A 57,671-nucleotide genomic window follows, 5' to 3' on the forward strand; every position below is an offset into this window, starting at 1 on the left:
CTTGCTCAAAAAACGACTTTAATGAATCGGGACGATGATGCTTTTTGATATATTCAAAAGCATCGCGGAGCTCCACATGGACAAATTGAATGAAATCCTTATTTTCCCCTGACCACTCACCTAATTCTGGTACATTTCCCGTAATCAGTGCTGTCCGAATTAAATCAGAATAACGCCTTTGCTCATTATCAGCTAAAATGTTTGCATCAAGCAGATCATCGATAAAGGGGTAGGTTAGCCCGTAGGCATAGCCAAGGCGAATGGCTTCATCTAATTTTCTAGTTCGGACACTTGGAGTTGCCCCCTCACCCATCTCTTCTGTCACATGCATGATGACTCCAGCAATAATTTTCATCAACTTTCGTTGTGCATTAACTGCATCCATTTCCTTTGGAATATTATTGGAGACGATTTTGAGCTTATCCATCAGCCAAATAAATGTCGATTGAATCCCTTCTTTTTCAGCCCACCGATACAATCCAGACATACTAAACATCTCACTTTGGTGTTCTTTGTTTTTAGTGTCAGAATGAGAAGTGAGATAGTTTTTTATATTCCCAACGACTTTGCGGATTCTTGCCTGAGTCTCTTGTGTGTCCAAGGCTTTACCAAGGTCGCGCATGTATAAATAAGAAATGCTTCGATCAAGATAGGGCTCCAATTTCCAGGTATAATCAAGCCATTGAATATATGTAGAGTAATTTTTCGTATCTGGTCTTCCTTTACTTCGTGAAAAAAACGATAAGATTGAATGGTGATGAATATGGTTTAGTTTCCATGCTTGGAAATCTTTTATTAGGGTTGAGACATAGGTTTTTTGAGTGACTAGCTCATTTAAGGTTTGAAAATAGTTTGCAGCCCTTTGCTCAGCTATCATGTAGCATGTCTCTGCATCGATTAATTTAAATTGCTCCTTGTTCATACTCATACCACATTCCCCTACTTCAAAATTTCCAGTCCATTTCTTTTAGACTATCAAAATATTATTATATATAGTAGGAAAAAACAAAATTATGACCATAAGGTTTGAAATTCCTCACCTAGCTATTTTTATAATGAGCACATTATATTTATTTAACCTGGAGAAAGATTTTCACTATGGTTCCTTCTCCTTCATCACTTTCTATTTCGATTTTCCCACGATGATTTTCGATGATGTTTATACTTGTCATCAGTCCAAGGCCTGTACCTTTCTCCTTTGTTGAATAAAATGGTTCTCCTATTTTAGTTAGTCGCTCTTTAGAAATTCCACATCCATTGTCTTGAATATGAATACATACAAACTTTTCTTCTAAAAACAAGCTAATGGCAACCGTTCCTCTCTCCTCGATTGATTCCATTGCATTTCGCAATACATTTAGAAGAACTTGTTTGATCGAGTTTTCATCTCCAATAATTTCAGGAATAGTATCCATCCTAACGGTGATTTGCTTGTTTTCCAATAATGCTTCTGTTTGAATCAATTTTACAACTTGCTCAATGAGCTGTTCTAATTGGATGACACTCATTTTTCGATTAGTTGGTTTCGCCAAGGCTAAAAACTCAGTAATAATCATTTCAATCCGCTTAATTTCGCTAAGGATTATCTCCACAAAATATGGATCATACTCTCTTTTGTCAGATAATAAAGTAATGAACCCTTTAATTGGTGTAAGTGGGTTGCGAATTTCATGAGCCACTGCCGCTGCCATCCGGCCAACAATTGCCAGCTTTTCTGACTTCTTTAATAGGTCATAAGTATCTATTCTTTGTTGGATATCTCTAGATACAGAAATGATTCCTGTTAGTTCCCCCGTTTCTTCGTCAAAGACCCCTTTCATATTTGATTCAACCCATATGTAAGAATGGTCTGCTTTTTTTATTCGATAAGAAAATAATGATGCACTTGTTTTTCCCATTATTAATTGACCATGATGTTCTGTTACCTTATTTATGTCGTCTGGATGAATAAAGTCATATGGTGATTTGGAACCTAATAATTCAGACGGTTCATGACCTAATATTGATTTAAAGGAGGGTGATATATATTGGTAAATACCATTGACATCGTGCAGAATGATCATGTCGGAAGAATGCTCAGCTAATAATCTATGTTTTTTCTCACTATTAATTAAAGATTGGTTGATAAGATATTTTTCTGTTGTATCGATCACTTGAGCAAACATATATCGTTCAAGTGTAACAGGATCCGTTACAAGAGAAACGTTTAGCGTACCATGTACAACCATACCAGATTTATGGTAATACCGTTTTTCAAGCTGGTAATACGTTCTTTCCCCACGAATTAATTCATTCATTAACTGAATGTTAATTTTATAATCATCAGGATGGGAAATATCTTCTAGAGTCATCTTGTCCCATTCTTCCTTTGTATACCCCAGAAAATGGTAAAAAGCTTTATTTTCGATTGTCGTTTTAAAATCTAGTGTTGTTAGAACCTGGGGCACTTGAGACTGCTCAAAAACTTCTCTAAATAATTCAGAACGCACCATAATAGCCTCCTAGATAAATGATTCACATTTCCGGAAAAGAAAGAGTATCGGGTTGAATAAAACCCTATGTTTTAATATTAAAGTAATAAACTGTTTAATTCGATCGTTAATGGAGATAGTAAGGGGTATTAACGATTAAAAGGTGTTTTTTAATGGAACGTATTTCTATCATCCAACTGTTTGTACTGACGGCTTTTTTCCAAATTGGAACAACAATCATTTTTGGCTTTGGAAATGCAGCGGGTAGAGACGCTTGGATCGTCACGATTATTTCTACTTGCTTAGGCCTGTTTGTTATTGGCATTTATTTGACTTTAATGTATTTTAATCCAGGTTTAACATTAGTGGAATGGTTTCAGTCCCAGCTTGGTAAATGGATTGGAACTCCCATTGCATGGCTATACCCAATGTTATCCTTGTATGAAATGGGTAGAGGCTTAAATGATATAAAATTTTTAACAACAACCCTTATCATGGATGAAACACCTGAATTGGCTATCATTATTACATTTATCTTAATCCTTACTTATAGTCAGAAATGCGGGGTAGAGGTATTAGCAAGAGTTGCAGAGTTCGTTTTCCCAATGTTTTTAATGATTTTTTTGATCATGATTATTTTGATTATAGGAAGTGATTTATTAAACGGAGAGCAACTTAAACCTGTTTTGGAAAACGGTTGGAAGCCGATTTGGAAAGTTTCATTTCCTCTTTGTGCTAGTCAAGGCTTTGCACAAACGTTGGAATTGGCCATGATATGGCCGCTTGTGAATTCTTCAAACAGAAATATAGTCAAAGCCACTATTTGGGCAACCATTTTTTCAGGAACAGTTATATTTATTACTCAATTAATGCTCATTACAGGCTTAAATAGCTTTTCTTATTCATATGGAAATTACCCAATGTTTACATTAATTTCAAAAATTGAGCTCGCGGGGTTTATTCAACATCTAGATGTTATTGGTATCTTATTCTTTATTATATCGACTTTTATGAAAGTTTCACTTCATATGTTGTTTTCTATTCGAGCGATTCAGTTACTCACAAAGACAAAAAGTAATCGTAAAATTACCATCTTCGTTTCTATTCTAGCCGTATATTTAGGTCATAGCGTATCTCTAAACAATCAACAGCATATAAAAGTGGCTTTTGACATATTCCCTTATAATCTTTGGCTACCACTGTTATGGGTACTTCCAATTTTATTATTGATAGTCACTTTAATTAATAACACAATGATGAAAGAGAAAAGTACATAAACATATTTGGGGTGGAATATTGATATTCCACCCCATTTTAGTGTTAAACCTATTTTTGAAATCCCGATTAGCCGCGATATTTTATCGTTAATCCCTTTAAGAAATTCCGGGCGTATTTATCTCCGCATTCTTTATAGTTCTTATGTCCCTCTTTTCTCAAAATCGCGCTTAATTCACCTTTTGTGATCGTGACTCCTGCTAATTTTAATAAATCAATCATATCCTCACTAGTTAAGGATAGAGCGATTTTCAACTTTTTTAGTAGGATATTGTTTATACTTTCATGAGAAAGCGGAGGTCTTTCGGGTTGACCTGGTTTTGGATCTTGTTTCCCTCTTTTAAACGTAATAAAGCCGTTCAAAAAGGACTCTAGCTTGATATTATTTAATTTACTGTTGTTGTCTTCATTTTCTTCTTCATCATTGGATTTCGTTAGGACCTTTAGGACTTCTTCCTTTGTAAGGTCAACTCCCCCAAGCTTAAAAATCTCGACCATATCGGTATTTTTTATATCGAGCGCATATCGCAAGCGAATTAATATATCATTATTTTCCATGTTAAACCTCCGATAAAATTTACTTCTTCCATTACCTTACCATATAAAAATGATTTCTATGTAGCGTTCATGTTAGCTAAGTAAAAAGGTGTCCCAAACAAATTGGGACACCTCTATTTTAAACGACATATACAAAATATCCAATAAACGTTAAACAAAGAACATACATAATTGGATGGACTTCTCTTGTTTTATTCATGGCAATCATGCTGATTGGGTAAAGAATGAAGCCAAGAGCAATTCCTGTTGCAACACTGTAAGTTAAAGGCATCATGATAATCGTCACAAAGCTTGGAATAACAATCGAAAAATTACTCCAATTGATGCGGCTGATTTCTGTTGCCATCATTGCTCCAACGATAATTAGTGCTGGGGCTGTTACCGCAGGTGTGACAATCGCCAATACAGGCGAGAAAAATAACGAAATTATAAAGCAGGCTGATATGATAATGGAAGTGAAGCCTGTTCTGCCCCCAACTGCAATACCTGCAGAAGATTCTACGAAGGAAGCGGTTGTGGATGTACCTAATACCGATCCAGCAATCGTTGACATCGAGTCCGCAAGGAGCGCTTTTCCCGCATTAGGAATTTTATTATCCTTCATTAGGCCAGCCTGACTAGCAACGGCGATGAGTGCTCCAGCTGTATCGAAAAAGGCAACAAATAAAAAGGTAAAAACAACCGCCAGTACCTTAGGTGAAAGAACGTCATCGAGATGGCTTAATGCAACGCCGAATGTAGGCTCTATGCTTGGGATTTTTCCTATGATTGCTTTAGGAGTGTCAATAATCCCGAAAATCATTCCAATTATCGTTGATAAAACCATTCCATAGAAAATACCACCTTTAATGCCCCTGTTTAAAAGAATAATCGTAATAATAAAGCCGACAATTGCAAGAATCGTTGGTGCAGATTTCAGGTTGCCAATTGTCACAAAAGTCGCTTCGCTGCCAACGACAATTCCTGCATTCTTCAAGCCAATAAAGGCAACAAAAAAGCCGATCCCTCCAGCAATCGCATGCTTTAAATCCTGAGGAATAACATTGATGATTTTTTCGCGGATTTTAAGCAGGCTTAAAATCATAAAGAGAACACCGGCAATAAATACTCCTGCTAATGCGGTTTCCCACGGTATATTCATCCCGATGCAGACAGTAAAGGTAAAGAAGGCGTTGATACCCATACTTGGAGCGATGCCTATTGGATAATTGGCAATCAGTCCGATTAACAGCGATCCGATAATCGCGGACAAGGCTGTTGCTGTGAATAAAGCTCCTTTATCCATTCCTGTTTGGCTCAAGATGACCGGATTAACAACTAAAATGTAAGCCATTGATAGAAAAGTAGTGATTCCTGCAATACTCTCCTGCTTATAGTTCGTATTGCGCTCGGAAAACTGAAAGTAATTTTTCATGGTGTAATTGTAACTCCCTCCGAATCTATTAAAAAAATCCTCCGGCACGCTACCGGAGGATCTGCAAAGGACAATAAATAGCTAGAGAAAGCCCGTATCATTGCCCCTTGTAGACAGGCCATTCTCGGCAGCCTGGTAGAGACGTTCAAGCCATATTCTTGAACTTATACAAGGTAAAACATTATTTTAGAATAACGATAATACTAACAAGGTTGAAGTACCTCGTCAATATGAACGGGCATTTTCAGCATATTAAGTTTATTTAGAAATTCTTTTAGTCAATTTCAAGCACGTTATACTACCTTAGTTAACAGCTTCAACCTGTGGATTCATGGTTGCCTTTAATACTTTAACAGAATGGTTAAATTGTTCTTGTTCCTTTTTATTCAATTTGATTTCAATGATTTCACGGATTCCACCGCGGTTCACGACTGCAGGAACACCGATGTAAACATCATTGTGACCATATTCTCCTTCAAGATATGCTGATACTGGAAGAATGCAGTTTTCATTATTTAAAATGGCTTTTGTAATCCGAGCAAGTGACATTCCGATTGCATAATAGGTTGCACCTTTACGTTGAATAATATGATAAGCCGCATCACGAACGTTTACATGAATTTTGTCTAAGACCTCGTTTTTGAGCTCGATGTTCTCCTCAAAGTAGTCTTCAAGCTTTTTAATCCCAATCGTCGCATGGCTCCATACTGGGAGTTCTGTATCTCCATGCTCACCAATGATATATGCTTGAACATTTCTAGTATCTACATTAAAATACTGTCCAAGTTCAAACTGAAGACGTGCTGAGTCTAGTACTGTCCCAGAACCAATTACTCGTTCCTTCGGTAAACCAGATTCTTTCCATGTTACGTGAGTCAAGATATCAACTGGGTTGGTTGCAATTAAGAAGATTCCGTCAAAACCGCTTTCCATAATGTTTTTTACGATTTGCTTAAAGATTTTCGTATTCTTTTCAACCAAATCTAATCTCGTTTCACCAGGTTTTTGAGCTAGTCCAGCTGTAATAACAACTAAATCAGCACTTTCACAATCCTGGTAGCTTCCGTTCCACACTTTGATAGGTGAAGGAGCGAATGGCATTCCGTGATTCAAATCCATTGCTTCGCCTTCTGCTTTAGCTTCGTTTACATCAATAAGGACTAATTCTTCGGCAATGCCTTGATTTATCATTGAATAGGCATAGCTGCAGCCTACTGCACCTGTACCAACTAATACGACTCGATTAATTTTTTTATTATTCATGATGATCCTCTCCTTAATGAAAATGGTTTTTAGATTTAATAACAGAATGATTTCTCGCTAGCGATTAAGTTTGTGAAATGTTTCACATGTTCTTGATAATCAAAGTATAGCACCTGTATGTGAATTGTTTCACATAGATTTGTGAATAAATTATGAATTTCTGATATTTTTCTTTACTTTTCCTTATGAATACCCTTACATTTTTAATTTCAGTTATTTTAACAAGAATGAACAATCCTACAACAAGGAAAACCCTCCTGTTGCATATGGCAGGAGGGTAAATCATTTAGATATTGTGTAACTTGGGGTGCACTTCAGCCGGAAGCTTAATCGCTTTCCAATAACGCGGCACCCGCGATTCCCGGATGGGTCATTTCATATGGATCAAGGATTAAGTCTAACTCCTTCTCTGTTAACACATCATATTTTAGACACAGATCACGAACTGGAGCACCGCTAAGTATAGCCTCTCTAGCAATTCGAGCAGCTACGTCATACCCAAGATGTGGATTAACCGCCGTAATAACTCCGGCACTCTTTTCGACATACTCTTTTAATCTTTCTTCATTCGCTACGATTCCTTTTACACAATTATCTGTAAAAGTACGAAATGCATTATTCATAATACTAATCGATTGCAGTAAATTAAAAACAAGCACCGGCTCCATCACATTCAATTCAAGCTGACCAGCTTCAGACGCAAGGCTGATGGTATGATCATTGCCGATTACTTGGAAGGCCACTTGATTAATCAACTCCGGCAACACAGGATTCACTTTTCCTGGCATAATCGAAGAACCCGGCTGTCTGGCAGGCAAGCTGATTTCTCCCAAACCCGCTCGCGGACCTGAGGCCATTAAGCGCAAGTCATTCGCAATTTTTGATAAGTTAATCATACAAACCTTTAATGCACTAGACACCTCAGTGTAGGCATCTGTATTTTGCGTCGCGTCGACAAGATGTTCAGCCCCCTTTAGTGGTAAACCACTGATGTCGGCCAGATGTTTAACCACTAATTTAATATAGCGCGGGTCAGCATTTAATCCTGTGCCAACCGCGGTGGCTCCCATATTCGATTCAAATAGGTTTTGGCGCGATCCTTTAATCCTATTTATATCTCGCTGTATTACGCGGCTATATGCTTCAAATTCCTGACCAAGACGAATCGGTACCGCATCCTGAAGATGGGTACGCCCCATTTTTATAACATGATCAAATTCTTGCGCTTTTTCCAGAAAAACCGTATGCATATCATCCATCGTAGCTAATAATTTTCCGAGTAAATTTAATACTGAAATATGAATAGCTGTTGGAAAGGCATCATTCGTTGATTGAGACATATTCACATGGGAATTAGGACTACAATGAAAATAGTCGCCTTTATCGTTCCCTAGTATTTCAATAGCACGGTTAGCAAGCACTTCATTCACATTCATGTTAATAGAAGTCCCGGCTCCTCCCTGAATTGGGTCAACAATTATTTGATCATGCCATTGCCCGTTAATCATCTCATCTGCTGCTTGGACGATGGCATCGCCAATACCGGAATAGAGATGCTTAACCTCCATATTGGCTAATGCAGCGGCTTTTTTCACAATCGCCATTGCTTTAATTAATTCTTCATGGATTCTGTAACCTGTAATTGGAAAATTTTCAACAGCTCGAAGTGTTTGGATCCCATAATACGCATCAGCCGGTACTTCCTTTGTTCCTAAAAAATCCTTTTCGATTCGCATCGTGCTCTCGTTGTTTGTCATATGTTATGCTCTCCTCTTGTTACGAAAAAATTGATTGAATCCTTTCTTAACTTTGTTTAGATTCAGTTTGTTCATTTATTTAAGCAACTATCCTATTGAGTATAGAAAAAAGCAGTGCTCTGATTACTCAAAAACACTGCTGGATTTTACTTGTTTACTATCATAAATTGTTCAATTTCATGAAGAGTTGGCAGGGCACTGATTCCGCCTTTTTTCGTGGTTGTTAATGCACCGCTGGCATTCGCAAAAGTCAGCATTTCAATACCATGTTCTTCAACATAAGTCTTAAGATTAGATTTTTGCACTTCATTCTTTAATATAAGGAATAGAAACCCACCAATAAAAGCATCACCAGCTCCTGTTGTATCCACTACATTCATTTTGTAACCTTGCTTAACATGTACAATATCTTTTGTTAAAATTGTCGCACCTTTTCCACCTTGCGTATAAACAACTACTTCGACGTCACCTTGAAATAATGATTTCAAAGCTTCTTTTTCATTAGAAATTCCGGTAATAAACTCTAGTTCTTCATCAGACACCTTTAGAATATGAGCTAATGGTAAAAATTCCAATATTGTTTTACGGCAATCCTGGTCATTCTTCCATAAAGGGAGACGCACGTTGGGATCAAAGCTAATGATTCCATTTTTAGATTTCACGCTGTTTATCGCTTTTTTATGGGTATGTTTCATCGGGGACTCGACAAGATCTACCGAACAAAAATGAAGATAATCCCCTGTCCCAAACGTTTTTTCATCTAATTCATCCGCTTCTAAAAGCAAATCAGCGGATGGATTCCGATAAAACGAAAAATCACGTTCTCCATTTTTCTTTAGTGATACAAAAGCTAGGCCCGTATTGGCCTCATCCGTGCGAAGGATATGATTTGTATTGACCCCAGTTTGTTCAAGTTTCTCCACTAAAAAGTCTCCAAAAGCATCGTTGCCTAATTTAGAAATCATCGAAGCTCTCATTCCATATTTGGCTACAGCCGCTGCTACATTTGCTGGCGCCCCACCCGGAGCACGTTCAAAAGATAAAACATCCTTTAATGCAACCCCCTTTTCAAGAGGGATAAAATCAATTAATACTTCACCAATCGAAAAAAGTGTTCCCATTATACCACCTCAAATCAATCACGATCATTATAATTTATCCATTTATGTTCCATTTAATCGCCTTTACATTTGTTTGACCACCATAAGAAAAGAAGCGAATTCCTGTACTTTCTTTACCAGGAAAGATTCTTCCAGTGAAAACCTCTTCTCCATTATTCACAAATACCTCAACCGAAGAAACGTCGACAAAAACTCGGAACGCGACGGTTTCAGTATCCACCCCACATTTTCGAATCGTACCAAACTCCTCAGCAAAGGCCTTTCCAGATTGGGTTCCGGTCAAAAATGATTTTTTCTCAACTCTGTTGTATTTAATCACTGTTTTCTCATTTTGCCCAACACGTAGTTCGATCCCAAATTCCTCAGCTGTACTTGCGAAGAATTCTGTTACCAGTTCGTATACTTCCCCCGTAAAGCCTTCTATCGTAGCAGATTCATTATCTACAATGATATTCCCTTCTGCCTTTTCCCTACGAAGTAATTCAAGTTCTGCTACTGGTTGTTGTATAACTTTTTCCCCTTTCACCGATAACTCCCTTGGAAGAGTTAAACAATGGGCCCAACCATTTTGATCTGTTGGATATTCAATTTCTGGTAATCCCATCCAACCGACTAAAATTCTTCGTCCATTAGGGTCTTGTGTTGTTTGTGGGGCATAAAAATCAAAGCCTCGGTCAAGCTCATGAAAATCACCGTGAATAAGTTCATTCGTCACTAAATCAAGTGGGCGCCCGAGAACATACCCTGACTGATAAATATTTTTATAGCAATCTCCTTCTGCTTTAAGCCCCTGTGGAGAGAAAAGGAACACACCTTGCCCGTCCAGCTCAAAATAATCAGGACATTCCCACATATAACCAAATTCAGCAAGAGTTGTATTCATTTCACCAGCAAATTGCCACTGTTTTAAATCGGGCGAGCGATATAAAACGACACATCCTGTTTTATTTTCCCTCTGAGCCCCAATTACAGCATAATATTCGTCTCCAGCTCTCCAAACCTTCGGATCACGATAATGATCGGTATAGCCAACTGGAATATCTGCAATCACTGGAGTTTCCATTTTAGTAATATGTCCATTTTGATCCATTACAGCTAAACATTGATAGGGGTGCCGATTCCAATTTTCATCTCGCGTATTTCCTGTATAGAGAAGAAAAAGCTTCCCATCATGTTCAATACCACTGCCGGAATAGACACCATGACTATCATATTCATTCGATGGTTCAATCGCCATTCCAATGTTTTCCCAATGAACAAGATCTTTTGATTTAGTATGATACCAGTGCTTTAATCCATGGATAGGGCCGAGCGGAAACCATTGATAAAACAAATGATATTCCCCATTATAAAATGCAAATCCATTTGGATCATTTAAAAGCCCTGTAACTGGTTGCACATGAAAAGACTGCCGCCAAGGACATTGATTCACCAGTTTGGCTAATCCTTTAATCTCTGCGTCAGTGACATCGTGCATTTTCCTGTAGCGCTTTTCTTTTGTCCATTCCATGTTGATACACTCCCAATACAGAAAGGAGAATCATCGGATTCTCCCCTTCATTCTTTTTTCAATTATGCTGCTTGTTCTGACTGACTATTGCCTGCTTTTTTTGCTTCTCTTTTTGCTAAAACAACCGTTACGAAAAAAGCTACTACAAAGGAAATCGCCATTCCAATAATATAATAAAGGATCACATCAGGATGAATTGAAATGATTCCCGGAAGACCTGCAGCTCCTAACGCTGTCGCCTTCACCTTGAACAAAGTCACAAATCCAGATGCGACGGCAGCCCCAGTGATTGCACCGATAAACGGATAACGTAACTTTAAGTTAATTCCAAACATAGCTGGCTCGGTAATCCCTAATAAAGCAGAGATTCCGGCAGCTGAAGCAGTACCTTTGATTTTAGCATTCTTCGTTGTCTTTAAAACCGCAAGTGTCGCTGCACCTTGGGCAACGTTTGACATTGCAGCAATAACGAAGATAAACGATCCACCTGTCTTTACTAAATCAGCAAGTAATTGTGTTTCTACAGCAATAAAACTGTGATGCATTTCGGTTATAACAATTGGCGCATAGAACAGACCGAAAATGATTCCACCAATAACACCTGTAGTGTCATACATCCAAACAATACCATCTGTTAATAAATTTCCTGCAGAACGTGTAACGGGTCCAACTAATGTAAACGTTAATATGCCTGTGATAAAAATGGAAAATAAAGGAGTTAACAAATTATCTAATGCAGATGGAACAACCTTGCGTAAGTATGTTTCAATTTTTGCCAGAATAAATGAGGCCGCAAGCACAGGAAGCACCGACCCTTGATATCCAACCTTTTCTATCTCGAGGCCAAATATATTCCAAACTGGAATCTCATGCTTTAGAAGAGCAGCTCCATAGCCATATCCATTCAATAAGTCCGGATGGACCATTAACATTCCTAAAGTGGCTCCAAGATAAGGATTTCCACCAAAACGCTTCGTCGCCGAAAAACCAATTAATATCGGTAAAAAGACAAAGGCTGCATTCGCAAATGTATTAATAAGTGCGGCTAAATCGGCCATTTCTGGATTAGCATCGACTAATGATTTTCCCTCGATAAATAAATCAGAAGCAGTTAGGACGTTGTTAAGACCCATTAATAAACCACCAGCAACAATGGCTGGGATAATCGGAACGAAAATGTCAGATAGCATTTTAACAAATCGTTGAATCGGATTTAATTTTTTGGTTGCCGCATCTTTCACATCACTTGTAGACATTTCAGTTTGGCCAGTCAAAGCTGCAAAATGCTTGTAAACCACATTTACCGTTCCTGAGCCAAGAATAATTTGAAATTGACCGCCAGTTGAAAATGTTCCTTTTACTTCATCCATTTGATCCAATTTTGCCTGGTCAACGACTGATTCGTCATTTAAAACAAGACGCAAGCGTGTGGCACAATGGGCTGCCGCTGAAACGTTTTCTTTCCCACCAATTGCAACTAGTAATTCTTGAGCAATTTTTTTGTGATCCATAATGATCCCCCTCTTTATATTGTGTGTATTGGAACCGGTTCCTTTTTCAGTAAAAAAAATACCTCTTTTAAGGAGCCGGTTCCATTTAGGGCTAAAAAAATAAAGAAACCGATTTTATTGTTCAAACCTATTAATTCGGCTCTCCTTTTGGAACCGGTTTCGTTATCTGTATTATAGAGCATGCTTCAAGTTTATGTCAACGCTTTCTCGTTCAATAATTTCAAATTTAGAGATGGTTAATTTTTCTACAGGACGCTCATTTACTAGGTTCACGATGTGCCTTGCAGCAGTTTCCCCTGCCTCTTTATAAAAAAACTTTGCTGTGGTTAAGCTAGGATGAATAATTCCCGTAACCTCATAGCCACCAAATCCGGTAATTGCAACCTCGGTTGGAACTACAAGCCCCTCAGAATATGCGGCCTTAAGAGCGCCAAGTGCAATATTATCGGTTGCACATACAAAAATCGAAGGATGAAATTCATTCATAATTTTCTGTGCGCTGGTTTGCGCAGCTGGAATGTTAAACTCTGTTTCAAAGAATTGAACTTCACAATCTTGAACCTCTTCTAGAGCCTTTTTAAATCCCTGTTTTCTCTTTACCCCTACTGCAATATCCCTTTCTGTTACGCCTAAATAAGCAATTTTACGATATCCCTTTTCCAAGACATACCGTCCCATTTCATAACCAGCGTGATAATCATCATGGATCAAGCTATGAAACATTTCATTCTCCTGTCCAATTAATAAAATTGGGATATTTACAGCCTCAAGTGCTTGGATATGTAGGTCGGTTATTACAGTTGCCAGCAAGATAATTCCTGCCATCTTTTGATTAGCGAAGCTATAAATACTATCTATTTCCCGCTCTAAACTTTGGCTTGTATTCGAGATAAGCATCTGGTAATTCAATTTTTTTAATTGCTCATCAATCCCAATTAAGGTTTGTGATGAAGCATAGGAGTCAAGCCTCGGTACAATGGTTCCAATAATATTCGTTTTCTTAGCTTTTAAGCTTTGTGCAAACGGATTTGGCGTATAACCGGTTTCGTTAATTGCTTGTTCAATTTTCTTCTTGGTTGCTTCCCCAACAGATCCACCATTTAAATACCGCGAAACCGTACTTTTAGCCACACCAGCAATTTTTGCTATATCTGAAATGGTTTTACTCATTTTGTCATCTCCAAATGATACATAAATATATAAATTACTTAATTTTGTACTATATGTTTATCATATCATCTTTAAGGTCGTTTCTAAATCCAATTTGTCCATTAGTTTTTTTCGAAAAGGACTCAGAAATCGTGAAAGTTTATTCGATTTCTGAGTCTAAATTGTAAGCCATTACGATTGGCTTAAAATCAATTTCTCGATTGCATAGGCTACGCCGTTTTCATTATTGGATAATGTATGGAAACTAGCCGTTTCTTTTACAATTGGTACTGCATTGCCCATTGCCACACCGCAGCCAGCAAACTCTACCATGGACAAGTCATTTTCACCATCACCGATGCAAATGACTTCTTCCTGTTTAACAGATAGTACATCTGCAAGCTGTTTAACGGCATTGCCTTTACATACGCTTGGATGAAGAATTTCTAAAAAGTATGGCGCACTTTGAACAAATGTATATCTTTTTCTAAATGATTCAGGAATGGCAGCAATAACTTTGCTTAAACGTTCCGGTTCATCAATAAACATGACTTTTGGGATTAGAATATCCTCAGGTATTTCATCAATCGTCCGATAATGAAGCGGGATTTGATTTAAATATGATTCATAAACGGTGTAGTGGTTAATTTGTTTATTTGGTGTATAAAGATTGGCTGAGTCAAAAAAATGCATGGGTGAATTTACGTCTTCACTTAATTGATATAAAACTTTTAAATCTCCATACGTCAAAGAAATTTCGGAAAGGATTTCATTTGTGTGTGTATTTTGCACAAGTGCACCATTATAGGTAATGACATGATCATTTTCATCGGTTAATTTCAATTCTTCAATTAATCGATGAACCCCACCAATTGGTCTACCTGTACATATTGCGACGTTAACACCCTTTGCTTTAGCAGCTTGAATCGCCTCATTTACTTCTGTTGTGATTTCTTTACGGTCATTAATAAGTGTGCCATCAATATCAATTGCAATTAACTTATACAAAGCTTTCAGCTCCAATCATGTTGTAGGTATCAATAGTTGCTTGAAATATAGATTAACTATTGGATAGGAATAACTAGTTTACAATATAACACAAAAAGGAATGCTCGTATTTCGGAACTTTATTCATTGTTAAAAATGCAAGCTAAAACAAAAACTCCCTCGATTACCAGGTAAAAATAATAAACTTATTCAGCCTACCCCCAAAATAAGAATAGGACTACCTAAACTTTTGTTGATAGTCATTTTTTGTCGTAACAATTTTCTGCTGGAAGTGAAACCTTTAGATTACTACCAGTTTTTTATAGTATTCGACACTACACCTATAAGGAGGGGTCTATGTGAATCGAGTTTTTAGGTGGATTGTCCGATCCTTGTTTGCACCTGTTACTGGAAATGCCAGAGCGATTGCGAGTACACTTGGTTTTTTTCTAGCCTTTTTACCTTTAAATAGTTTTAGAATTCCATTATTGTTTGCTTTTTCACTTTTGTTGCGCCTTAATATTATCGCCTTATTTCTTGGAATGTTGATTACAATTTTTATTCCTAACATTCGGGAATTACCCTCACTGGATTTAGGTAGATTTGAATATTACTGGCTCTTTTCTACACTGAAAAATACACTATTATCTTCAAAGTCCCTTGCCTCTGGTGCCTTTGGTGGATTAATTGGTCTTGTTTGCTATTTTTTCTTCCATTGGTTTTACAATTTAGGGCTAAAAAAAAGGGTGCTAAATCAGGAACATATTTTTCTTGATCCTGCAAAGAGACGCTGGTCAATCATTAAACGAATGAGTGCAGGCTTTACCGTGTTAATTATTTTAGTGTCAACTATTTTTATGGAAAGCCTAAGTACCAACCCAGTTTTTCCTGAGCTGGAACTAAATAAAAGAACAGCTCATGGCGGGTTTGAGCCGATAAATACAAGTTTCTGTAAAGAAGAACTATCAGCACAGATTAAAAATGCGAATCCTTCCACTCTCAGCCAAAAAAACATGAGTAAAAATCTAATCACGACCAAACAAGAAGTCTATGGATTTTACGTCAATTGGGACAAAAACAGCAAAACCTCTTTCAATAAAAATATTCATTCTATTACTACATTAGTGCCGGAATGGCTGCAGCTTACGCCGGATCACACGCTTAAAGCCAGCACTGACCAATCTATTGCTCAAGAGGCAAAAGCACATGAGATAAAGGTTCTCCCATTAGTGAATAATTTTATTAATAATAAATGGGATGGGGATTTACTGCACCGGTTATTTACTACTCCAGGTGCTGAAGACCGTTTTATTAAAGATATGCTTGCTTATGTGAGAACAAATGGCTTTGACGGTATTAATATCGACTTTGAAGAAATTAATAAAGGTGACAAGGATCATTTTACAGATTTTATGGGTAATGTTTATGCAGCATTCCATGAACATAGCCTTATGGTCACGGTGGATGTTCCGCCAAATAACAATAGTTTTGACTATGAAACACTAGCAAAAAGGGCTGATCGCCTGATTGTCATGCTCTATGACCAAAACCATTCGATGAGTAAGCCTGGACCTGTAGCTCCAACATATTGGGTAAAGGAAAGCTTAAACCAACCCAATATTCCTTCCGAAAAACTGGTTGCGGGATTAGGAAACTATGGCTACGACTGGGAAGAACAATCGAGCCAGCCTGCCACTGCCATGACGTTCGCGAATATCATGGCTTTGGGGAATGATACGAATCTCAAAATCCAATGGAATAAGGATACTGGGAACCCTTATTTACGCTACAAACTAAATGAAAAAAAACATATCGTTTGGTTCTTAGATGCTGCTACATTTCATAATCAAATGAAGTTGGCAATGGACAGCGGCACAAAGGGAATAGCCGTTTGGAGGCTCGGTTCAGAAGATCCATCTATCTGGAATTTGATTAATAAACCAAAAGAAGTAGCCGATCCAACAACTGCCCTTCAAACCCTGGTTAGTCCTGAGCCTGATCGCCTTACAGGTGCTGGCGAGATTCTAAAAATAGCTTCTCAATCAGAAAAAGGGAAAAGAATCATTCAATTGGATGAATACGGAATGATTCAAACTGAAACCTATAATAAATTACCGAAGCGGTCTGATGTAATTCGGTATGGTAAACCGAAAACTAAGGAAATCGTCCTTTCTTTTGATGACGGCCCGAATCCAACCTATACACCACAAATATTGGACATATTAGAAAAGAACAACATTAAAGCGACCTTCTTTATTGTCGGAGCGAACGCATTGCAGCACCCAAAACTTGTTAAAAGATTGCATAAGGAAGGCCACGAAATAGGAAACCATACTTTCACGCATCCTGATGTTACCTCCATTACTCCATCGCAACTGAGAATGGAGCTGAATGCGAATCAGCGTTTATTCCAAGGGATTACAGGTCACTCCATGACTCTTTTCCGCCCGCCTTATATTGCCGATTCGAAGTTGGGAACAAAAAGTGAACTGGCAGCTGTCATGCAAGCACAGGAAATGGGTTATACCATGGTCGGTCAATCAATTGACTCTGATGATTGGAAAAACCTTTCTAGCAATGACATTGTCAATACTGTATTAAATCAGCTGCCGGAAGGAAATGTGATTTTGCTGCATGATGCCGGTGGTGACCGCTCCAATATGGTAAAAGCCTTACCTGTTATCATTAAAGAACTAAAGGCGCGCGGCTACACATTTACCACAATCGGTGATCTAATCGGAAAAACGGATGGTGAGATCATGCCCCCTGTTACTCAGGACAGCCATTTTTTAGTTTATGATAAGGCTGTATTTAAAATCCTCCAGGGCTGGCACTTTGGAGTAAGCTTCCTGTTCTATTCAGCGATTCTTTTAGGAATCGTTCGGTTGGCGGTCTTTGTTTTTCTTTCCAGAAGGCAGGTAAAGAGAAATAAACAGACCAGGATTGACCCTGACTTTACCCCTTTTGTCAGCATCGTTATTGCTGCCTATAATGAGGAAAAAGTCATTTGCAATACCATTCATTCAATTTTATCTAGTGATTACCCAAACTTTGAGATATTAATGATCGACGACGGATCAAAGGATCATACTGCTGTTGTAGTTGAAGAAAGTTATGCAAACAATTCCATAGTCAGATTAATTAAAAAAGCCAACGGAGGAAAATCGTCAGCTGTTAATATCGGGTTTAAAGAAGCTAAGGGAGAAATTGTGGTTGCGCTGGACGCTGATACACTCATCGCAGAGAATGCTATCTCTTTGCTTGTTAACCATTTCAAGAATGAACAGGTTGCAGCTGTTTCTGGTAATGTAAAGGTCGGCAATAAAGGGAACCTCCTGACAAACTGGCAGCATATCGAATATGTGACAGGCTTTAACCTGGAGAGACGGGCCTTTGCGGCGCTCAATTGCATTACGGTCGTACCAGGTGCAATCGGGGCATGGAGAAAGTCGGCGGTAGAAGAAGCGGGATACTTTAAAGAGGACACTCTAGCAGAGGATACCGATATCACACTTACACTTTTACGGAATGGGAAAAAGATTGAATTTGAAGAAAAGGCTTATGCCTATACAGAAGTGCCTGAAGATATTAAAAGCCTGGCAAAGCAACGTTATCGATGGGTTTATGGGACATTACAATGCTTATGGAAGCATCGTGAGGCTTTATTTAATAAAAAACATCACTCATTAGGCTATATTGCCCTTCCAAACATGTGGATTTTCCAATATATTTATCAAACTATCGCGCCGATTGCGGATCTATTGTTCCTTTTGGCTTTATTTACTGGAAATCCCGGAAAAGCAGCTATTGGGTTTACATTGTTCTACTTACTAGATTTCATTACATCTCTATATGCGTTTCGATTGGAGAAGGAAAATCCGAAACCACTGGTTTCCCTGTTTCTGCAACGAATCTTGTACAAACAGCTAATGACCTATGTCGTGATCAAATCACTCTTCTCCGCAATCAAGGGTGTAACAGTAGGTTGGAATAAACTTAAACGAAAAGGCAATGTAACCCAAGAAACCTCTATCGTGAAAGTGGACGAATATATGTAACACAACCTTTTCACAGGTCTTTCCCATTTGGGGAAGGCCTGTTTTTGTTGATTTTTTATAGGAAAAGGACCACCTTTTGGTGATCCTTTTCGACTGTACTACATGTTCTTACCATTGTTTTCTTTATTATCCTGACGGATTGCAGCCTTTTCTTTTGCGTCCTGGGAAACTTGTTGTCCATTATTGATTGTCGTTTGGGTCGGACTTGTTGTATTTGTTCCCGTACTCGTTGGTGTTGTTGGTGTTGTTGGTGCTTTGGGACTTGTCGCAGGTATCGTTGCTGAAACTGGTGTCGCTGTGGTTGTTACATTCTTATTAACAGGCGCTGGCGATGTGGTCACTTTAGCAGGACTTATTGCCGTTGCTTCTGTAGATTTATTTGCATTCTGTTGAATGACTGCTTTAGTCCTATCACTCTTGTTTTCATTTTCTATAGCCTCATGTATAGCCGGCTCAGCCTTCTCATTCGTTGTTGGCGCCTGATCCGTCACCGTTTTTTCATTGTTTACATCCGCTTTTTTGGGGTCTCCGGATATTGTTAAAGCAGATTCTTCTGCCATATGTTTAGAAGATTGATTGACTAATATGGCGTTAGTGATTGAAAACGTAACCGCACCTGCTAACACCATGGAAAAGGCTCCCCTTGTTAGTTTGCTCATTTTATTCCCCTCATGTTTCTTGTTAATCACAATAAAAGAATACGAACAAGCAAAACCGTATTATGGGGGTAGTAAAAAACCCAAAATCTTGAATTCGATATTCTTAATAAGGATTGGGCATTGATACGTTTGTAAATTCTTAACATGAGGAATATTTTGGCTGTAATACAAAAAAATAATCTCTTCTTATTAGAGGAGATTATTTTATAAATCAAGGTGAAATGTAAAGTTGGGGTGGATATAGATGACTTTAAAATCCGGGTTATCGATACAGTTAGAGTAGACGTCTTCAGGCGAAAACCATAAATGATCGTTTTTAAACTCATACCCTGCGCCATAGTAGTAGCTAAGCCATATTAGTTTTGTACAGTAGATGTAGGTCCACTCGTCTTTTAATGGGGTCTTAAGTGTAAAGTAAAACGTTGGTTTATTAATCCCCTTCTTTTTATTTTTCTGATATACATCTAAGTAATATAAAGCATATTTTGCTGCATTTTGCCCCATTTCTTCAGATACAGGCCGGAACTGGGCATGAATAGGATGATCTTTCTTAAAGCTTTCGATTGTAATGATCCTGACAATAGGATCAAACGGTAGAGATTCAATTGCCAGCGTATCATTTATCGCCATCGCTCCATGTCCCATATATCCATAAGGCAATCCATTCACATTATCACAGGCAATAAGGATATCTCCTGCTTTGTTTTGTGGTTCACGAAATGATTGTGGTTTTACTAAATGAGTTTCATTAAGTTTATCTAATTGGCCATTTACTATGACTTCTGCCTGAATTTGCACTGTATTAGGATGATAGCCACTTGTATTTAACACAATCGTGTCTATGAGTGAAATGGAACCAACATAATATTGATCTATGAAAATCGCCATTCGGTTAACTCTAACATTCTTATTTTTTATCTTTATGGTCATACTATCTTTATTTATTACCACGCTAAAAAACTGGACCAAAACACTCCCCTCACTTCCTAAAGGATGATTTCCATTCAAATGGAATGCCCCACTTGAAACAGCAGGGCACCCAAATTAAGAAGCTTTTATTTTCCTAGGTTTAAATAAATATCAGGATCTAAATTAAAATATGCTTGTGTTGTTGGGCTAATTTCAATATCACTGAATAATTTTGGATTTATTTGTGTAATCGGATTGACTTCTAAATGTGGATTTACTTGCGTAAATGGGCTCACATTTACATATGGATTTACTTGAGTACTAGGATTAAATTGTAGCAATGGCTGTTGTTGCGCTAATAACGACTCAACGTGTTGAAGGGAATTGTACCAATGATGATACTTCGCATACGCTTTTTGCATTTTTAACAAGCAATGATGTCTTCTTTGCATTAATTGCTGATAATCCATTACATTACCTCCTGACTTCTGTTTAATACCTTATGTAGATGGTAAAAGTCAGGCAACAAGTCCGAGAAAGATTGGGCAAAACTTAAAATGGAGCTTGATAAAATTAATCAACAGTTGTCAATGCGTTGATTTAATAAATGAAAAGTATTAAGGCAATTACCATCGTGGTTGTTGCCTTTTCCTTATTTTCAGACTATCATCTCATTTAAGATATTTTATCTTCTGTTGCTGGGAGGCAGCTAGCAAGGATTCTAATTCCATTTTCAATTTCATCAGTTGTTAATCCACCAAATCCTAACATGATATAGGAATGACTGTCTGGGGATGGGTTATACCAAAACCGTGCCGGGAATATACTTTTACCCCCTTCTTTAAACCCCTTTCGATCAGCTCTGGGGTTGATATACCTTTAAGCTTTAATAGGATATGTAAGCCTGATTTTTCGCCGACAATTTTTACTTGAGTGCCCATATATTGTTCAATACTTCTTAGTAGAGCCTGATGTTTTCTTTGATACAGCTTGCGTATTCTACGAATATGCCGTTCGAATTCTCCAGATTGCATAAACAGAGCCATTGCTTTCTGAATCATCGGAGAGACAGCTTGGTTATAAGCCTCAAACTTGCGAGAATATAGAACCATTAACGAGGGTGGAAGAACAATATAACTTAACCGAGCTGATGGTAGAAAGGATTTAGAAAACGTCCCTAAATAAATTACCCTTTCCTCTTCATCAAGCGATTTCAACGACGGAATCGGTTGGCCCCAGGTAGCGAAACTCACCGTCATAATCATCCTCAATAATGTATCCACCCGTTTGATAAGCCCATTTTAGTAATTGCATTCTTTTCGAAAAAGGCAAAACCATCCCGACTGGAAATTGATGAGAAGGCGTTACGTATACGGCGTTTGCACTGCACGCGTGCAAGTGCTCCATTGATAAACCATCTTTCTCAAGGGGCACAGGTTCGATATGGCACTCTTGATCTTCTAAGACCGAACGCACTCCACTGTATCCAGGTTCTTCCATAGCGACAGATTTTCCGTGGAGTTCTAAAAGCTGACAGAGCAACATTATGGAGGCCTGTGTTCCGGCGGTAATAATAATCTGTTCTGGTGAAGAACGGACACCTCTGGATTGCAGTAAATAGTTTGAAATCTCCTGCCTCAATTCGAACTCACCCTGTTTTTCGCTATACTGAAATAACCAATTGTTCTCTTGATCAACCGACTCGGATAAACACTTTATCCACTGCTTCAAGGGGAACTTTTCAAGATCTACATTCCCATATTCAAAATCGACAACGATATCGCTTGATGGTTTAACCTCCAAATTAATAAGCTGTTCCACCACAATCGGATGCAGTAGCGGCTGCTCCATCTCCGCTACCCATATTCCACTTTTAGGGACACTTTCGAGGTACCCTTCTGATTGTAACTGCTGATAGGCAGCCTCCACCGTGTTTCGACTGACCTTTAAATGATTCGTTAGCTGGCGAATCGATGGCAGCTTCGTTCCAGTCAACAGTCTTCCTTCTTCAATTTCCTTCTTAATCCAATTATACAACTGACTGTATAAAGGCTCTGGTAATTTCTTATCTAAAAAAGGGGTAAGTTCCATTGTTAACCCTCCGTCTGTCCCCAATAAACTTTTTGATTCTGTCGCTTTTCCTATGTACAGTTATTTTCTACAATGATTTTATCATATATTAGAAAGAGGGATGGGAAATGCATAAGGTTCGCCAAGAAAAGTTAGTATGTAGAGATGATAAGCGGATTGATCAATTTTTAAGCCAGGCACGGATAGGTTACCTTGGTTTAACAGATGGGGAACTGCCTTATGTTGTCCCGTTGAATTTTATCTGGATGAATGACGCTTTATACTTTCATGGAGCGTCGCAAGGGAGAAAAATTGAATTGATTCAGGCCAATACCAATTGTTGTTTTACAGTAGCTGAGGATTACGGAACGATGGTTAGTCCGATACCAGCCAAGACAGATACTGCTTACATGAGTGTAATGCTGTTTGGCGAACTCGAAACGGTAACGGATTTAGACGAAGCGACAACGGTAATGCAGGCCATTCTCGATAAGTATGTGCCAGGCTACTATGATAATAACCTTTCACCGTCTCATGTAGAGAAGTACCGCTCGTCTTTAGGGAGTCATACGGTTGTTTTCAGGCTTACTCCAAGTATACGAACGGCAAAGGAGAATCAGTTGGATACCGGGCGGGCTTTTTATCCGGGCAGGAAGATTGAGGCGGGTAGCTAAGTTCCTATTCTAATAGTCCTTGCCACTCAAGATTTATCCACATTAGATTGATTTAAAAAACACAGCGACGGTTCTCTTGTTCTCCTGATATTTACAATAAATAATTACAGAAGCAAAAGAGCCGTCCCAGTGTTTATTATGTTATTAAAACTAATGTAAGATCTTCGCATTTCCTCATCTGTCTGCAAGCTGTAATAGTTTTCTTACCGTGTTTGAATTTCGGATTGTAATGCTATCATACAAAGACGAACCGACAATCTTTGACCACCGGGTTCTTGAAAAGGTTTCGATAGGCGCAGACCAAAAAATCACTCTACCATAATGATCAACTTTTTCATATTCAGGTTTAATTACCCCAACACTCTCAATCACTTCCTCCACGGTAGTTGGTGGTATCACAAATATGGTATTATGCTTTGAGTCCTTGTCATGCCCCCACCATAATGGTGCATGGTTAAGTGCCGCAATAAGGTCATTTACAGCTATAATGGAAACAGGGATAGTTAACTGAAATTTATTCGTAATTAATACTTCGCATTCTTCTTTAAGCTTTTTCTCATCTTTATAATCACAGGTGAAAATTATATTTCCGCTGTTTATATAAGTAACAACATCCTTAAAACCATTTTGCTCAAATACATTCTTTAGTTCGGGCATAGAAATTTTATTTTTCCCACCAACATTGATACCTCGCAGAAAAGCAATATACTTCCTCATCTCCTACTCCCCTCATTAATCATTTGCTTTTACAATACCATTTTTGTAAGGATTGGTGGTATCTATACTCAAATGATCTTTCGAAAAACTCAAAATCCATAAAAATGTGTTTGGTTCTTTCAAAAGTTTAATCCCTATTTTATAAATAATTAAATCACCCAGTTGTTATAATAGAAAAATATCATCTAAAGTATTATTCTTAAAAAGCATTAAAATATACTACTCGTTGTGTAAAACGTAGATTACGCTATACGCTAACTATGTTAAAAAGGGGTGCATTGATATATCTAGTAAAATAGTTGTTATTACAGGCGCAAACAGTGGACTAGGACTTGAAACCGCCAAATATTTTGTAAGTATGGGAAATGAAGTGGTCATGGCTGTGAGAGATGTAATTAAAGGAGAAACAGCAAAGAACGAGTTGCTACGGTTATTTCCAGACGGAAAAATAGATGTTCTTTATCTAGATTTAGCAAAATTAAAAAGTGTTTATCAGTTTGCAGATGAATTTTCCCGAAAATACAATTCTTTAGATTTATTAATTAATAATGCTGGTGTTATGATTCCTCCTTATTCACGAACGGAAGAAGGATTTGAGCTACAATTCGGATGCAATCATTTAGGACATTTTGCCTTAACAGGTTTACTGCTTCCTTTCTTAGAAAAAGGAGAACACCCTCGTGTTGTCACACTAAGTTCCATCGCTCATCGAAATGGTATTATTGATTTTGATAATTTGGATGGTTCAATGGGTTATAAAGCAATGAAATTTTATTCACAAAGTAAGCTAGCAAACCTTTTATTTGCCAAGGAGTTAGATGAACGTTTAAAGCGCAATGGCTATAAAACAATAAGCTTAGCTGCACACCCAGGGATATCCTCTACCAATCTTTTTAGAATTGGAAAAGAAAAAGCACCTTGGTATATTACTCCGATTATTAAACTAATAGCGCAACCTGCTGAAAAAGGGGCATTACCCACAATAATGGCAGCAATAGACCAAAAATTAGTAGGCGGGGAATATATCGGCCCGGATGGTGCAGGAAATCGCAAAGGGAATCCGACGGTGGAAACACCTCACTCAAAAATCTATAACAAAGAAACGATGCAGAAGTTATGGGATGTTTCGGAGCAATTGACTTCGGTAAAATTTAATCTTAAATAGAAAAAATGAGATGCACCATACACTAAGGAGCCTAATCTATTAAAGGATTAGGCTCTTAAACTCTTTAAATTATATTTGTGTATCAAAAACTAATCTTCAATCTCCATTATTGCTTCTGCACATTTTATACCGTCAACAGCACTAGACGTGATCCCTCCAGCATAACCTGCACCTTCACCGCAAGGGTATAGCCCTTTGATGTTTGACTCAAAAGTGAGCGGATTTCGCTTAATGGTAGCTGGTGAAGAGCTTCGGCTTTCTACAGCTGATAAAACGGCATCGTGTTTGATAAAGCCAGCAAGTTTTTTATCCATTGCGCGCAACCCATCTTTTAAACTATCAATAATAAAATCATCGAGACATTCTCTTAAATCCGTTGGAGTAACACCTGGGGTATATGTTGGAATAACATCACCAAGTTGTTTACTACCCTTATTTTCTAAGAAATCGCCGACCAACTGTACAGGTGCAAAATAATTTCTGCCACCTAGTTCAAATGCTTTTCGCTCAAGTTTTCTTTGAAATTCGATTGCCGCCAAAACATCACCATCAAAATCCTTTGGCGTGACAGAAACAAGCAAAGCACTGTTCGCATTTTCACCACTTCTTGCGCTATAGCTCATCCCATTTGTCACGACAGTATTTTTTTCTGATGCAGCTGCAACAACATGTCCTCCAGGGCACATACAAAACGTGTAAACACCTCGTCCAGTGGGAAGATGAGCATTCAGCTTATATTCAGATGCACCTAGTAGTGGATTATTTGCAAAGCTACCGAATTGCTGTAAATCGATGTCTTTTTGGTGATGTTCAATCCGTACACCAACTGCAAATGGCTTAGGTATCATGTCTACACCTAAATCCTTTAACATATAAAAAGTATCTCGAGCACTATGCCCGATCGCCAATACTACAGCATCGGTTTCGATAGTCTGGGATTCTCCTTGGCTTTCAAGCACCACGCCTCGAACTTCACCATTTTCAATGATAAGCTCCTTCATTTTCGTTTCAAAACACACTTCTCCACCAAGACGTTCGATTTTTTTTCGAATATTTCTAACAACATTGATCAAAATGTCCGTTCCAATATGCGGCTTTGATAAATAAGCAATTTTACTAGGGCACCGGCTTCTATCAATTCCTTTAGTACCTTTGGAATTCTCGTATTTTTTATACCGGTAGTCAATTTCCCATCTGAAAATGTTCCAGCTCCACCTTCACCAAATTGCACATTACTACCCGTTTGAAGTTCTCCGTCTTTCCAAAATTTTTCAACTGCCATTTTTCTTTTATCGACGTCCATTCCCTGCTCTACAACAATGGGGTTTAAACCATGTTCTGCAAGCACTAAGGCACTGAAAAGCCCTGCTGGTCCACTGCCCACTACTACAGGACGGATGTTTTTTTTAGTTTTCTTATTCACATATTCTACCGGTTCAAAAGATGAGACATTTTTTATCCCTAAATACGTTCTTTCATTTTCAATTTCTACATCAACAGTATAAACAAGCTGGACATTATTTTTTTCCCTTGCGTCAATTGACTTCTTAGAAATATGAAAAGACAATATTTTGTCCTGCTTGACCCTTAGTATTTTCTGGATTTTCTGAGCTAAAAGTTCATTTTCCTTACTTGGATTAAAATCAGCACGAAGCTTAATATTACTTATTCTTAACATGTAAAATTCCATCCTAAATTTATTTTTCCATCATTAACATTTCCCAATAGAATACTCCTGCAGCCTCCATGAATGCACTTCAGAGTCTAAACCGTAAGCGAGCCACGGAAACCCCTAGCGGCATAGTAGGATTCTGCTCCATTATGGTACACAAATACAGTGTCGTAACGACGATCACAAAAGATCGCCCCACCGAGTTTTCTAATATTAGAGGGTGTTTTCACCCAGCTCGATGTTTTCATATCGAAATTTCCAAGTCTCTGCAACTCCCGATATTGTTCTTCCGTTAAAAGCTCAATGCCCAATTCAGTAGCCATATCAATCGCATTATTTTCTGGTTTATGTTGTTTCCTTGACTCCAGTGCCTCACGGTCATAACAAACACTTCTGCGACCTTTAGGACTTTCGGCTGAACAATCATAAAAAATATACTCATCCGTCATTTTATCATAACCAATAACATCCGGTTCACCGCCAGTTCTTTCCATTTCATTGAGCGACCACAGCTTTTCTGTATTAGTTTCTAGCTTCGCTTGTACATTTGCCCATTCAAGCCCTTTATGGCGATTCATGTTTTTTTCAAAACGAGCTTTCAATATTCCGAGTATTTCTTCACGTTGCTCTGGTGACAACTTCCTTTTTTCATTTTTCATACTAAACCTCCTAGTATATGATGATTATCGCCTGTAATCATTGATTTTACTACATATTTTCGTTCCAGCAGAGAAGCTGTTTCTACATGTCCAAAATTAATTTAAGTGGGAGGGATACCCCTCCCACTCAAAAACAAAAGAATTCACCTAAAATATTTGACTATACGTAGGAAGAGGGTATCCCAAAACAATAGCTTTTAGGACACCCTCTTACTTTCTATTTTTATTCATCTTCTCTGGCAGAGTTTTTTAAATGGGATAAGTCAGTTTCTTCACCAAATTCAGTTCCATAATTAAGTTTACCGTAGTTTCTCCTATTATTAGCCTCTTCTTTCGTATCAGTCACTTCCCATTGCTTAAACAATAGGGTTAAACAGATTAATCCACTAAGGCCAACCAGACTATAAATAACTCTTGATAAAAAAGAGTCTTGTCCACCAAATAATGCCGCTACTAAATCAAAATTAAATAAACCGATTAATCCCCAATTTATAGCCCCAATGATAACTAATGTTAAGGCAATTCTTTGTAAAACTTTCATGAACATGTCTCCTTTATATTAGTTTCTTTCAAAATACAACTGTTTTCTATTCGGTTGCACTAACTACCTTATGACTTATGTTGTATTTTTATCATTTCTATAAATGGGGAAATCATACACAAAAATTGGATAATAAATTAGATTTACTCAATTTTTTATTGAGAATGCACGCCTTAAGATTTAACAATTACATAAAAGAACCTCATTTACTTGTTACAAATTCGCCAATCCCAACACTCTTGAGCGTTGGGCTAAACTTATTTCTAAATTCGTTGTCAAAATAGATTTATCTTTTTGATTTATATCCTGTCTAACATTATTAATAACTCATTATAATTCGATAAGGTTTCTTTATCTTCAACTTTAAGACCAGATTTAAAAAACGAAATATTCCCTGTTCCATCGTTAATTTGATTTCTTTCTTCGAGAATTCGTTTTAAGTTTTTGGCAGTTCCAATACTTCCAGAAATAATATCCACTTCTTCAGGAAATATTTTCTTAATACTATTTTTAAAATAAGGGAAATGGGTGCATCCAAGAACAATCGTTCCATATCGTTGTAAATCAAGCGCGGATAGTTTTTCTTTTAAATATGGTACAACCTTCTCTTCTCTGAATTCGAAATTCTCAGCAAATTCGACAAGACCAGGAAGCGGTAGACTTTCAACAATATCGTGATGGTCTAAACTTTTCACAAGGTTATGAAACTTTTCCTCTCTGAGCGTCAAATTAGTTGCCAACACTAATACCTTTTTTCTTTTTTCTCCACAGCTTTGAACAGCAGGTTTTACGGCTGGTTCAATACCCAAAATAGGGAAATCATACTTTTGGCGAAGTTCATCCACTGCGATACTTGTTGCAGTGTTACATGCAATGACTAATGCTTTAACTCCTTGATTAGCCATAAAGTCCACTGCATTAAATATATATTCCCTTACCTCTTCTTTTGGTTTTTCACCATATGGAACATGTAAAGTATCCGCATAAAATATGTAATCTTCATTCGGTAGAAACCTCAAAGCTTGATGTAGTACGGTCATTCCACCTATTCCAGAATCAAAAAAACCTATTTTCATTACTTTCACTTCTTTTCCTAAATTAATAACTTATTCAGAATATCATTTTTTAATCATTTTGTTATTCCTTTTTCCCATTCGTTCACCAAAAAAATCTTGCATGCTTTATCGATTTTCCAGGCAGCCGATAGTTCTGTATTCCCATTCTCTTTATTAAAGTTTGGCTATCAAGATTCCAAAGTTCAATTTGCCCATTTTCATACAAAGCAAAGGACTTAGTCCCATCCTTTGGAATAGTCGTGCTTCCGGGATTTAGTACGATGATCCCGTCTTGTTCTTTAAGTACTTTGATATGCGTATGGCCGGATACAACAACCTGACAGCCAAGTTTTTTCGCTACCTCAATTCGCTCTTCTTCCGTCTCCTCATATCCATGTACAAGATAAAATTTATAGTTATCAAAGGCTATGACCCGCGATTTATAGGAAAGGTCTTGCTCTGTAACCATCTCGTCGACATCCGCATCACAATTTCCGCGAACATAGACAACATCTTTTCGATCCTTTAGAAATGCAGCCAAATTCTTTGGATTATAAGTCTCTGGAAGGTCATTCCGCGGGCCATGATATAAAACATCGCCCAAATGGCAAATTTGCATAGAGCCTTCAAGAAACTTTAGAGCTTGAACTACATTTTCATAACCACCGTGTGAATCACTGATAAAACCCAATTTCATACCATCATTCCTCCCGTAGTTCAAATGCATTTTGAAAAATTGGATTTGGTTCATAATTATTTTTTAGGACAAGCTTGACGACTAACTCTACCAACTTGAGTGTGAATCCAGATAATATTTAACTATACCTTTAAAAATCTTACCAGATGATAGCTGGTTAAAGAACTATTTTGAAATCTAATATGAAATTATACAACAAAAACTTTTGTTTTATTTTGCACGCCTCCATGCTCCCATAATTTAGAAATGAATCAATATTGGATTGATTAAAAATGCTTTACTATTTGGGGGACAACCAAACAACGAACGAAACAACTAAAATCAACAAATAATAATTATTATAATATAAATCTCAAATTGATAACCAATATCATTATTTCAGCAGAATCAGTTGTGAATATTATTCTCAATTAGAATAGTCTATTCTCAATTAAAATTGACAAAGCAATCCATAAAGAAGTATATTTACATTGAAAGGGGACGGTATTATGAAAAGCAATGATTTTCATCATCTAGATCATGTAAAAGAACAACATAAATCAAAAAAAGCATTATGGATTACTTTAATCCTTACGCTGTTTTTTACCGTGGTAGAAATTGTCGGAGGGATATTGGCTGATTCTTTAGCTCTCTTGTCTGATTCTGCCCACATGATGTCTGATGTACTTGCTTTGGGATTAAGTATGACGGCCATTTACTTGGCTACTAAAAAATCAAACAATAAATATACATTTGGATATCTGCGTTTCGAGATACTTGCGTCTTTTTTAAACGGTCTTGCTTTAGTCGTTATCGCTATAGGTATTTTTGTTGAGGGGATTAAAAGAATCCTTAGTCCAAGAGAAGTTGATTTACAATTAATGCTAAGCGTTGCCTTGATAGGATTGTTGGTTAATATTATTCTTACTATCGTCTTAATGCGCAGTACCAGAGAGGAGAATAATCTTAATGTAAAAAGTGCGCTGTGGCACTTTATAGGAGACTTATTAAATTCTGTTGGTGTTATCATTTCTGCCGTTTTGATTTATTTTACGGATCTTTATATTATAGACCCTCTAATTAGTTTAATTATCGGTGTTGTCATTTTTATTGGCGGTGCAAAAATAATTCGCGAGTCATATTTTATTTTGATGGAGACAGTGCCCGAAACATTTGATCTTGATTTAATCCGCAAAGATATTCAGTCAGTTTTAGGTGTTAAAGACGTTCATGAGTTGCATCTATGGGCCATTACTACTGACCATCACTCTTTAACAGCACATATATTTATAGATGAAGACAGTGATCCTTTTAGCATAGTTGATATTATCAATAAAATATTAAAAGATAAGCATGGACTGGATCACTCAACTGTACAAATTGAACATCCAGAAATAAATGAACACGGACCTTATGGAAAAAAATTCATTTATGAAAACAGACATGCATAATAATTCAAAACATAATGAAAGAACGGCCGCTTTATAGGTAATCTAAGTTTTTCGACATAAAGGTTTTTTACTAGTCACTCCTGATAACAATCAAGTCGACTATTAGGAAAACATACCATTAAAATTAGCAAAACCCATGGGAATGGTGTAAGTAAGCCTTTTCCATGGGTTATTATTCTTATTATTGTACCACTAAAAAATTCTTTTTCCTTTTTACCCCACTTAAACCCACATTCTTTCGCCCGCTGTTAAAATTAATTTCAATTGTCATTTCATCATTAAAGGACAAAACGAGTTAATTTACCAAATTCTGATAAAGACTACTTCTTATATCCTTAACATTCTTTTTAAATTTAGGATAAATATAATATAATTGAATGTTCGATTATATGTAACATTTTCCAAAAAAATCTACAAAATTATACAAAAAATAAATATTTATTCTAATATTTTAATATAATTATTCTGTTAATTAAAAAACAGTGACTTATTTACTATTTTATTTGGGGTGTATATATGAAAAAAGTTTTACAATCATTGCAGTTCAAAATGCTATCAATAATAATTATACTTTTGGTTATCCCTATTTCCATTGCAGGTTCTTATTTATATTTCCATATAACCAGTGATTTAACACAAATGGAAAAAGAAAGAGTTCTTACATCAAGTTTGGCGACGGAAAAACTAATAAAGAATTTTGGAAATCAACTATTAGATACAACAAAGTCTAATGCCTATTGGGAAGATTATAGACAAGCAGTAGAAAATAAAGATTTAACATGGATAAATGATAATGTTAATTCAATTAAAGATACTGTTCCCAACCTACACTTTATTGCAACAGTTGATTTAAATGGAAATGTCATCTCAGAGGTCGGAGATGTAAAAGAATTCTCAGGTAAACTCGGCAATTCCTCCATTATAGGGAAACTGAAAAATAACAGTGACTTTTCAGGTCTTATTCAGACCTCAAAAGGCTTAGCAGTAATCGCTGTTTCAAAAATTACAAATGAAGAAGGTAATAATCCATCAGGGATATTAATTTTTGGGAGAATTCTTGATAACAATGCTCTAAATGAAATTAAGGCTACTTTACATAATGATATTACTTTGTTAACTGACAATGGAAAATTATTAACTACATCATCTAAAGTTGATAAAAATAAACTTTTTGCTTATGTAACTGAAAAGAATCTAAATCTGAAAAGTTTTAAGACATCGAATTCTGGATCAATTGAATATGCAGAAATGGTATCAGCATTAAATGATTTTACAAATAAACCGATTGGTGTTTTATATGTTACTGAAAAACAAATAACAAGCACATCTGTTAAAAACAGTTTAATCAACGTTAACCTTTCTATCGGTATTATTTTCATTATTATTTTGATATTACTCTCTGTATTGATTTATAAACTTATTATTAAACCTATTCAGCAAATAGTAGACATCTCAGAAGATGTTTCAAAAGGAAATTTGGAACATGAAGTTAACGAAAATATTGCCAAGCGAAAAGATGAGTTGGGTAAATTAGGTTATTCAATGAATATTTTGATAATCAATTTCCGTAACTTAATTAAAGAGATTAAAAAAAACATAGATCATTCAGCCGTTAATGCCCATGAATTAGAAGGGTCCATGAATAAAGCTAACGATTCCGTAAGTAAGTTAGTTGCTTCTATTCAGCAAGTCAGCCGGGAACACTAGTGTTACTACATCCAATGTTGAGGAAATTTCTGCTTCAGTGCAACAAATGAGTGCTTCTATTAATTTAGTGGCGGAAAATGGAGATAGTTTAGCAGTTGCAGCTGTCGAAACATCTTCTGCTATTCAAGAAATGATGGCATCCATTGAACAAGTAGATGCTAATGTAAGAAATGCAGAAGAAAATGTTGACCAGATCTCAACTGCTATTGAAAAAATGAGCAAATCTATTAATGGTGTAAATAAAAATGCCAATATTTTAGCTGTAGCTTCAGAACAGACCTCTGAAACAGTTAAGGAAATGGTTGTATCGATTATGCAAGTGGCCAATAGTGCACAAACAGTTAATCAACTCAGTCAATCAGTTAAAGAGGATGCCCTAGAAGGAACGCATTCTTTAGTTGAGACATTGAATGGAATGAACGAGATTTCTCAAGTGATTGAACAAGCTAGTCAGGTAATGGAGTCATTAGACGAAAGTTCCGAAGAGATTGGAAGTATTATCGAGGTAATTAATAACATTGCTGAACAAACAAATTTGTTAGCACTTAATGCAGCAATCGAAGCGGCCCGAGCAGGAGAACATGGAAAAGGTTTCGCAGTGGTTGCCGAAGAAGTCCGTAAACTAGCTGAACGATCTGCAAAAGCCACGAAAGAAATAGCTGACCTGATCAAGGGAGTTCAAGCGGAAACTACTATTGCAGTCTCCTCTATTAAAGAAGGTACCGAAAAGGTTAATGAAGGAAATCTACTAGCAGAAAAAACGAATCAGGCGATTAAGAAAATTACAAATGGGATTACTCGAGTAACAGAGGAAATGAACCAGATTGCAAAAGCAACAGTGGAACAAAGCGCAAAGAGTGAATCTATTATAAGGTCTGTAGAAAATGCTAAAAAACTGGCAATGGAAATGACTCATACTACTAAAGATGAGTCAATCACTGCTGAAGCAATTCTTAACAGCATCCTCAATATAAAAGAAAAAGTTCAACAGATTTCTCTTGCAACCTCTGGACAAGCTAAAGGAATCCAGGCAATAGTAGCTGCAGTAGAGAATGTAACCGATCAATCTAGCTCTGTGACCAATGCAACAAAGGAACAGGGGTTTACTGCCAAGGAAATCGTTCGTAATATCAATTCGATGAAAGAAATGATTAGAGAAATGACAATTGCAACGAATGATCAGGCAAGATACGGAAAAGAAATTGCATTAGAAGTAGAAAATGTTCTTAAGCAAACAGAAGAATTATATAATGGTATTGAAACTCAAACAAAAGAGGTAGAAGATGTAGCCCAAGTAATCACCAATGTGAATACACAAGTTGAAAAACTAAAATAAGACATTAATCAGAATACCCAAACAAAAGGTAAGAATCATTTTCCCTTTTATGTTCTTAAGAATATAAAAGGGGAAAATTGAATCTCCGTAAGTAAATACATCACAGATACAAAATCAGCCCCATTATACAATGGTTTTCATTAAGGTGGGGCTATTTGACACTTACTAAAGTACATGTTACAGATTAAAACCCAGTCATAAGACTGGGCAATTTTTTTATACTAAAATAAAATAAGTTTAACAATACACTCAACGTGAGAAGTCTGTGGAAACATATCAACCGGCTGAATATACTCTACACTGAACTTCGAACTTAACACCTGAATATCCTTCGCCAATGTCGACGGATTACAGGACACATAAACAACCTTCTTCGGTTCAACCTGCAAAATCGTATTCAACAACTGCTGGTCTAGTCCTGTTCTTGGTGGGTCGACCACTATTACGTCCGGCTTCCAACCCTTTTTCACCCATTTCGGCAGAACCTCTTCCGCTTTACCCGGTACATACTTTGTATTGTTAAAGCCGTGCCGTTTGGCATTTTTCTTTGCGTCCTCAATCGATTCAGGAATGATATCCATACCGCGAATTTCACCAGCTTGATTGGCAAGCCATAAACCAATTGTACCGACACCACAATAAGCATCCACAACCTTTTCAACACCAGTTAACGCAGCCGCTTTCTTAACCTCGTCATAAAGCTTCACTGTTTGCTCTGGGTTTAACTGGAAGAATGTCCGTGCAGATAACTCAAAAGACAAATCACCTAGTGTTTCTTGAATAAACTCTTCTCCCTCTAACGCAACTGTTTCCCCGCCAAAAATGAGTGAAGTCTTTGCACCATTTATGTTTTGCATGATCGATTTTACATCAGGAAGCGCATCAATGATTCTTTCGACCAGATACTCTTTCTTCGGAAGTTCCTTTTGGGATGTGATTAACACGATTTGCAGCTCACCCGATTGAACTCCGACCCTTGCCACAATCGTGCGAACAATGCCTTTACGCTTTTTCTCATTATAAATAGGAATCTGGAGATCCTGTAATATTTTCTTAACCGTTTCTGTTGCTTTATTTGTTTGTGGGTGCTGAACGGCACATTGGTGAATGTCGATAAGCTGATGCGAGTTCATACCGTACAACCCAGCAAGGACAGTTCCAGTCGCACTCATACCGACTTGGAACTGACTTTTGTTACGGTAGCCCCAAGGATTCTCCATGCCGATCGTTGGACGAATATCAAGCTGATCGAGTGGTAATTTCGTATGGCGCTCGAATGATTGAATGACGATGTCACGCTTTTCCTTGAGCTGTTGCTCATAGGATAAATGCTGAAGCTGACAGCCGCCGCATTGGTCGTAAACTGGGCAAAGTGGTTGAACGCGATGCTCGGACGGCTTACGGATCTTTTTGATTTTTGCCTCAGCGAACTTTGGATTAATGTTGGTTGCTTCGACGACGACTTCTTCGCCAGGCAAGGCACCTGGTACGAATACGACCTGGCGTTTGAAATATCCGACGCCTTCACCATTGATTCCTAAACGTTTAATCGTTAACGGGAAGGTTTGTCCCGGGGTTAATTTTACTGTTTCTTGTTTTTGCATGATTTTCTCACTCCAATTTATTCGATGATACTCCATAGGTATAATGAAGCGTAGCTTAAGTACGGTTCCCAGTCTTTCTTGTATTGCTCCATTTCTTCAATCGTCTGTTTTCTATTCATGTTATATAGCTTTTTTAAAGGTATAAGGTCCTTTAATTGTTGTATTCTTTTGCCACACGTTTGAAAGTCCGTCCTTTTCATTATGCATATCTTCTATTGTAGCAAAAAGAACCCAGGTATACTATCCGGGGAAATCGCGAACATTCTACGTTAATATAGCATATGTTCTTTTTGCTCATTATTCAAGATTAAATCGTCTAGGCTTTTGAACTTGTAACCATCGCTTTTTAAATCCTGAAGAACCTTCTCAAGCGCATCGGAATTATCCTTAGAGACGGAATGGAGTAGGATGATGGAGCCAGGGTGGACCTGACGCATAATGTTGTCATAAGAATATTTCCAGCCCTTTTGCTCGTATTTGTTCCAATCAATAAACGCAAGTGACCAAAATACGTGGATGTAGCCCATTTCTTTCGCCTTTGCGAGCGTTCTTTCGGTGAACACACCGCGTGGCGGGCGCAGGTACATCATGTGCTTTTGCCCGGTTAGCCTTTCCGTTTCTTTGCGAACCTTTTCTAGTTCTTCCTCCATGCGCTCATCACTTATTTTTGAAAAATCAGGATGATGCCACGAGTGATTTCCAATGATATGCCCCTCTTTCACCATCCGCTTAACAAGTTTGGGGGAGCTCCTTAAGTATTGACCGGTAACAAAGAAGGTGGCCGGGACTTTTTCTTGTTTTAAAACATCAAGGATATGTGGGGTGTAGCCATTTTCGTAGCCCGCATCAAAGGTTAAGTAGAGTACCTTTGAGTTTGTATCGTCTTTATAGTAGGCGCCGTGACGTTCGATAATGTCTTCGAGCATTTTTCCGGCATCGGCCGGCTTGCCGTCGACTCCTTTTTAAAGCCCCAGTGGATGGGGGCATTACTATATTGACCATATGCTGTTGTAGCCATTCCCAGCATCAGGAATAAGATCAGTACGAGATGCCGATAACCTAGTTTCATTGTCATCCTCCAACGTTGTTTTGTTCTAGTTGTTTAATGGTTGGTGCATTACCGTCTTTATTATTCCCAGGATTTTTGGAAACATGGCATTGGATTTTATTTTATAAAGTAGGCGAATGAAAAAGGGTACAGTTTCCGCCAAGTCCGACGATTAATTATCGACTTAAATCCCTTTACGCCCAAGTAAAGCCCGAGAAAATCACCAATAATTTCTTCAACCTAATATCCCACTAGGTTCAAATAAAAATTGATTATCGTCGTACTCTCTTCCAAAAATAACCATATAAAACCTAAACAAAAAGGACCAGTATGCCTTTCAGCGGCACGCTGGTCCTGCTTACATTAAAATACTTTTTCTTTAAACTGAGCTAATTTTTCTAATGAGGATTGGTCAATATCCTTGTGAAGGCTGTTACCGTGTGAATCCATTGTGACAACGGCTGTGAAGCCTTCCACTTGAAGGTGCCACATCGCTTCAGGAATACCGAATTGAAGCAGGTCAACGCCATCTACTGATTTAATACAATCTGCATAGTATTGTGCAGCGCCACCGATTGCGTTTAAGTATACGCCACCATGCTCTTCAAGTGCAGCAAGCGTTTTAGGTCCCATGCCGCCTTTACCCATAACGACGCGGATACCGAAGCGTTTCATGATGTCACCTTGGTATGGCTCCTCACGGATACTGGTTGTTGGTCCAGCTGCTTTTACATGCCATTTTCCTTCTTCATCTTTTAGCATGACTGGTCCACAGTGGTAAATAATTTGACCGTTTAAGTCTACTGGCGCATCATCGCGCTCAGATAAATATTTGTGGATCGCATCACGGCCTGTATACATTAAGCCGTTGATTTTTACAACGTCCCCAACTTTAAGGGCACGAATTTGCTCTTCGGTAATTGGTGCTTGAAGGGTTACGACATTGCTCTCTGTTTCAGTAGATGCAGCCACTTCTTGTGCCGCTTCTGTTTCAGCAAAATCGATTTTTTCACCCTCTTGGTACAACCATTCGTTGATTTCGCCTGTTTCCGGATTTACTTTTACACCTTGACGGCGGAATGCCCAACAGTTGTATGCAACGGAAACGAAGAAGCTAGCTGGAAGACGATTATATACACCGACTTTACAGCCGAGTAGTGTTGTTTCGCCGCCGAAGCCCATTGTTCCAATGCCAAGCTCGTTAGCCTTGTCCATTATATATTCTTCAAGCTTACGTAAATCTTCATTCGGATTCACGTCATCGTTTGAGCGGAAAAGTTGATCTTTTGCTAGCTCGTAACCTGACGTACGGTCGCCACCGATTCCAACGCCGATGAAAGCCGGCGCTACAGCCTTGACCTTGTGCTTGATAAACTGAATGAAGAACGCATTTGCGGATTCCGTCTAAATCACGGCCAGCACGTCCAAGTCCTTCAATTTCAGCAGGAAGGCTATATTGGATGTTTTTGTTCTCACAGCCGCCCCCTTTTAAAATAAGGCGCGCATCGATGTAATCATTTTCCCATTGGTAAAATTTTATCACCGGCGTTCCTTCACCTAGGTTGTCGCCTGTGTTGTCACCTGTGAGGGAGTCAACGGAATTAGAGCGAAGCTTACCGTCCTTAGTAGCTTGTGCAATCGCTGCCCTGATTGCTTTTGCCATTTCGATTTGGTTAGCACCAACAGGAGTTTTGATTTTAAACGTTGGCATTCCCGTGTCCTGGCAGATTGGCGACACTTTGTCGTCCGCCATTTTGATGTTTTTCGTAATGGTGGCTAAGCTCATTGCTGATCTTGTGCCAGCGCTTTCACGTTCTTTCGCAGCAGCAACTGCACGTCGAACGTCCTTTGGCAGGTTTGTAGATGTTTCAACAATGAGTTGATACATACTCTCCTGAAACTTTTCGATGTTCATTTGGTTTCCCCTTCCTCATGGTTCGAAAGTTTTTCGATAGTTTGAATATTTTTATTATTTGTCAACAATGTCTATTATACTCTGATAGAGATTAGATGAAAAGTATCAGGAATTGGGGAACCATGTCAGATTTCTTGGAATGATGCTTTCATCCTTTTGTAGGCTATTTTTCCATAAAAAAAATAGCCAGGTTGGTGTCCCGGCTATTCTTCGTCTAAATCACGATTATTAAATTCACGGCATTTGGATTCGAGCTCATCAATAAATGAAATAAGACGGTCGATATCCTCTAAATCAGCATCTTCTGGATCAATTGCATCAAGGACATCGATAAACATATTTAAGCGATGCTTTAAAAAATCAACCTGTTGGTTTTTATCCTGGATTTTGCTACCCAAAACGTTCTCCCCTTTCAGTTTCGATACCATCCTACCGAAAAAAACGACAATGCGCAATGTTTTCTTCTATTATTCCCTGATTTGGGTGGTGAAAACCCGTGAAAAAAACGCCACTGGGGCGTTTTTTTAATGTCCAAAATTTTTTATCGGTTCCATTTGGATTTTTATCGGTCGCTTTGAATTTTTTATCGGTCGCTTCACGAAATTTATCGGTCGCTTTACCAATTTTATCGGTCAATTTGGATAATGTCACACCCTAAAGAGATGACCGGTCCAGCTTATCGGCCCTATTTTTAGTTTTATCGACCTTATTTTAAAGTTTATCGACCCTATTCCATGATTTATCGACCTTATTCCCAATTTTATCGGCCAAAGTGGAAAATCTCACAGACTACAATAGAGTTGACCTGAACTAGTTCTCTGCCCAGTTATCGGCCAATGTAAATAATATCACCAAGCTCAAGCCACCGTTTTGTCCCACATACCATTACCGCGGTCTTTCAGCAGCAGCAAAGCTGAACGATACATGATCCTGGATCGGAATCCATGCACCAACCCCTTGAGAGGTTACGTTTTTAATGACGATAATCTTTTTATTGCCTTTGAGCATTAAATAGACTTCGCCGTAGGTGACTTTGCCCTTTTCATTAACGGCTGGGGCGAAACCATACAAATAGCCTAGACGTTTCGGCGGGATGTTGTAGATTTGGTCATTTTTAGTACCCAATCCGATTACGGTTTCAAATGCTAGTGGAAGTTTTGTTTTTTCCATTGCCTTTAACAGCATCATTTTTTTAACATCCTCAGAATTTGGAATCTTTGTAGTGAGGCCGCCACGAATGAGCTTCTGTGCCTCCTGTACATAGTGCGTTTGATATGGCTGGTTGCCACCACGGTTGTCGTAATAGTTTGTATTGATTTTTTGATATTCCCAGTTGGGAGCGGTTTCGACTGACTCGTAATTTAATGGCCACTGACCTAGGTAAATAACGGCTCGATATCCTATAGCAAATGGTGTGCTGTTAATGTTTGACTCATTGAGCATACGGATTAAATCCGGATTCTCAATTTTCACCTTTGTAGATTCAAGCAATTTTTTTGTTAATTCACTTGGCTGTAATAGTGGCATATCCTGTGTTGGATTCGGATACGTATTTTCCTTTGCAATATTTTTAACTGAGTTTGGAACATGATATTGTTCAACGTTTTGAGCTTTCGGTTGACTCGGCTTTCCTTTTTCATTTTCGGCAAAGGTTTGAGGTAAGAATGAAAGCATAATTAAGCTACATAGTGCCAAAATGGATAATAATTTTCTCACAATGTCAAACTCCCTTCATATCCTATCAATCGATATGACTAGTTTTTTCGGAGTCCATAAAAATTATCCATCGATTCCTCAAACAGCGAAAAAAATAATCATTCGTTCCCTGCTAAGGAAAATAAACAAAAAAAGTGCCCTGCTTATGAAACGCGCAAGGCACAAAAAAAATTATAATAAATAAAAACCGATGCCCATAATGACATAGGCGGCAAGTAAGGTTAAGCCTTCAAACCAGTTTGTTTCACCATCGTTTGAGAGAATAACCATCAACAAGACCGATGATACCATTGCGACAAGCTCTGGCATCGTGAACACGAGCGGCATTTGAGTTGGAAAGAATAAAGAAACAAGCATCAACACAGGTGCAACAAACATTGCGACCTGTAATGTTGACCCAACCGCAATTTCCACCGCGATGTCCATCTTATTTTTAAACGCCATAATGACCGCTGAAGCATGCTCGGCAGCATTTCCGACAATCGCAACGATGATAACCCCGATGAATAGCTCAGTCCAGCCAAATGAATGAGCAACAGATTCAAATGTATGTACAAGCTTTTCTGAAACATAGGCAACGGCAACAGTTGCTAAAGCCAAAATCGCAATCGCCTTACCTTTGCTCCATTCTGGTTCTTCTTCATGATGCTCTTCTGCCCCACTATCACCATGCTGATAAACCCCGCGGTGTGTAACAAGCTTGAAAAATAGTGCCGATAAATAAAGTGCAATTAATATGACAGAGATTCCAATACTTAAGTTAATTGTTTTGGCTTCATTCATTTCTAGTGAAAAAACTTCAGGAATGACAAACGCTACGAACACCGCAAACATCAGTAATCCAGAATTATGTCTGGCATCATAAACGTTAAATTTCTGACGTTTAAATTTGAGGCCGCCAATAAAAAATGATAAACCAGCAACGAGAAGTAAATTCCCGAGCACCGAACCGGTTAAGGAAGCAAGGACAACGCCAATTAATCCAGCTTTTAAAGCAAAAATCGAGATGATGAGCTCAACTGCATTTCCGAAGGTGGCATTGAGCAAGCCGCCAATTCGCGGTCCGGTAACAATCGCCAGACTCTCGGTTGCTCGTCCCATAAAGCTTGCCAAGGCAATGATCGTTAAGCAATAAATAACAAATAGAAGGATACTTGGCCAGTGCAGAAGGGTTCCGATAACCGATAAAGGAACACCAACAAAAGTCAGTATCATAAAGATTTTATTTACCATTTCAACTACTCCTTTTCTAACATAGGAAATTATTTCCTCACCCAATTAAGAGATTACACTATTTTTTTAGTAGATGAAATATAAAGTTCCATATTTCTTGCAAAGTATTCCATTACCCTATACGATCATGAAAGGAAATATATTATGGAGATATAATAATGAATATAAACTCACAAGCCCGTTTCTGGATTTTAATTGGGATCGTCGCTATTTCAGGCTATTCGCAAGGGATGCTTCTCCCGCTTATTGCGATTATTTTTGAAGAGGCAGGTGTTTCCTCAACCTTAAACGGCTTAAATGCTACTGCTCTTTATCTTGGTGTACTCTTTATTGCTCCCTTTATGGAGGGATTATTACGGAAGCTTGGTTATAAGCCAATCATTTTAACAGGCGGTCTATCTGTCGTTATTTCGATTGCATTATTTCCCGTTTGGAAATCGTTTTGGTTTTGGTTTATTTTGCGCTTAATTATTGGCATTGGCGATCATATGCTTCATTTTGGCACACAAACGTGGATCACATACCTTTCACCTGCCCATAAACGCGGCAGGAATTTATCTTTATACGGGTTATTTTTCGGACTTGGCTTTGCAGTTGGACCATTTATGACAAGGCTGGTATATGTAAATGAGGCCCTTCCGTTTATTGTGTCATCCATTCTTACCCTCATGGCTTGGGGTACGGTTTGGTTATTGAAAAATGAATTTCCTGAACAAGTGGGAGATAACCAATCGTTCTTTAGTGTTTTCAAGCGGTTTGGGAAGGTGTTTAAATATGGTTGGGTCGCCTTTCTTCCTCCTTTTGGGTATGGATTTTTGGAAGCGTCATTAAATGGGAATTTTCCTGTTTATGCACTTCGAACCGGGCTAGGTGTCAGTGCGGTTTCGTTCATTTTGCCTTCGTTTGCGATCGGCGGAATTATATTCCAATTACCACTCGGGATGCTGAGCGATAAATTTGGTCGTAAACATATTTTAACGACGATTATGCTGCTTGGGTTTGGCTGTTTTACGATCGCAGGGCTTCTGCAGGATTCAGTCATCGGACTAACGATTTGTTTCTTTATCGCGGGAATGCTTGTGGGCTCGACTTTCTCACTCGGAATTAGTTATATGGCTGATTTGTTATCAAGAGAATTACTTCCAGCCGGGAATTTAATGTGTGGGATTTTTTATAGCCTTGGCAGTATTAGCGGGCCCTTTATCGGAGGACTTACGATTCAGTTTTTGCCAAACGGAGCTTTTTTCTACGTCATTAGTACGATGTTATTGCTCATCTTTATTGCGATAGCAGGATTCCGGCCTGAAAGCAACTGGCAAACAAAATCAACCTAACAGAAAACGGGAAGCACGCAAGGCTTCCCGTTTTTATTTTAGTGATAACCGTTAGATCCATTGGCTGAGCCTGAGGTTTTTTGTTTTGGATGATTCTTTTTCCCTTTTTGTTTTGTCCCGCCGTCTTTTTTTGTATGCTTCGTCATGACTGATCCCTCCGTTAAAAGATGTGGTGCGATTCCACGTCTTTATTTTGAATCGGAACAGGAAACTTACTAGCGGTAAGTTAAGGGATTTTTAGCAATTGTCCTTTCTTACTGTGTAAAACGCATTGATTTCGCCGCCTAAAATAATGATAAATCCGGATAAATAAAACCAAATCATCAAAACAATAATCGCGCCAATACTGCCGTATGTCGCAGAATAATTGGCAAAGTTCCCAACATAATAGGAAAATGCCAACGATGTTACAATCCAGCCTACGGTAGCAAAAACAGCTCCTGGAACCGCACTTAAGCAGGTCAATCTTTTATTAGGGGCAATCCAGTACAGTCCAGTAAACACACAGAAAAGAAAAATTGAACTGAAAACCCAACGCAATGCATTCCAGACTTTAAGAAACTGCTCTGAGAATCCAAATTCGGAAAAAAGAAAATAACCAATTTGCCTTCCAAAAGCCGGGAGAAGCAAGGCAACAACAATCACCATTATCATCCCAATCGTCAACAAAATCGCAATCCCTCTTTCGACGATAAAGGATCGGTTTTCCAGGACATCGTATGCTCTATTAAAGGCAGCGACGATGGCGTGAATTCCATTTGATGCGGACCACAAGGTAGCAATTACCCCGAAGGACAATAGTTTCCCATTTTTGTCCAGGATATCGGATAAGCTTGTCTCAATTAACACCGCCGTGTCACCTGGCGCATAGTCCTTAATAAAGCTAAGCAAATATTCCTGGGTCATTGAAAAATAAGGGAGCAATGTCACTAAAAAAATTAATAACGGAAATAACGAAAGCAAAAAAAAGTAAGCTAATTGTGCGGACAACCCTGAAATATCATCTCTTCCGATTCGCAGCCACAAATGCTTGATGATCGCTGTATTGATAGACACGATTTGATCACCTTTTCTTCTCAAAATCTTAATTTAACTTTGCTTGTCTTGGGGATTATGCTCCGTTTCAGTATATGTATCTTTGATATCGAAAAATACATCCTTTGTTTCTTTTACCACATTAACAACATGTGGAGTGGCCTCCGTTAATTCCTCAACCTTTTCTTTAATAAAGAAAATATCATCGCTAACCTGCTCAATCGTTTGTCTGACCTGCTCGGATGTTGTTTTTACTTTGTCAACCACTTCACCTGGATTTTGAATCATATGAGCAACATTCTTCGTCGCCTTCTTGCAATTAGTTGCCACCGCATTCCGAGTCGGCTTATCGAGCAGACTTAAAGCTCCACCCGCCAATGCCCCAAGAATAATACCTTTCCAGAAGTTCCTTGCTTCGCCCATGTTTTTTCCTCCTTTTAAAGCTCCGCCTTTATCTTTTGCAGCAGCTCGTAACAGCCATCTTTTACTAATTGAAACACTTCATCGAAGTTGCCTGTGTAGTATGGATCCGGGACATCCTTGCCATTGTGGAGCTTCGATAAATCGAGCAATCTAAATACTTGAGCATGATGTGATGCTTGCCTTAAGTCTTCAACATCATCCTGATTTTTCCAGGTCCATTGCAATAATATAATCAAACTCTGTTAGGTCCTCTATTTTAATTTTTCTTGCAACAAGGCCCTCAGTGCTAATATTATTTTCGTTTAATATTTTTCTTGTTCCCTGATGAGGCGGATGACCTATGTGCCAGTCCCCAGTTCCCGCAGAATCAATTTCTATTCTATCCTCTAAGCCTTCCCTACTTACAAGATCTCGAAACACCGCTTCAGCCATCGGCGAACGGCAAATATTGCCCAAACACACGAATAAAACCTTCTTCATCTATCTTCCTCCTTAACCTATATTTTCTCTATATTATAAGTTACTTTCAAGCGACAATGGGGTTGTTTTCGTTGACTTTCAATTCTGAACATGAAAAGATGGGTTTATTACTTGTGAAAGGATGAACTGTGTGAATTTATCCCAGAAGTCAGTTGAAAATGTAGAATTCATGATTGAGAAAATAAAAGAAAAATTGAGAGTAATGAACTTCGGTGCGATCAAACCATCCCATTTTGATGAGGAAATGTACGAGGAGCTCAAGGATATTTACGAATTAGTCATGAAAAAAGAAAATTTCAGTATTAGTGAAATGCAAGCAATCGTTGAGGAATTAGGAAGCCTCCGCAAATAATGATGGACAAAAAAGGGGTGCTGCCACCCCTTTTTTGTATGATGGTTGAAATTAGTCTTCTTGCTCAGTTAGGATGATTGGGCCAGCTTTCGTAATCGCAATCGTATGTTCATATTGTGCGGAATACTTCCCGTCAATGGTCCGTGCTGTCCAGCCATTATTGTCCATCTTCGATTCATAGCTTCCGACATTAATCATAGGCTCAATCGTGAATACCATTCCTTCTTTTATCCGACCACCTTTACCTGGAAGTCCAAAATGTGGAACATCGGGCTTCTCATGAATAACTGCCCCAATACCATGCCCAATAAAGTTACGAACAACGGAAAATCCTTCGCCTTCTGCATAGGTTTGAATGGCATGACCGATATCACCGATACGATTCCCTGGTCTTGCTTGTTCAATTCCCTTATATAATGCCATCTTCGTAACATGTAAGAGCTTGGCCGTCTCATCTGGCAGCCTCCCAACACCGTAAGACCATGCAGAATCAGCTAGAGAGCCATTATAATTCACTACCATATCAATTGTTACGATATCCCCTTCGTTTAATGGTTGCTTTCGTGGGAATCCATGGCAAATTTCATCATTGATGCTCGCACAGGTTGCATATTGATATCCTTTATACCCCTTTTGCTCGGGAGTTGCTCCTTTTTGCTTTAAAAAGCTTTCGACGAACTGATCAATTTCCCACGTTGTAATCCCTGGTTTAATGATCTTCGCAATTTCTTTATGGCAAGCAGCTAGAATTTCACCAGCCTTTTTCATTCCTGCAATTTCCCTTTCAGATTTTAATACAATCATAATTCCTCCACCTTTCTAGCCAACAGTAGTAAAATGTTATATGTAAATACATGCTTCGATTAGCGTCATACCATACAGTATATCATTTAACTAGTTTAATCTCTTTCTTCTTAGCTTCGTACACTTCAGTCAAAATACAAGTTATTCCAACAAAATTTTCGTTCGCTGCATGGAACATTTATCCTAGCTTTGATATAATATCATTATATATGAATAAGGTGAGTGAAGCTTAATGATAGGTGATCGAGTAAAAAGGCTTCGTCTTGAGAAGAAAATGTCACTAACAGAGCTTGCTGATCAAGCAGGTGTTGCGAAGTCTTATTTAAGTTCATTAGAACGCAATCTACAATCTAATCCCTCTATTCAATTCCTAGAAAAAATAGCAACCGTCCTTGGCGTATCTGTTGATTATTTTATCCTTAATAAACAAAACACTGATCAATTAGACAAGGATTGGATTGATTTAGTCAAAGAAGCAATGGATTCTGGTGTTACGAAAGACCAATTTCGTGAATACTTGGAATTTAACAAATGGAAAATTAACCAAAATAAATAAAAAGAGGCTGCGCAGCCTCTTTTTATTTATTTCTAGATTGTAAAATTCCCTCTTCTTCCGCTCCGCTTTTCTTTGAAATACCAGGGCTTTTAAAAGAAAACAGATTACATATTATTAATTGTTACTTTTTTCCTTCAAAAACGTCCGAATTTCATCTTTTTCAATTCCCATCTCTAACGCTTCCATTATTAGCTGTACCCATTCAACATCCAACTCACCATTTACTAATAAATGCTTTGTCATTTTGTTCCTCCATAAATTTGGAAGCCCAGCCATCCTAGTACATTACACCTAATAAGACCTTAGATCTGTGACTTTGCGTCCCTATTTTTCAATAGGTTTGCCCTTTCTTACTTTTTCTCTATTTTACAATGTTTTATTTGGGAAATGTACAAAATTTTGTAAAAATTATAAATATTTTTTATACAAAAAATGACAAATTCTCAATAATTATTACTCATTACTGAATGATGATATGGACATTTTTCACATAATAGACGAGATTATCTTTTCAAAACTATAGTACTTATGGAGGAAAGGAAGCTGTCGAAAACTATTTAGATTAATTATGAACTTTTTGTGTCTATTATCTGAAATTTCAGATAAAATTAGTTATAGAAGGACTAAAAATAATAATCACTATATTTAGGAGGTATTTCCATGACGGTTTGGAACGTATTAAATATCGTATTTCCTCTTGCGGTTATGGTAGGGTTTGGTTTCTTTCTTGACCATGTCTCAGAAGCCGGAAGTACCCACAGAAGAAAGCAATGAATAAACATATATCCAGACGGTCATCATTTAGATGCCCGTTTTTTTATGGAAAGGAGTATTCTACATAAAAGGAAAAAATGATGCTCCTGGGGGGAAAGCATCATTTAAAAGGGTTTATTATCTAAGTTTACATGGGGGTATGTGAACCTTTGAACAATTTGATTATATAACAGACGTATTCTTTTTGTATGTGGATGATTTGTGAACTTTTTCACAAAGATTTTCCCTCCTTCTTCACATCAAATTTGCATTTTTGGGAAAGCTACAAATGGATAGAAAGGGGTGGAGAATTTGGGACGTGGTAAGAGCTTTGAGCATAAGAAAAAAGGTCATCCTGGTAATCTTCCTGACAACAGAATCACCGAAAAACACTCAAAGGAACGCATAGGTGACGAAGAGTTTATTGTTGTCCAGGAGGCGTTTAAAAACCGAGTTGACGGCGAGGATAATACTTAATGTAAATAGGGCTGACGTGAACATTCACGACAGCCTTATTTTATTCGAGATATCCTCTTCTTTTAGCCACTTAGACAATTCTTTTATATCACTAGAAAAAATGCGATCCCTCTGAATCGAACTTACTTTCTTACGTCCTTCCATATAGTACGCTCTAGTTTTATCTGCCATATGATCAATGCCACGGTAATCAACAGCCTGCATCGCACAAATAAATTCTATCGATACAACATTTCTTGTGTTTTGGACAATTTGATAAGCATGTCTGGCAGCAATCGTTCCCATACTAACATGGTCCTCTTGATTGGCCGAGGAAGGAATAGAATCAACACTCAGCCAGGGTGAGCTAATGTCTTATTTTCTGACACAAGGGCTGCCGCAGTATATTGAAGAATCATTGCTCCCGATTGTAGTCCTGGCTCCAGGACTTAAAAATGGCGGTAAATCATTTAATTGCGGATTTACTAAACGTTCAATTCTCCGTTCGGAAATACTGGCAAGCTCGGCTACGGCAATTTTCATAAAGTCCATCGCCAAGGCAATCGGTTGTCCATGAAAATTCCCTCCAGAAATAACCTGTTGATCAAAAATAAGTGGATTGTCAGATGCCGCATTCATCTCGATTTCTAATTTTTCTTTGACATAATCTAAAGCCTGCCATGTTGCGCCATGTACCTGAGGAATGCAGCGAAGTGAATAGGCATCCTGAACACGGTATTCGCCTTGACGGGTAATCAAACGGCTATTATGCAAATAAGTCCTTATCCGCCTAGCCGTCTCGATTTGCTGCTTGTATCCACGCGCGAAATGAACTTCCTCACGAAAAGCATCCATAATTCCTCTAAGACCTTCGAGTGACATTGCCGCAATTAGCTCACTTTGATATGCTAGCTTTTCTGATTCTAAAAACGTCAAAATCCCCATTGCCGTCATCGCTTGTGTCCCATTGATTAACGCAAGACCTTCCTTCGCTTCTAATGCTAGCGGACTCAGACCTGCTTGCTTTAATGCGTAGCTCGTTGGGACTGTACTTCCTTGATAATAGACTTCCCCTTCACCAATCAGTGCCAAGGCTAGATGGGATAAGGGGGCTAAATCCCCACTTGCCCCCAATGAGCCCTGCTGTGGGATGACGGGATGAATCTTTAGGTTCACCAGGTCTAGTAGCATGTTGATGACAATCGGCCTGACTCCGGAAAAACCCTTTAGTAAGGCATTTGCCCTTAAAATCAGCATTAATCGAGACACCTTTTCCAGGAAGGGCTCCCCCACCCCACAGGCATGGGAGCGAATTAAATTGAGTTGTAATTCTTTTGTTTTTTTTGAATGAATCAGAACATCGCTGAACTTTCCAAAGCCTGTATTAATTCCATACACGATCCTTTTATCTGCCACAATCTTCTCGACAATTTGATGGCTTTTTTCTACTTTCATAAGACTTCGTTGGTCCGCAACAACCTTCACATTTCCTTCTAGGGTCGCCGCTAGCTCTTCCAATGTTAAAGTCTGACCCGTTAATAGGAGCATCCATATTTCCCTCCATTACCAATATTTAATGGAGAAAGCCTCTATGATAAAAATAGATGAAGTATTCTGTATTTCCTTGTTTACATCATATGCAGATTCTCAAGTAAAAGAAGTGTAGTGAGTAACAAAAAGAGGGCTGCCCCAACCAATCATAGACATAGATAGATTGTTAAGGCAGACCCCTTTGCTATACTTTATTTATCAAACTTCATTCCTTTTAATAAATCGGCAAACGGATTGTTAAGCGGCTCTGCTTCTTTTTCCTGTTGTTTTAAATATTTTTGAACTGACCGTTTATCGACTTTTCCACCCGATTCTTTTTGGCGGCGCTGCTGGAACGATGAGAGCTTTTCCCGATATCCACATTTACATGTGAATAGCTGACCTTCGCCTTCACCACGTAGCTCCATTTTCTTTTTACATTGTGGACAACGGGCATTGGTCACACGGGCTACATTCTTTCGATGGCCGCATTCTCGGTCCTGGCAAACAAGCATTTTCCCCTTTTTGCCATTCACTTCAAGCATTGGTTTTCCACAATCCGGACATGACTTTGTTGATATATTTTCATGCTTGTAACGCTTCTCGCTTGCTTTAATAACAGCCACAATCGCTTTAGTATGCTGCTTCATTTCATTGATAAATACGTCTTTCTTTAGCTTCCCTTTTGCAATTTGCTCGAGCTTTTGCTCCCATAAAGCAGTGGTAGCTGGAGATTTTAACTCCTCTGGTACTAAATCAAGGAGCTGGCGCCCTTTTGATGTAATGTAAATGTCTTTTCCACCGCGTTTTTCAAGGAGGAATGAGTTAAATAGCTTATCAATAATATCAGCCCGAGTCGCAACTGTCCCCAGTCCACCTGTTGCTTTTAACGTGTTGGCCAGCTCTTTACTGGTTGTTTGCATATACTTAGTCGGATTTTCCATAGCTGATAAAAGAGTAGCCTCTGTGAAGCGGGCTGGAGGCTTTGTCTGCCCTGATGTTTGTGCAATCAATTTTGTTTTTAATACGTCCCCTTTTTCTATCCGAGGCAATAGCTGTTCCTTCACATCATCGGCTGTTTCTTCATCATCAAAGCGGTTTTCATATACCTCTTTCCAGCCTGCATGAACGACTGTTTTCCCCTTCGCAATAAAATTCTCGGCGCCAATTTTCGCTTGAATTGTTAATTGTTCATATTCATAGGCAGGAAAGAAAACAGCTAGGAACCGTTTAACAACAAGATCGTAAATTTTTCGCTCTTTATCGTTAAAAGCAGAGAAGTTCACATAACCTTCCGTTGGAATAATGGCATGATGATCACTAACTTTGCTGTCATCCACAAACGCTTTTGAAGTTTTTATCGGCTTGTTTAAAACTTTATTTGCCAGGCTACGGTACTCGCCTACTCCACAGGCCTTTAGCCGCTCTGCTAATGTTGGCACGATGTCTGACGAAATATAGCGTGAATCGGTCCGTGGGTACGTTAATACTTTATGCTGCTCGTATAGCTTTTGCATAATGTTCAAAGTTTCTTTTGCAGAGTAACCAAAGATTTTATTAGCATCACGTTGAAGCTCAGTTAGGTCGTACAGAGCTGGTGCAAAGGATTTCTTTGCTTTCCGTTCAATTCCGACTACTGTGGCTTCCTTTTTGCCAAGTGCTTTTACAACCGTATCGATTTTTTCCTTGTTAAAACTGCGACTATTACCGTTTGCATCCTGCCATGTAAGCTTTAAGCTATCGGTTTGCGCCTCAATCCCGTAGTACGTTTGCGCTTGAAAGTTCTTAATCTCATCCTCACGTGCAGCCACCATTGCCACAGTTGGTGTCTGGACACGACCACAGTTCAGCTGGGCATTGAATTTTGTTGTTAAGGCACGCGTTGCATTCAAGCCGATATACCAGTCAGCCTCAGAACGAGCAACAGCTGATGCATATAAATTTTCATATGCCTTGCCTGGCTTTAGGTTGGCGAAGCCATCTTTTATCGCCTTATCCGTTACAGAAGAAATCCATAGACGCTTGATTGGCTTTTTAACATTAGCCTTTTCAATGATCCAGCGTGCGACTAATTCTCCTTCTCTCCCTGCATCTGTTGCGATAATAACTTCTGTTACATCTGACCGAGTTAATTGTGATTTTACTGAGTTAAACTGCTTTCCTGTTTGTTTCATCACAACAAGCTTCATCCGCTCAGGAAGCATTGGCAAATCCTCAAGATTCCAAGTTTTATATTTATTATCGTAGATTTCCGGGTCTGCTAGTGTAACTAAATGTCCCAACGCCCAAGTCACGATAAATTTGTCCCCTTCTAAAAATCCATTTCCTTTTTTTGAGCACTTCAACACATTTGCTATATCCCGTGCAACAGAAGGCTTCTCAGCAATTACAACACTTTTTGCCATTTGTTCTAGCTCCTTTTTCCGTTCTTTGTACCGTTTACTATACCATAGTTTGATTGGGGAAATTAGTTATAGACCATTATTTTGAATCCACAAAAAAAGAGCACTGAAAATTTAGTAAAGCTAATTCTTAGAGCTTTTAGTTTCCTTTTCTTTCGTTAATCGATACAATTAGTAAAGAATATTTTGGAAAAGGAGCGTTATAAATGAGTGATTTTCTAACTAACCTTGAAAAGTATGCGGAGCTGGCGGTAAAAGTTGGCGTCAATCTCCAAGCCGGACAAACGCTAGTCATCAACACAACGATTGACTCAAAGGATTTGGTTCGATTAGTCGCTGAGAAGGCCTATAAAAATGGTGCTGCAAATGTAATCGTTAATTGGAACGATGATATTGTTTCAAGATTGAAGTACGATTTAGCTCCTGACGAGTCTTTTCATGAGTATCCAAGATGGCGAGCAAAGGAATTGGAGGAATTAGCTGAAAACGGCGCTGCTTTTATGTCGATTGTTTCCTCTAGTCCTGATTTATTAAAAGGAGTCGATTCAGAACGGATTGCCAATTTCCAAAAAGCAACGGGTAAAGCCTTAACAGAATATCGTAAATACATTTTAACCGATAAAGTGAGCTGGACAGTTATTGCTGCTGCGTCTGATGCATGGGCGCAATTGGTGTTCCCTGAGGAGCCAGCCGAAACGCGAGTTCAAAAGCTTTGGGCTGCTATCTTTACCGCAACAAGAGTAGACAGCAATGATCCCGTGGAAGCTTGGAAACAACATGATGCCAATCTACATGAAAAGGTCGACTACTTAAATAAAAAGCGCTATAAACAGCTGCATTATAAAGCACCTGGAACTGATTTAACGATTGAACTTAATGAAAAACATCTGTGGGTTGGTGCCGGAAGTACAAATGTACAGGGGCATGAATTCATGGCAAATATGCCGACGGAGGAAGTTTTCACTGTCCCATTAAAAAATGGTGTTAATGGCGTAGTATCCAGTACGAAACCGTTAAGCTACGGCGGAAATATTATCGATGGTTTTACCATAACATTTGAAAATGGACGAATTGTTGATGTTAAAGCAGAACAAGGTGAAGAGATCCTTAAGCGCTTAGTTGAAACGGATGAAGGTTCACATTATTTAGGGGAAGTAGCACTCGTTCCTTATCAATCACCAATTTCGCAATCAAATATTTTATTTTATAACACGTTATTTGATGAAAATGCGTCAAATCATTTAGCAATTGGCAGTGCTTATTCCTTCTGCATTGAAGGGGAAAAACGATGACGCCTGAGCAATTGCAGGAAAATGGTTTAAATGAAAGCATTACGCATGTGGACTTCATGATTGGTTCCGCGGAAATGGACATTGACGGTATCACTGCAGACGGAAACATTGAACCAGTATTCCGCAATGGTAATTGGGCGTTTTAACTAAAGCCTATCGTTAAAATCTATATAACTCTATCTGAATTTTTCATTTTACTGGGTAAAAAGGTTAAAACTTTTGCATTGCAACCCCTTTCAAATAGAGTTACATTATAAATAATAAGCTTCTTAATATGCGTCAACGTAGTTTAACCGGAGGGAAATGAATTGAAGCAAATCTATGTAACTGTTTACGGTCAAGTCCAGGGTGTAGGCTTTCGTTATTTTTCACAAATGAAAGCCATTCAGTACGGCATACGTGGCTGGGTTCGAAATTGTGAGGATGGCTCTGTCGAAATAGTCGCTCAAGGGTCGGACGATAATTTACATTTGTTTTTAGAAGATGTACGTAGAGGAAATCCTTTTTCAACCGTAGATGATCTAGCAGTGCAAGAAATTGAAAAAATAGAGAATTATCATTCTTTTAAGATCAAATATTAAAGGCAGCCGCTTTGGCTGCCTTTTTTATGTTGACTGTTCAGTTTTCGAATGATTATCGTATTAACGATTATCGATTGTTTCTGGGTACAAATCATGATTCATTAAGCGATAGTCTGCCATCTGCTCATACTTTGTTCCAGGTTTCCCGTAATTAACGTAAGGGTCAATCGAAATACCGCCTCTTGGCGTGAATTTCCCCCATACTTCAATATATTTCGGATCCATTAGTGCAATTAGATCGTTCATGATAATGTTCATGCAATCCTCATGAAAGTCGCCATGGTTGCGAAAGCTAAACAAATAAAGCTTTAATGACTTACTTTCTACCATTTTCTCACCAGGTATATAACTTATATAAATAGTGGCAAAATCAGGTTGACCTGTCTTTGGGCAAAGACTTGTAAACTCTGGGCAATTAAATTTTACGAAATAATCACGGTTTGGATGCTTATTATCAAACGCCTCCAAAATTTCAGGTGCGTATTCAAATAAATATTTTGTACCTTGATTACCAAGCAAGGTAATATCGGTTAATTCTTCATCACGTCTTCCAGCCATGAAAAAACCTCCTTTATATCAGGGAATTTCCAATCTATACTTTATGGAAAAATGGGCACTCTGTCAACGGACATTTATGGAAAAGAGGCCAAATGGTACTAATCTAGTATCAAATCAGTTAAACTATAACTAGGCTATCACTTAGAGTTGGAGGGAGAGCAATGTTTCAGGAATTTAAAAAATTTGCCTTAAAAGGCAATGTTGTAGATTTAGCTGTTGGGGTCATTATAGGTGGAGCATTCGGGAAAATCGTCACATCACTCGTTAACGATATAATCGTTCCATTAATTGGTCTCTTAATGGGTGGCATCGATTTTAGTAAGCTTTCGATTACCGTTGCCAAAGCTGAGGTGAAATACGGAGCCTTCATCCAAACCGTTGTTGATTTTTTAATCGTTGCATTCGCCATCTTTTTAGTGATTCGCATATTCAATCGCTTTAAAAAGAAAGAAGAAGCAAAACCAGGTGTTACGATTGATCAAAAAGAAGAACTGCTTAAAGAAATTCGTGATTTACTAAAGCAAGGTGCACTAGATAAAAATCAGTAATTTTTTTAAAAAATATGAAACGAACTTGTATCATCATCGTATGATTAAGTAAAACAATTAAGAGGTGAACTTCATGTACGCACATTCACAGATTGAGTATTTACCTTCCGTGTTAAGAACCTTCGCTCTTTCACTAGCGATTTCCGTTCTTGGCATGGCGGCAGGAGTATTTGTTCCACCAGTATTATTTATGCCACTAATGATTCTAGAGCTGGCCATGCTGCTTGGGGCCTTTTTCCTTCGCAAAAGAAAAGCGATAGGCTACACGTTCCTGTATGTCTTTACATTTATTTCTGGGATTACGACTTACCCGATTATTGCCCACTATCTTTCATTAATCGGAGCCAACGCGGTCTTTATGGCATTTGGTACAACCGCTGTTGTTTTTACAGGTTTGGCGATCTATGCATCCACAACAAAGCGTGATTTATCATTTTTAGGCGGCATGCTTATGGCTGCATTGCTTGCTCTTATTGCGATTAGTATTTTTAATCTAATTTGGCCATTGAGTTCAACTGGAATGCTTGCCTTTTCCTTTATCGGAGTCCTAGTTTTTAGCGGCTATGTCCTATTTGATTTTAACCGCATGAAGCATTATGGTGTAAGCGCTGAAGAAGTGCCATTGATGGCATTGAATCTTTATTTAGACTTTATTAATTTGTTCATCAATATTTTACGGATTTTTGGTATTTTAGGTAGTGACGATTAAACCTCATGTAGTAGAAAACCACATTCAAAGTTGAATGTGGTTTTTTTAGTATTAAATTCTTCTATGGAAAGGATCTTCGAAGGATTCATTCGTTCGGAAGGAAATGCCGATTTTTTTACAAATCGTTAGAAAATGCATTAACGTTAGCAAAATAATCCCACCGTTCATACCAATAATGATGCCCCCCATATGAAATTGGTAAGACGACCCTAGGAAATACATGAGTGAGAACGAGAATAAAGTTGACCAGACTGTATGAATAAACGCATCCCTTATCAATCCGAGCCCGATCAAATACGCTTGCATCGGGATCACAAAATAGTGAAACAAGAAAAAAGGCCAGAGCATTTGCAAGTACCAAGCCGCGGAATTAGAATGGAAAAATAGTGCTGTGAGCGGTTCTGCAAAGAAATAAAAGATGGAAACGGCGATGCTCCCATAAATGAGCGTTGCCAACATCACATTTTTTAAAATCTTTCTTAGTTTCGCGAAATCATGGTCTCCATAAGCCTTGGATACAGTTGGAATCAAGACGATTAGAAGGGAGTGGGCGATAAAGGCCGGAAAAAGCCGATTGACATGGCGACACCTGCTACTAATCCATATTGATCGGTAGCTGCTGCTGCGGTTAAGCCTGATTGGACTAATGCGTACTTAATAAGAAACGGCTCAATCGCATTTGTTAGGGCGTTGAAGAGTCTTAATGATGTTGTTGGAACAGATACAGACAGCAAGCTTTTCCGAACCTCTTGTCCTGTTATTTTTTGGTGGGACTGTTGCTTGAGCTGTTTAAACTGAATAAAAAACATATGAATCAGATACAGAAAAACAACTAATTCACTTCCAACGAATGCACAGAGCGCAATGAGTAAGGCGGTCTGCATCTCAAAATCAAAAAAGAGAAAAAACGAGATGAGTAAACCTAATTGAACCATTTTTCGCAAAAAGTTAGCGACCGCTATTTTCCCCATTTGATGCATGCCCATGAAAAATCCTCTGGCAATCGATGAAAATGAGACAATCGGAATTAACAAGACAACAAGCCAGCGAATCCTAGGATCATAGGCATCAAACACCGGAACAAATGGGAGAATAAACATGGCCGCAATAAATAGTACACACGTCAGGATAATCGCTAGTCTAAGCGCATGCGAAAGCATACTGCGGTGAAATTTAGGATCTTTCTCCGCGATAAATTTCGAAATCGACGTAGGCATCTCGAAGTTCGACAGAAGAAAGATGAGAAACACAGTCGGAAGGATGGTCATATAAAGCCCCATCCCCCTTTCTCCTAATTCTCGTGCCAGCGTCATGTTCACCAGAAATTCCACGCATTCACTTACAAACGCTGCGAGTATTAGCATCAAGGTACCACGAAAAATCATATTCATGTTTTTGTTATTCTCCTTACTGTTTGTCTTTCCTTTTACTAAACTTATGTGACAAGCAGTGAGAATATTTACATTTATTAAGAAAAGACGGGCTCCTTGTTGTGGGGGGCGTAGATTGTTATCTTCCACGAGCGTTTTTCAGGGCGAAGGCACGATAGCTCGATTATCGTTACCTTCTACGGGCCTTTTTCCGGGCGATGGGCACGATAGCACGCTTATCGTTACCTTCCATGGGCTTTTTTCCGAGCGATGGGCACGATAGCTCGCTTATCGTTACCTTTCATAGGCTTTTTTCCGAGCGAAGGGCACGATAGCTCGCTTATCGTTACGTTCCGGGGTCACTTTTCAGGTTAATGGGCTCGATAGACTCCAGCTTCACCACCACACAAAGCCAAAAAAACACTACAAAAAAGAAGCCTCTAGATACATGCCATCAAGACAACATCCTAAGACTTCCCCCATTTATTATTGAACTAACGAATGTTTAAACGCATAAATCACCGCTTGTGTTCCGGTCCTGAACTCCGAGCTTGCTTAGGATATTGCTAACGTGGGTTTTAACGGTCTTTAGAGCAATAAATAGCTC

47 protein-coding genes, 9 pseudogenes and 2 riboswitches (2 of these 58 running past the window's edge) are annotated in these 57,671 nt (G+C 38.3%); of the genes and pseudogenes, 15 read left to right on the forward strand and 41 right to left on the reverse strand.

Annotated elements, in window-relative coordinates; all coding sequences use genetic code 11:
* Positions 1 to 922, reverse strand: the start of a protein-coding gene (locus RGF10_RS21915; RefSeq protein ID WP_318509640.1) for a polyprenyl synthetase family protein. The gene continues 1,472 nt to the left of window position 1, outside the view; 922 of the gene's 2,394 nt are visible here — the first part of the coding sequence; its start codon is at positions 920 to 922; its stop codon lies off the left edge, out of view.
* 148 nt (positions 923 to 1,070) lie between these two features.
* On the reverse strand, positions 1,071 to 2,492 hold the full coding sequence (locus RGF10_RS21920) for a PAS domain S-box protein (RefSeq protein WP_318505748.1): 1,422 nt from the start codon (positions 2,490 to 2,492) through the stop codon (positions 1,071 to 1,073).
* Between the two features lie 152 nt (positions 2,493 to 2,644).
* Between RGF10_RS21920 and RGF10_RS21925 the strand changes: the two genes are divergently transcribed.
* On the forward strand, positions 2,645 to 3,748 hold the full coding sequence (locus RGF10_RS21925) for a GerAB/ArcD/ProY family transporter (RefSeq protein WP_318505750.1): 1,104 nt from the start codon (positions 2,645 to 2,647) through the stop codon (positions 3,746 to 3,748).
* A 67-nt stretch (positions 3,749 to 3,815) separates the two neighbouring features.
* Here RGF10_RS21925 and RGF10_RS21930 read toward each other — a convergent pair whose 3' ends face one another.
* The 9 genes from RGF10_RS21930 to yidA form a co-directional block, all read right to left on the reverse strand.
* The gene (locus RGF10_RS21930) at positions 3,816 to 4,304 is read right to left on the reverse strand and encodes a YehS family protein (RefSeq protein ID WP_318505752.1); all 489 of its coding nucleotides are present in this window, start codon (positions 4,302 to 4,304) and stop codon (positions 3,816 to 3,818) included.
* 118 nt (positions 4,305 to 4,422) lie between these two features.
* Complete coding sequence (locus RGF10_RS21935; RefSeq protein WP_318505753.1) at positions 4,423 to 5,718, reverse strand: NCS2 family permease; 1,296 nt, start codon at positions 5,716 to 5,718, stop codon at positions 4,423 to 4,425.
* Between the two features lie 90 nt (positions 5,719 to 5,808).
* Positions 5,809 to 5,910: riboswitch (purine riboswitch) on the reverse strand.
* A gap of 111 nt (positions 5,911 to 6,021) precedes the next feature.
* Positions 6,022 to 6,981 (reverse strand): L-lactate dehydrogenase, encoded by a 960-nt coding sequence (locus RGF10_RS21940; protein WP_318505754.1) that lies wholly within the window; start codon positions 6,979 to 6,981, stop codon positions 6,022 to 6,024.
* Between the two features lie 326 nt (positions 6,982 to 7,307).
* Positions 7,308 to 8,738 (reverse strand): aspartate ammonia-lyase, encoded by a 1,431-nt coding sequence (gene aspA / locus RGF10_RS21945; protein WP_318505756.1) that lies wholly within the window; start codon positions 8,736 to 8,738, stop codon positions 7,308 to 7,310.
* A 146-nt stretch (positions 8,739 to 8,884) separates the two neighbouring features.
* A complete protein-coding gene (locus RGF10_RS21950) occupies positions 8,885 to 9,859 on the reverse strand; it encodes a carbohydrate kinase family protein (RefSeq protein WP_318505758.1) in 975 nt (324 codons plus the stop codon).
* 34 nt (positions 9,860 to 9,893) lie between these two features.
* Positions 9,894 to 11,369, reverse strand: coding sequence for a glycoside hydrolase family 32 protein (locus tag RGF10_RS21955; protein ID WP_318505760.1), 1,476 nt, complete (start codon positions 11,367 to 11,369; stop codon positions 9,894 to 9,896).
* Between the two features lie 62 nt (positions 11,370 to 11,431).
* The gene (locus RGF10_RS21960) at positions 11,432 to 12,880 is read right to left on the reverse strand and encodes a sucrose-specific PTS transporter subunit IIBC (protein ID WP_318505762.1); all 1,449 of its coding nucleotides are present in this window, start codon (positions 12,878 to 12,880) and stop codon (positions 11,432 to 11,434) included.
* A gap of 171 nt (positions 12,881 to 13,051) precedes the next feature.
* Positions 13,052 to 14,050 carry a LacI family DNA-binding transcriptional regulator gene (locus RGF10_RS21965; protein WP_318505763.1) on the reverse strand — a complete coding sequence of 333 codons (999 nt, stop codon included), beginning with the start codon at positions 14,048 to 14,050 and terminating at the stop codon, positions 13,052 to 13,054.
* Positions 14,051 to 14,221: 171 nt separating this feature from the next.
* The gene (gene yidA, locus RGF10_RS21970; RefSeq protein ID WP_318505765.1) at positions 14,222 to 15,037 is read right to left on the reverse strand and encodes a sugar-phosphatase; all 816 of its coding nucleotides are present in this window, start codon (positions 15,035 to 15,037) and stop codon (positions 14,222 to 14,224) included.
* A gap of 338 nt (positions 15,038 to 15,375) precedes the next feature.
* Between yidA and RGF10_RS21975 the strand changes: the two genes are divergently transcribed.
* Positions 15,376 to 19,074, forward strand: coding sequence for a polysaccharide deacetylase family protein (locus RGF10_RS21975; protein WP_318505766.1), 3,699 nt, complete (start codon positions 15,376 to 15,378; stop codon positions 19,072 to 19,074).
* Positions 19,075 to 19,172: 98 nt separating this feature from the next.
* Here the strand turns inward: RGF10_RS21975 and RGF10_RS21980 are convergent, their stop codons facing one another.
* From RGF10_RS21980 to RGF10_RS22000, 5 genes are all read right to left on the reverse strand, one after another.
* Positions 19,173 to 19,733: a hypothetical protein gene (locus tag RGF10_RS21980; protein WP_318505768.1), complete on the reverse strand. Its 561-nt coding sequence runs from the start codon at positions 19,731 to 19,733 to the stop codon at positions 19,173 to 19,175.
* A 204-nt stretch (positions 19,734 to 19,937) separates the two neighbouring features.
* Positions 19,938 to 20,741, reverse strand: a complete 804-nt coding sequence (locus RGF10_RS21985; protein WP_318505770.1) for a hypothetical protein — start codon at positions 20,739 to 20,741, stop codon at positions 19,938 to 19,940.
* A 47-nt stretch (positions 20,742 to 20,788) separates the two neighbouring features.
* Positions 20,789 to 21,112, reverse strand: coding sequence for a hypothetical protein (locus tag RGF10_RS21990; RefSeq protein ID WP_318505772.1), 324 nt, complete (start codon positions 21,110 to 21,112; stop codon positions 20,789 to 20,791).
* A gap of 294 nt (positions 21,113 to 21,406) precedes the next feature.
* Positions 21,407 to 21,895, reverse strand: coding sequence for an aminotransferase class I/II-fold pyridoxal phosphate-dependent enzyme (locus RGF10_RS21995; RefSeq protein ID WP_318505774.1), 489 nt, complete (start codon positions 21,893 to 21,895; stop codon positions 21,407 to 21,409).
* The gene (locus RGF10_RS22000) at positions 21,846 to 22,733 is read right to left on the reverse strand and encodes a MocR-like pyridoxine biosynthesis transcription factor PdxR (protein ID WP_318505776.1); all 888 of its coding nucleotides are present in this window, start codon (positions 22,731 to 22,733) and stop codon (positions 21,846 to 21,848) included. The genes RGF10_RS21995 and RGF10_RS22000 overlap by 50 nt, the downstream gene beginning before the upstream one ends.
* A gap of 107 nt (positions 22,734 to 22,840) precedes the next feature.
* Here RGF10_RS22000 and RGF10_RS22005 point away from each other — a divergent pair, with 107 nt between their 5' ends.
* Entirely contained in the window at positions 22,841 to 23,386 is a 546-nt protein-coding gene (locus RGF10_RS22005) for a pyridoxamine 5'-phosphate oxidase family protein (RefSeq protein ID WP_318505778.1), read from the forward strand.
* 174 nt (positions 23,387 to 23,560) lie between these two features.
* On the opposite strand, the gene RGF10_RS22010 is transcribed toward RGF10_RS22005, so the two are convergent.
* On the reverse strand, positions 23,561 to 24,103 hold the full coding sequence (locus tag RGF10_RS22010; RefSeq protein ID WP_318505780.1) for a DUF1697 domain-containing protein: 543 nt from the start codon (positions 24,101 to 24,103) through the stop codon (positions 23,561 to 23,563).
* 283 nt (positions 24,104 to 24,386) lie between these two features.
* Between RGF10_RS22010 and RGF10_RS22015 the strand changes: the two genes are divergently transcribed.
* Complete coding sequence (locus RGF10_RS22015; protein ID WP_412176758.1) at positions 24,387 to 25,268, forward strand: oxidoreductase; 882 nt, start codon at positions 24,387 to 24,389, stop codon at positions 25,266 to 25,268.
* A gap of 89 nt (positions 25,269 to 25,357) precedes the next feature.
* Here the strand turns inward: RGF10_RS22015 and RGF10_RS22020 are convergent, their stop codons facing one another.
* The 6 genes from RGF10_RS22020 to yfcE all read right to left on the reverse strand — a co-directional run bounded on the left by RGF10_RS22020 (position 25,358) and on the right by yfcE (position 29,892).
* Positions 25,358 to 26,341: an NAD(P)/FAD-dependent oxidoreductase gene (locus tag RGF10_RS22020; protein ID WP_318505782.1), complete on the reverse strand. Its 984-nt coding sequence runs from the start codon at positions 26,339 to 26,341 to the stop codon at positions 25,358 to 25,360.
* Positions 26,338 to 26,946: an FAD-binding protein gene (locus RGF10_RS22025; RefSeq protein WP_318505784.1), complete on the reverse strand. Its 609-nt coding sequence runs from the start codon at positions 26,944 to 26,946 to the stop codon at positions 26,338 to 26,340. The genes RGF10_RS22020 and RGF10_RS22025 overlap by 4 nt, the downstream gene beginning before the upstream one ends.
* 86 nt (positions 26,947 to 27,032) lie before the next feature.
* Positions 27,033 to 27,599 carry a DUF4256 domain-containing protein gene (locus tag RGF10_RS22030; protein WP_318505785.1) on the reverse strand — a complete coding sequence of 189 codons (567 nt, stop codon included), beginning with the start codon at positions 27,597 to 27,599 and terminating at the stop codon, positions 27,033 to 27,035.
* A gap of 223 nt (positions 27,600 to 27,822) precedes the next feature.
* Positions 27,823 to 28,140, reverse strand: coding sequence for a DUF378 domain-containing protein (locus RGF10_RS22035; RefSeq protein WP_318505787.1), 318 nt, complete (start codon positions 28,138 to 28,140; stop codon positions 27,823 to 27,825).
* Between the two features lie 299 nt (positions 28,141 to 28,439).
* Positions 28,440 to 29,216, reverse strand: coding sequence for a glutamate racemase (murI, locus tag RGF10_RS22040; protein WP_318505790.1), 777 nt, complete (start codon positions 29,214 to 29,216; stop codon positions 28,440 to 28,442).
* 82 nt (positions 29,217 to 29,298) lie between these two features.
* Positions 29,299 to 29,892: a phosphodiesterase gene (gene yfcE / locus RGF10_RS22045; RefSeq protein ID WP_318505792.1), complete on the reverse strand. Its 594-nt coding sequence runs from the start codon at positions 29,890 to 29,892 to the stop codon at positions 29,299 to 29,301.
* Positions 29,893 to 30,380: 488 nt separating this feature from the next.
* On the opposite strand from yfcE, the gene RGF10_RS22050 reads away from it, so the two are divergent.
* The 3 genes and pseudogenes from RGF10_RS22050 to RGF10_RS22060 form a co-directional block, all read left to right on the forward strand.
* On the forward strand, positions 30,381 to 31,322 hold the full coding sequence (locus tag RGF10_RS22050; RefSeq protein ID WP_318505794.1) for a cation diffusion facilitator family transporter: 942 nt from the start codon (positions 30,381 to 30,383) through the stop codon (positions 31,320 to 31,322).
* A 516-nt stretch (positions 31,323 to 31,838) separates the two neighbouring features.
* Positions 31,839 to 33,029, forward strand: coding sequence for a CHASE4 domain-containing protein (locus RGF10_RS22055; protein ID WP_318505797.1), 1,191 nt, complete (start codon positions 31,839 to 31,841; stop codon positions 33,027 to 33,029).
* Between the two features lie 484 nt (positions 33,030 to 33,513).
* Positions 33,514 to 34,365 (forward strand): annotated as a pseudogene (locus RGF10_RS22060) (methyl-accepting chemotaxis protein); the annotation flags it as partial.
* A 221-nt stretch (positions 34,366 to 34,586) separates the two neighbouring features.
* Here the strand turns inward: RGF10_RS22060 and rlmD are convergent.
* From rlmD to cax, 8 genes and pseudogenes are all read right to left on the reverse strand, one after another.
* On the reverse strand, positions 34,587 to 35,969 hold the full coding sequence (gene rlmD, locus RGF10_RS22065) for a 23S rRNA (uracil(1939)-C(5))-methyltransferase RlmD (RefSeq protein WP_318505799.1): 1,383 nt from the start codon (positions 35,967 to 35,969) through the stop codon (positions 34,587 to 34,589).
* A gap of 17 nt (positions 35,970 to 35,986) precedes the next feature.
* Positions 35,987 to 36,106 (reverse strand): annotated as a pseudogene (locus tag RGF10_RS22070) (DNA-3-methyladenine glycosylase 2 family protein); the annotation flags it as partial.
* A 132-nt stretch (positions 36,107 to 36,238) separates the two neighbouring features.
* Positions 36,239 to 36,996: pseudogene (pdaA, locus tag RGF10_RS22075) on the reverse strand (delta-lactam-biosynthetic de-N-acetylase).
* A gap of 384 nt (positions 36,997 to 37,380) precedes the next feature.
* A pseudogene (locus RGF10_RS22080) lies at positions 37,381 to 38,932 on the reverse strand (fumarate hydratase).
* Positions 38,933 to 39,135: 203 nt separating this feature from the next.
* Positions 39,136 to 39,330 (reverse strand): SE1561 family protein, encoded by a 195-nt coding sequence (locus RGF10_RS22085; RefSeq protein WP_318505801.1) that lies wholly within the window; start codon positions 39,328 to 39,330, stop codon positions 39,136 to 39,138.
* A 31-nt stretch (positions 39,331 to 39,361) separates the two neighbouring features.
* Positions 39,362 to 39,568, reverse strand: coding sequence for a hypothetical protein (locus tag RGF10_RS22090; protein ID WP_318505803.1), 207 nt, complete (start codon positions 39,566 to 39,568; stop codon positions 39,362 to 39,364).
* A 249-nt stretch (positions 39,569 to 39,817) separates the two neighbouring features.
* Positions 39,818 to 40,606: a YfkD famly protein gene (locus tag RGF10_RS22095; RefSeq protein ID WP_412176759.1), complete on the reverse strand. Its 789-nt coding sequence runs from the start codon at positions 40,604 to 40,606 to the stop codon at positions 39,818 to 39,820.
* A 213-nt stretch (positions 40,607 to 40,819) separates the two neighbouring features.
* Complete coding sequence (gene cax, locus RGF10_RS22100; protein ID WP_318505807.1) at positions 40,820 to 41,881, reverse strand: calcium/proton exchanger; 1,062 nt, start codon at positions 41,879 to 41,881, stop codon at positions 40,820 to 40,822.
* A gap of 158 nt (positions 41,882 to 42,039) precedes the next feature.
* Here cax and RGF10_RS22105 point away from each other — a divergent pair, with 158 nt between their 5' ends.
* Positions 42,040 to 43,215 (forward strand): MFS transporter, encoded by a 1,176-nt coding sequence (locus RGF10_RS22105; protein ID WP_318505809.1) that lies wholly within the window; start codon positions 42,040 to 42,042, stop codon positions 43,213 to 43,215.
* Positions 43,216 to 43,452: 237 nt separating this feature from the next.
* On the opposite strand, the gene RGF10_RS22110 is transcribed toward RGF10_RS22105, so the two are convergent.
* The 3 genes and pseudogenes from RGF10_RS22110 to RGF10_RS22120 all read right to left on the reverse strand — a co-directional run bounded on the left by RGF10_RS22110 (position 43,453) and on the right by RGF10_RS22120 (position 45,153).
* A complete protein-coding gene (locus RGF10_RS22110; protein WP_318509646.1) occupies positions 43,453 to 44,274 on the reverse strand; it encodes a YihY/virulence factor BrkB family protein in 822 nt (273 codons plus the stop codon).
* 30 nt (positions 44,275 to 44,304) lie between these two features.
* Positions 44,305 to 44,673, reverse strand: coding sequence for a YtxH domain-containing protein (locus tag RGF10_RS22115; protein WP_318505811.1), 369 nt, complete (start codon positions 44,671 to 44,673; stop codon positions 44,305 to 44,307).
* A 14-nt stretch (positions 44,674 to 44,687) separates the two neighbouring features.
* Positions 44,688 to 45,153, reverse strand: a pseudogene (locus tag RGF10_RS22120) (low molecular weight protein-tyrosine-phosphatase).
* Between the two features lie 130 nt (positions 45,154 to 45,283).
* Between RGF10_RS22120 and RGF10_RS22125 the strand changes: the two are divergent.
* A complete protein-coding gene (locus RGF10_RS22125; RefSeq protein WP_318505813.1) occupies positions 45,284 to 45,505 on the forward strand; it encodes a DUF1128 domain-containing protein in 222 nt (73 codons plus the stop codon).
* Positions 45,506 to 45,556: 51 nt separating this feature from the next.
* On the opposite strand, the gene map is transcribed toward RGF10_RS22125, so the two are convergent.
* Complete coding sequence (gene map, locus RGF10_RS22130; protein WP_318505816.1) at positions 45,557 to 46,309, reverse strand: type I methionyl aminopeptidase; 753 nt, start codon at positions 46,307 to 46,309, stop codon at positions 45,557 to 45,559.
* A 232-nt stretch (positions 46,310 to 46,541) separates the two neighbouring features.
* Between map and RGF10_RS22135 the strand changes: the two genes are divergently transcribed.
* Complete coding sequence (locus RGF10_RS22135; RefSeq protein WP_318505817.1) at positions 46,542 to 46,865, forward strand: helix-turn-helix domain-containing protein; 324 nt, start codon at positions 46,542 to 46,544, stop codon at positions 46,863 to 46,865.
* Between the two features lie 114 nt (positions 46,866 to 46,979).
* On the opposite strand, the gene RGF10_RS22140 is transcribed toward RGF10_RS22135, so the two are convergent.
* A complete protein-coding gene (locus tag RGF10_RS22140) occupies positions 46,980 to 47,108 on the reverse strand; it encodes an anti-repressor SinI family protein (RefSeq protein ID WP_318505819.1) in 129 nt (42 codons plus the stop codon).
* Between the two features lie 16 nt (positions 47,109 to 47,124).
* Positions 47,125 to 47,220: riboswitch (cyclic di-GMP riboswitch) on the reverse strand.
* A 710-nt stretch (positions 47,221 to 47,930) separates the two neighbouring features.
* Between RGF10_RS22140 and RGF10_RS22145 the strand changes: the two genes are divergently transcribed.
* Entirely contained in the window at positions 47,931 to 48,095 is a 165-nt protein-coding gene (locus RGF10_RS22145; RefSeq protein WP_318505821.1) for a hypothetical protein, read from the forward strand.
* Between the two features lie 24 nt (positions 48,096 to 48,119).
* Here RGF10_RS22145 and hutH read toward each other — a convergent pair.
* Positions 48,120 to 49,622, reverse strand: a pseudogene (gene hutH, locus RGF10_RS22150) (histidine ammonia-lyase).
* 194 nt (positions 49,623 to 49,816) lie between these two features.
* Positions 49,817 to 52,009, reverse strand: coding sequence for a DNA topoisomerase III (locus tag RGF10_RS22155; RefSeq protein ID WP_318505822.1), 2,193 nt, complete (start codon positions 52,007 to 52,009; stop codon positions 49,817 to 49,819).
* A 203-nt stretch (positions 52,010 to 52,212) separates the two neighbouring features.
* Here RGF10_RS22155 and RGF10_RS22160 point away from each other — a divergent pair.
* Together RGF10_RS22160 and RGF10_RS22165 are read left to right on the forward strand one after the other, a co-directional pair.
* Positions 52,213 to 53,444 (forward strand): annotated as a pseudogene (locus RGF10_RS22160) (aminopeptidase).
* A 162-nt stretch (positions 53,445 to 53,606) separates the two neighbouring features.
* Positions 53,607 to 53,879, forward strand: a complete 273-nt coding sequence (locus RGF10_RS22165) for an acylphosphatase (protein WP_318505824.1) — start codon at positions 53,607 to 53,609, stop codon at positions 53,877 to 53,879.
* Positions 53,880 to 53,939: 60 nt separating this feature from the next.
* On the opposite strand, the gene queF is transcribed toward RGF10_RS22165, so the two are convergent.
* The gene (gene queF / locus RGF10_RS22170) at positions 53,940 to 54,437 is read right to left on the reverse strand and encodes a preQ(1) synthase (protein ID WP_318505826.1); all 498 of its coding nucleotides are present in this window, start codon (positions 54,435 to 54,437) and stop codon (positions 53,940 to 53,942) included.
* Positions 54,438 to 54,598: 161 nt separating this feature from the next.
* Between queF and mscL the strand changes: the two genes are divergently transcribed.
* Entirely contained in the window at positions 54,599 to 54,985 is a 387-nt protein-coding gene (gene mscL, locus RGF10_RS22175; protein ID WP_318505828.1) for a large conductance mechanosensitive channel protein MscL, read from the forward strand.
* A 73-nt stretch (positions 54,986 to 55,058) separates the two neighbouring features.
* Positions 55,059 to 55,694: a Bax inhibitor-1/YccA family protein gene (locus RGF10_RS22180; protein WP_318505830.1), complete on the forward strand. Its 636-nt coding sequence runs from the start codon at positions 55,059 to 55,061 to the stop codon at positions 55,692 to 55,694.
* Between the two features lie 51 nt (positions 55,695 to 55,745).
* Here RGF10_RS22180 and RGF10_RS22185 read toward each other — a convergent pair.
* Together RGF10_RS22185 and RGF10_RS22190 are read right to left on the reverse strand one after the other, a co-directional pair.
* Positions 55,746 to 57,085 (reverse strand): annotated as a pseudogene (locus RGF10_RS22185) (polysaccharide biosynthesis protein).
* 465 nt (positions 57,086 to 57,550) lie between these two features.
* Positions 57,551 to 57,671, reverse strand: a pseudogene (locus tag RGF10_RS22190) (response regulator) (it continues 513 nt past the right edge of the window).

This window comes from Bacillus sp. T3, assembly GCF_033449965.1.
GTDB lineage: Bacteria > Bacillota > Bacilli > Bacillales > Cytobacillaceae > Bacillus_BU.

Bases quoted from the DNA above. Each gene is read 5' to 3' on its own strand.
- RGF10_RS21920 (WP_318505748.1), bottom strand. From the start codon at position 2,492: ATGGTGCGTTCTGAATTATTTAGAGAAGTTTTTGAGCAGTCTCAAGTG.
- RGF10_RS21925 (WP_318505750.1), top strand. From the start codon at position 2,645: ATGGAACGTATTTCTATCATCCAACTGTTTGTACTGACGGCTTTTTTC.
- RGF10_RS21930 (WP_318505752.1), bottom strand. From the start codon at position 4,304: ATGGAAAATAATGATATATTAATTCGCTTGCGATATGCGCTCGATATA.
- RGF10_RS21935 (WP_318505753.1), bottom strand. From the start codon at position 5,718: ATGAAAAATTACTTTCAGTTTTCCGAGCGCAATACGAACTATAAGCAG.
- RGF10_RS21940 (WP_318505754.1), bottom strand. From the start codon at position 6,981: ATGAATAATAAAAAAATTAATCGAGTCGTATTAGTTGGTACAGGTGCA.
- aspA (WP_318505756.1), bottom strand. From the start codon at position 8,738: ATGACAAACAACGAGAGCACGATGCGAATCGAAAAGGATTTTTTAGGA.
- RGF10_RS21950 (WP_318505758.1), bottom strand. From the start codon at position 9,859: ATGGGAACACTTTTTTCGATTGGTGAAGTATTAATTGATTTTATCCCT.
- RGF10_RS21955 (WP_318505760.1), bottom strand. From the start codon at position 11,369: ATGGAATGGACAAAAGAAAAGCGCTACAGGAAAATGCACGATGTCACT.
- RGF10_RS21960 (WP_318505762.1), bottom strand. From the start codon at position 12,880: ATGGATCACAAAAAAATTGCTCAAGAATTACTAGTTGCAATTGGTGGG.
- RGF10_RS21965 (WP_318505763.1), bottom strand. From the start codon at position 14,050: ATGAGTAAAACCATTTCAGATATAGCAAAAATTGCTGGTGTGGCTAAA.
- RGF10_RS21980 (WP_318505768.1), bottom strand. From the start codon at position 19,733: ATGAGCAAACTAACAAGGGGAGCCTTTTCCATGGTGTTAGCAGGTGCG.
- RGF10_RS21990 (WP_318505772.1), bottom strand. From the start codon at position 21,112: ATGGATTATCAGCAATTAATGCAAAGAAGACATCATTGCTTGTTAAAA.
- RGF10_RS22000 (WP_318505776.1), bottom strand. From the start codon at position 22,733: ATGGAACTTACCCCTTTTTTAGATAAGAAATTACCAGAGCCTTTATAC.
- RGF10_RS22005 (WP_318505778.1), top strand. From the start codon at position 22,841: ATGCATAAGGTTCGCCAAGAAAAGTTAGTATGTAGAGATGATAAGCGG.
- RGF10_RS22010 (WP_318505780.1), bottom strand. From the start codon at position 24,103: ATGAGGAAGTATATTGCTTTTCTGCGAGGTATCAATGTTGGTGGGAAA.
- RGF10_RS22025 (WP_318505784.1), bottom strand. From the start codon at position 26,946: ATGTTAAGAATAAGTAATATTAAGCTTCGTGCTGATTTTAATCCAAGT.
- RGF10_RS22030 (WP_318505785.1), bottom strand. From the start codon at position 27,599: ATGAAAAATGAAAAAAGGAAGTTGTCACCAGAGCAACGTGAAGAAATA.
- RGF10_RS22035 (WP_318505787.1), bottom strand. From the start codon at position 28,140: ATGAAAGTTTTACAAAGAATTGCCTTAACATTAGTTATCATTGGGGCT.
- murI (WP_318505790.1), bottom strand. From the start codon at position 29,216: ATGAAAATAGGTTTTTTTGATTCTGGAATAGGTGGAATGACCGTACTA.
- yfcE (WP_318505792.1), bottom strand. From the start codon at position 29,892: ATGAAATTGGGTTTTATCAGTGATTCACACGGTGGTTATGAAAATGTA.
- RGF10_RS22050 (WP_318505794.1), top strand. From the start codon at position 30,381: ATGAAAAGCAATGATTTTCATCATCTAGATCATGTAAAAGAACAACAT.
- RGF10_RS22055 (WP_318505797.1), top strand. From the start codon at position 31,839: ATGAAAAAAGTTTTACAATCATTGCAGTTCAAAATGCTATCAATAATA.
- rlmD (WP_318505799.1), bottom strand. From the start codon at position 35,969: ATGCAAAAACAAGAAACAGTAAAATTAACCCCGGGACAAACCTTCCCG.
- RGF10_RS22095 (WP_412176759.1), bottom strand. From the start codon at position 40,606: ATGCTTTCATTCTTACCTCAAACCTTTGCCGAAAATGAAAAAGGAAAG.
- cax (WP_318505807.1), bottom strand. From the start codon at position 41,881: ATGGTAAATAAAATCTTTATGATACTGACTTTTGTTGGTGTTCCTTTA.
- RGF10_RS22105 (WP_318505809.1), top strand. From the start codon at position 42,040: ATGAATATAAACTCACAAGCCCGTTTCTGGATTTTAATTGGGATCGTC.
- RGF10_RS22115 (WP_318505811.1), bottom strand. From the start codon at position 44,673: ATGGGCGAAGCAAGGAACTTCTGGAAAGGTATTATTCTTGGGGCATTG.
- map (WP_318505816.1), bottom strand. From the start codon at position 46,309: ATGATTGTATTAAAATCTGAAAGGGAAATTGCAGGAATGAAAAAGGCT.
- RGF10_RS22135 (WP_318505817.1), top strand. From the start codon at position 46,542: ATGATAGGTGATCGAGTAAAAAGGCTTCGTCTTGAGAAGAAAATGTCA.
- RGF10_RS22140 (WP_318505819.1), bottom strand. From the start codon at position 47,108: ATGACAAAGCATTTATTAGTAAATGGTGAGTTGGATGTTGAATGGGTA.
- RGF10_RS22155 (WP_318505822.1), bottom strand. From the start codon at position 52,009: ATGGCAAAAAGTGTTGTAATTGCTGAGAAGCCTTCTGTTGCACGGGAT.
- queF (WP_318505826.1), bottom strand. From the start codon at position 54,437: ATGGCTGGAAGACGTGATGAAGAATTAACCGATATTACCTTGCTTGGT.
- mscL (WP_318505828.1), top strand. From the start codon at position 54,599: ATGTTTCAGGAATTTAAAAAATTTGCCTTAAAAGGCAATGTTGTAGAT.
- RGF10_RS22180 (WP_318505830.1), top strand. From the start codon at position 55,059: ATGTACGCACATTCACAGATTGAGTATTTACCTTCCGTGTTAAGAACC.